The organism is Sphingomonas abaci (genome assembly GCF_014199625.1).
GTDB classification, from domain to species: Bacteria; Pseudomonadota; Alphaproteobacteria; order Sphingomonadales; family Sphingomonadaceae; genus Sphingomonas; species Sphingomonas abaci.
In genome coordinates this window covers 1-56646 of sequence record NZ_JACHNY010000012.1, presented here as the reverse complement: position 1 = coordinate 56646, position 56646 = coordinate 1, and the positions used below count along the sequence as shown (strand labels likewise).

The 56646-nt window shown below is 64.1% G+C and carries 52 protein-coding genes and 4 pseudogenes (1 of these 56 only partly in view); 29 read left to right on the top strand and 27 right to left on the bottom strand.

Annotation, left to right across the window (positions count from 1 at the left end):
- From GGQ96_RS18675 to GGQ96_RS18660, 4 genes and pseudogenes are all read right to left on the bottom strand, one after another.
- On the bottom strand, window positions 1–126 hold the 5' portion of the coding sequence (locus GGQ96_RS18675) for a hypothetical protein (protein WP_184116891.1). 60 nt of this gene lie to the left of the window's left edge; 126 of the gene's 186 nt are visible here — the first part of the coding sequence; the start codon lies at window positions 124–126; its stop codon lies off the left edge, out of view.
- Between the two features lie 411 nt (window positions 127–537).
- Complete coding sequence (locus GGQ96_RS18670; protein ID WP_184116890.1) at window positions 538–1518, bottom strand: ExeA family protein; 981 nt, start codon at window positions 1516–1518, stop codon at window positions 538–540.
- Window positions 1518–3168, bottom strand: a pseudogene (locus GGQ96_RS18665) (transposase family protein). Before GGQ96_RS18665 ends, GGQ96_RS18670 begins: the two are co-directional and overlap by 1 nt.
- On the bottom strand, window positions 3161–3757 hold the full coding sequence (locus GGQ96_RS18660; RefSeq protein ID WP_184116889.1) for a recombinase family protein: 597 nt from the start codon (window positions 3755–3757) through the stop codon (window positions 3161–3163). The pseudogene GGQ96_RS18665 and the gene GGQ96_RS18660 overlap by 8 nt, the downstream one beginning before the upstream one ends.
- Window positions 3758–4071: 314 nt before the next feature.
- On the opposite strand from GGQ96_RS18660, the gene GGQ96_RS18655 reads away from it, so the two are divergent.
- Entirely contained in the window at window positions 4072–4869 is a 798-nt protein-coding gene (locus GGQ96_RS18655) for a hypothetical protein (protein ID WP_184116888.1), read from the top strand.
- Between the two features lie 12 nt (window positions 4870–4881).
- Window positions 4882–5517 carry a zinc metalloprotease gene (locus GGQ96_RS18650; protein WP_184116887.1) on the top strand — a complete coding sequence of 212 codons (636 nt, stop codon included), beginning with the start codon at window positions 4882–4884 and terminating at the stop codon, window positions 5515–5517.
- Window positions 5518–6203: 686 nt separating this feature from the next.
- Here the strand turns inward: GGQ96_RS18650 and GGQ96_RS18645 are convergent.
- From GGQ96_RS18645 to cyoA, 7 genes are all read right to left on the bottom strand, one after another.
- The gene (locus GGQ96_RS18645; protein ID WP_221240057.1) at window positions 6204–6839 is read right to left on the bottom strand and encodes an inorganic diphosphatase; all 636 of its coding nucleotides are present in this window, start codon (window positions 6837–6839) and stop codon (window positions 6204–6206) included.
- A gap of 213 nt (window positions 6840–7052) precedes the next feature.
- The gene (locus GGQ96_RS18640) at window positions 7053–7463 is read right to left on the bottom strand and encodes a low affinity iron permease family protein (protein ID WP_184116886.1); all 411 of its coding nucleotides are present in this window, start codon (window positions 7461–7463) and stop codon (window positions 7053–7055) included.
- Window positions 7464–7548: 85 nt separating this feature from the next.
- A complete protein-coding gene (locus GGQ96_RS18635) occupies window positions 7549–8244 on the bottom strand; it encodes an SURF1 family protein (RefSeq protein WP_184116885.1) in 696 nt (231 codons plus the stop codon).
- 36 nt (window positions 8245–8280) lie between these two features.
- A complete protein-coding gene (gene cyoD / locus GGQ96_RS18630; protein ID WP_184116884.1) occupies window positions 8281–8661 on the bottom strand; it encodes a cytochrome o ubiquinol oxidase subunit IV in 381 nt (126 codons plus the stop codon).
- Window positions 8658–9293 carry a cytochrome o ubiquinol oxidase subunit III gene (cyoC, locus tag GGQ96_RS18625; protein WP_184116883.1) on the bottom strand — a complete coding sequence of 212 codons (636 nt, stop codon included), beginning with the start codon at window positions 9291–9293 and terminating at the stop codon, window positions 8658–8660. Before cyoC ends, cyoD begins: the two co-directional genes overlap by 4 nt.
- Window position 9294: 1 nt before the next feature.
- A complete protein-coding gene (cyoB, locus tag GGQ96_RS18620) occupies window positions 9295–11292 on the bottom strand; it encodes a cytochrome o ubiquinol oxidase subunit I (RefSeq protein ID WP_184116882.1) in 1998 nt (665 codons plus the stop codon).
- Window positions 11293–11313: 21 nt separating this feature from the next.
- Window positions 11314–12444 carry a ubiquinol oxidase subunit II gene (gene cyoA, locus GGQ96_RS18615; protein WP_246360721.1) on the bottom strand — a complete coding sequence of 377 codons (1131 nt, stop codon included), beginning with the start codon at window positions 12442–12444 and terminating at the stop codon, window positions 11314–11316.
- A 199-nt stretch (window positions 12445–12643) separates the two neighbouring features.
- On the opposite strand from cyoA, the gene GGQ96_RS18610 reads away from it, so the two are divergent.
- The 3 genes from GGQ96_RS18610 (at window position 12644) to GGQ96_RS18600 (ending at window position 15195) form a co-directional block, all read left to right on the top strand.
- The gene (locus GGQ96_RS18610; protein ID WP_184116880.1) at window positions 12644–13978 is read left to right on the top strand and encodes an MFS transporter; all 1335 of its coding nucleotides are present in this window, start codon (window positions 12644–12646) and stop codon (window positions 13976–13978) included.
- Window positions 13979–13991: 13 nt separating this feature from the next.
- Window positions 13992–14693 carry an NAD(P)H-dependent oxidoreductase gene (locus GGQ96_RS18605; RefSeq protein ID WP_184116879.1) on the top strand — a complete coding sequence of 234 codons (702 nt, stop codon included), beginning with the start codon at window positions 13992–13994 and terminating at the stop codon, window positions 14691–14693.
- A 313-nt stretch (window positions 14694–15006) separates the two neighbouring features.
- Window positions 15007–15195 (top strand): hypothetical protein, encoded by a 189-nt coding sequence (locus tag GGQ96_RS18600; RefSeq protein ID WP_184116878.1) that lies wholly within the window; start codon window positions 15007–15009, stop codon window positions 15193–15195.
- 5 nt (window positions 15196–15200) lie between these two features.
- Here the strand turns inward: GGQ96_RS18600 and GGQ96_RS18595 are convergent, their stop codons facing one another.
- Complete coding sequence (locus tag GGQ96_RS18595) at window positions 15201–16196, bottom strand: HWE histidine kinase domain-containing protein (protein ID WP_184116877.1); 996 nt, start codon at window positions 16194–16196, stop codon at window positions 15201–15203.
- A 162-nt stretch (window positions 16197–16358) separates the two neighbouring features.
- On the opposite strand from GGQ96_RS18595, the gene GGQ96_RS18590 reads away from it, so the two are divergent.
- Window positions 16359–16904 (top strand): hypothetical protein, encoded by a 546-nt coding sequence (locus GGQ96_RS18590; protein ID WP_184116876.1) that lies wholly within the window; start codon window positions 16359–16361, stop codon window positions 16902–16904.
- On the opposite strand, the gene GGQ96_RS18585 is transcribed toward GGQ96_RS18590, so the two are convergent.
- Window positions 16901–17611, bottom strand: coding sequence for a Crp/Fnr family transcriptional regulator (locus tag GGQ96_RS18585; protein ID WP_184116875.1), 711 nt, complete (start codon window positions 17609–17611; stop codon window positions 16901–16903). The genes GGQ96_RS18590 and GGQ96_RS18585 overlap by 4 nt on opposite strands.
- A gap of 131 nt (window positions 17612–17742) precedes the next feature.
- Window positions 17743–18441, bottom strand: coding sequence for an OmpW/AlkL family protein (locus GGQ96_RS18580; RefSeq protein WP_184116874.1), 699 nt, complete (start codon window positions 18439–18441; stop codon window positions 17743–17745).
- A gap of 101 nt (window positions 18442–18542) precedes the next feature.
- Between GGQ96_RS18580 and hemN the strand changes: the two genes are divergently transcribed.
- The 3 genes from hemN to GGQ96_RS18565 are packed head-to-tail and all read left to right on the top strand — an operon-like array spanning window position 18543 to window position 21119.
- Window positions 18543–19865 carry an oxygen-independent coproporphyrinogen III oxidase gene (gene hemN / locus GGQ96_RS18575; RefSeq protein ID WP_184116873.1) on the top strand — a complete coding sequence of 441 codons (1323 nt, stop codon included), beginning with the start codon at window positions 18543–18545 and terminating at the stop codon, window positions 19863–19865.
- On the top strand, window positions 19855–20613 hold the full coding sequence (locus GGQ96_RS18570) for a Crp/Fnr family transcriptional regulator (RefSeq protein WP_184116872.1): 759 nt from the start codon (window positions 19855–19857) through the stop codon (window positions 20611–20613). Before hemN ends, GGQ96_RS18570 begins: the two co-directional genes overlap by 11 nt.
- The gene (locus tag GGQ96_RS18565; protein ID WP_184116871.1) at window positions 20610–21119 is read left to right on the top strand and encodes a GNAT family N-acetyltransferase; all 510 of its coding nucleotides are present in this window, start codon (window positions 20610–20612) and stop codon (window positions 21117–21119) included. Before GGQ96_RS18570 ends, GGQ96_RS18565 begins: the two co-directional genes overlap by 4 nt.
- On the opposite strand, the gene GGQ96_RS18560 is transcribed toward GGQ96_RS18565, so the two are convergent.
- Window positions 21116–22060: a L,D-transpeptidase gene (locus GGQ96_RS18560; RefSeq protein WP_174525845.1), complete on the bottom strand. Its 945-nt coding sequence runs from the start codon at window positions 22058–22060 to the stop codon at window positions 21116–21118. The genes GGQ96_RS18565 and GGQ96_RS18560 overlap by 4 nt on opposite strands.
- A gap of 136 nt (window positions 22061–22196) precedes the next feature.
- Window positions 22197–24023 (bottom strand): sensor domain-containing diguanylate cyclase, encoded by a 1827-nt coding sequence (locus tag GGQ96_RS18555; protein ID WP_184116870.1) that lies wholly within the window; start codon window positions 24021–24023, stop codon window positions 22197–22199.
- A 539-nt stretch (window positions 24024–24562) separates the two neighbouring features.
- Here GGQ96_RS18555 and ubiM point away from each other — a divergent pair.
- From ubiM to adhP, 6 genes are all read left to right on the top strand, one after another.
- Window positions 24563–25765, top strand: a complete 1203-nt coding sequence (ubiM, locus tag GGQ96_RS18550) for a 5-demethoxyubiquinol-8 5-hydroxylase UbiM (RefSeq protein WP_343059125.1) — start codon at window positions 24563–24565, stop codon at window positions 25763–25765.
- Between the two features lie 19 nt (window positions 25766–25784).
- Window positions 25785–27299 (top strand): succinyl-CoA:acetate CoA-transferase ScpC, encoded by a 1515-nt coding sequence (gene scpC, locus GGQ96_RS18545; RefSeq protein ID WP_184116868.1) that lies wholly within the window; start codon window positions 25785–25787, stop codon window positions 27297–27299.
- On the top strand, window positions 27296–27700 hold the full coding sequence (locus GGQ96_RS18540) for a group II truncated hemoglobin (RefSeq protein WP_184116867.1): 405 nt from the start codon (window positions 27296–27298) through the stop codon (window positions 27698–27700). Before scpC ends, GGQ96_RS18540 begins: the two co-directional genes overlap by 4 nt.
- Window positions 27701–27792: 92 nt before the next feature.
- Entirely contained in the window at window positions 27793–28554 is a 762-nt protein-coding gene (locus GGQ96_RS18535) for a sterol desaturase family protein (protein WP_184116866.1), read from the top strand.
- 41 nt (window positions 28555–28595) lie between these two features.
- Window positions 28596–29411: a universal stress protein gene (locus GGQ96_RS18530; protein WP_184116865.1), complete on the top strand. Its 816-nt coding sequence runs from the start codon at window positions 28596–28598 to the stop codon at window positions 29409–29411.
- Window positions 29412–29464: 53 nt separating this feature from the next.
- Window positions 29465–30487 carry an alcohol dehydrogenase AdhP gene (adhP, locus tag GGQ96_RS18525; protein WP_184116864.1) on the top strand — a complete coding sequence of 341 codons (1023 nt, stop codon included), beginning with the start codon at window positions 29465–29467 and terminating at the stop codon, window positions 30485–30487.
- Between the two features lie 372 nt (window positions 30488–30859).
- Here adhP and GGQ96_RS18520 read toward each other — a convergent pair.
- From GGQ96_RS18520 to poxB, 5 genes are all read right to left on the bottom strand, one after another.
- A protein-coding gene (locus GGQ96_RS18520) for an IS5 family transposase (protein WP_184116863.1) occupies window positions 30860–31617 on the bottom strand; the annotation gives its coding sequence in 2 pieces (ribosomal slippage) (window positions 30860–31284 and window positions 31284–31617; 759 coding nt in all).
- A gap of 361 nt (window positions 31618–31978) precedes the next feature.
- Window positions 31979–32572: a LutC/YkgG family protein gene (locus tag GGQ96_RS18515; RefSeq protein ID WP_184116862.1), complete on the bottom strand. Its 594-nt coding sequence runs from the start codon at window positions 32570–32572 to the stop codon at window positions 31979–31981.
- A complete protein-coding gene (locus GGQ96_RS18510) occupies window positions 32569–34152 on the bottom strand; it encodes a lactate utilization protein B (RefSeq protein WP_184116861.1) in 1584 nt (527 codons plus the stop codon). The genes GGQ96_RS18515 and GGQ96_RS18510 overlap by 4 nt, the downstream gene beginning before the upstream one ends.
- The gene (locus tag GGQ96_RS18505; RefSeq protein ID WP_184116860.1) at window positions 34149–34892 is read right to left on the bottom strand and encodes a (Fe-S)-binding protein; all 744 of its coding nucleotides are present in this window, start codon (window positions 34890–34892) and stop codon (window positions 34149–34151) included. Before GGQ96_RS18505 ends, GGQ96_RS18510 begins: the two co-directional genes overlap by 4 nt.
- 11 nt (window positions 34893–34903) lie before the next feature.
- Complete coding sequence (poxB, locus tag GGQ96_RS18500) at window positions 34904–36628, bottom strand: ubiquinone-dependent pyruvate dehydrogenase (protein ID WP_184116859.1); 1725 nt, start codon at window positions 36626–36628, stop codon at window positions 34904–34906.
- A 96-nt stretch (window positions 36629–36724) separates the two neighbouring features.
- Between poxB and GGQ96_RS18495 the strand changes: the two are divergent.
- Together GGQ96_RS18495 and GGQ96_RS18490 are read left to right on the top strand one after the other, a co-directional pair.
- A pseudogene (locus GGQ96_RS18495) lies at window positions 36725–37474 on the top strand (Tn3 family transposase); the annotation flags it as partial.
- Between the two features lie 125 nt (window positions 37475–37599).
- Window positions 37600–37845 carry a hypothetical protein gene (locus tag GGQ96_RS18490; RefSeq protein WP_184116858.1) on the top strand — a complete coding sequence of 82 codons (246 nt, stop codon included), beginning with the start codon at window positions 37600–37602 and terminating at the stop codon, window positions 37843–37845.
- A gap of 264 nt (window positions 37846–38109) precedes the next feature.
- Here GGQ96_RS18490 and GGQ96_RS18485 read toward each other — a convergent pair whose 3' ends face one another.
- Window positions 38110–38736, bottom strand: coding sequence for a TetR family transcriptional regulator (locus GGQ96_RS18485; RefSeq protein WP_184116857.1), 627 nt, complete (start codon window positions 38734–38736; stop codon window positions 38110–38112).
- A 67-nt stretch (window positions 38737–38803) separates the two neighbouring features.
- On the opposite strand from GGQ96_RS18485, the gene GGQ96_RS18480 reads away from it, so the two are divergent.
- The 6 genes from GGQ96_RS18480 (at window position 38804) to GGQ96_RS18455 (ending at window position 46142) form a co-directional block, all read left to right on the top strand.
- Window positions 38804–39217: an acyl-CoA thioesterase gene (locus GGQ96_RS18480; RefSeq protein WP_184116856.1), complete on the top strand. Its 414-nt coding sequence runs from the start codon at window positions 38804–38806 to the stop codon at window positions 39215–39217.
- Window positions 39214–40710: a TolC family protein gene (locus GGQ96_RS18475; protein ID WP_246360720.1), complete on the top strand. Its 1497-nt coding sequence runs from the start codon at window positions 39214–39216 to the stop codon at window positions 40708–40710. Before GGQ96_RS18480 ends, GGQ96_RS18475 begins: the two co-directional genes overlap by 4 nt.
- A gap of 59 nt (window positions 40711–40769) precedes the next feature.
- Window positions 40770–41711 (top strand): HlyD family secretion protein, encoded by a 942-nt coding sequence (locus GGQ96_RS18470; protein ID WP_184116855.1) that lies wholly within the window; start codon window positions 40770–40772, stop codon window positions 41709–41711.
- Window positions 41708–42841, top strand: coding sequence for an ABC transporter permease (locus GGQ96_RS18465; RefSeq protein WP_184116854.1), 1134 nt, complete (start codon window positions 41708–41710; stop codon window positions 42839–42841). Before GGQ96_RS18470 ends, GGQ96_RS18465 begins: the two co-directional genes overlap by 4 nt.
- A complete protein-coding gene (locus tag GGQ96_RS18460) occupies window positions 42838–43962 on the top strand; it encodes an ABC transporter permease (RefSeq protein ID WP_184116853.1) in 1125 nt (374 codons plus the stop codon). Before GGQ96_RS18465 ends, GGQ96_RS18460 begins: the two co-directional genes overlap by 4 nt.
- A gap of 416 nt (window positions 43963–44378) precedes the next feature.
- The gene (locus tag GGQ96_RS18455) at window positions 44379–46142 is read left to right on the top strand and encodes an HWE histidine kinase domain-containing protein (RefSeq protein WP_246360719.1); all 1764 of its coding nucleotides are present in this window, start codon (window positions 44379–44381) and stop codon (window positions 46140–46142) included.
- 566 nt (window positions 46143–46708) lie between these two features.
- Here the strand turns inward: GGQ96_RS18455 and GGQ96_RS18450 are convergent.
- The gene (locus tag GGQ96_RS18450; RefSeq protein WP_132884460.1) at window positions 46709–48475 is read right to left on the bottom strand and encodes an oleate hydratase; all 1767 of its coding nucleotides are present in this window, start codon (window positions 48473–48475) and stop codon (window positions 46709–46711) included.
- A 184-nt stretch (window positions 48476–48659) separates the two neighbouring features.
- Here GGQ96_RS18450 and GGQ96_RS18445 point away from each other — a divergent pair, with 184 nt between their 5' ends.
- The 4 genes from GGQ96_RS18445 to GGQ96_RS18430 are packed head-to-tail and all read left to right on the top strand — an operon-like array spanning window position 48660 to window position 52299.
- Window positions 48660–49793: a catalase family protein gene (locus GGQ96_RS18445; RefSeq protein WP_246360718.1), complete on the top strand. Its 1134-nt coding sequence runs from the start codon at window positions 48660–48662 to the stop codon at window positions 49791–49793.
- Between the two features lie 17 nt (window positions 49794–49810).
- Window positions 49811–50509 carry a hypothetical protein gene (locus GGQ96_RS18440; RefSeq protein WP_184116852.1) on the top strand — a complete coding sequence of 233 codons (699 nt, stop codon included), beginning with the start codon at window positions 49811–49813 and terminating at the stop codon, window positions 50507–50509.
- 1 nt (window position 50510) lies between these two features.
- Window positions 50511–51881 carry a Dyp-type peroxidase gene (locus GGQ96_RS18435; protein ID WP_184116851.1) on the top strand — a complete coding sequence of 457 codons (1371 nt, stop codon included), beginning with the start codon at window positions 50511–50513 and terminating at the stop codon, window positions 51879–51881.
- A complete protein-coding gene (locus GGQ96_RS18430; RefSeq protein WP_184116850.1) occupies window positions 51862–52299 on the top strand; it encodes a thioesterase family protein in 438 nt (145 codons plus the stop codon). Before GGQ96_RS18435 ends, GGQ96_RS18430 begins: the two co-directional genes overlap by 20 nt.
- A gap of 192 nt (window positions 52300–52491) precedes the next feature.
- On the opposite strand, the gene GGQ96_RS18425 is transcribed toward GGQ96_RS18430, so the two are convergent.
- From GGQ96_RS18425 to GGQ96_RS18415, 3 genes are all read right to left on the bottom strand, one after another.
- Complete coding sequence (locus tag GGQ96_RS18425; RefSeq protein ID WP_184116849.1) at window positions 52492–53361, bottom strand: alpha/beta fold hydrolase; 870 nt, start codon at window positions 53359–53361, stop codon at window positions 52492–52494.
- An 85-nt stretch (window positions 53362–53446) separates the two neighbouring features.
- Window positions 53447–54097, bottom strand: coding sequence for an aspartyl/asparaginyl beta-hydroxylase domain-containing protein (locus GGQ96_RS18420; protein ID WP_246360717.1), 651 nt, complete (start codon window positions 54095–54097; stop codon window positions 53447–53449).
- A gap of 52 nt (window positions 54098–54149) precedes the next feature.
- Window positions 54150–54683 (bottom strand): DUF4142 domain-containing protein, encoded by a 534-nt coding sequence (locus GGQ96_RS18415; protein ID WP_184116848.1) that lies wholly within the window; start codon window positions 54681–54683, stop codon window positions 54150–54152.
- A gap of 119 nt (window positions 54684–54802) precedes the next feature.
- Between GGQ96_RS18415 and GGQ96_RS18410 the strand changes: the two genes are divergently transcribed.
- Both GGQ96_RS18410 and GGQ96_RS18405 read left to right on the top strand, forming a co-directional pair.
- Entirely contained in the window at window positions 54803–55495 is a 693-nt protein-coding gene (locus tag GGQ96_RS18410; protein WP_184116847.1) for a TetR family transcriptional regulator, read from the top strand.
- A gap of 131 nt (window positions 55496–55626) precedes the next feature.
- Window positions 55627–56202: pseudogene (locus tag GGQ96_RS18405) on the top strand (transposase family protein); the annotation flags it as partial.
- A gap of 14 nt (window positions 56203–56216) precedes the next feature.
- On the opposite strand, the pseudogene GGQ96_RS18400 reads toward GGQ96_RS18405, so the two are convergent.
- Window positions 56217–56555: pseudogene (locus tag GGQ96_RS18400) on the bottom strand (integrase core domain-containing protein); the annotation flags it as partial.
- Window positions 56556–56646 lie beyond the last annotated feature (91 nt).

The following is a 56646-nucleotide window of genomic DNA, read 5'->3' as shown; positions in this document are numbered from 1 at the left end:
GGTCGCGTAGCGGGCTGCAAGGTTTAGATGAATCGCCTTGATGGCCGGGTCGTTAGTCGCCGCAGCCAAGTCGACTTCCTGCTGCGCTCGCCGCGCAAAAAAGTCTTCGTCGCTTTCATCCGTCAATGCTTCGCCTTTCTGACGACTCGGCTAATACTGTATTATGTGCTTTAGACGTTTGAGCTAGGTCAACAGCGCCTCGGTCGGGATCGCTACCTGCTCGATTTGTCGGGCCGTCTCGTCCCATCGCGACCGGCTCCGGCGGCCGGTTGGTCTGCGCCAATCACCGCACGACCAGGCCGTGCAGCGCGGTCTTCTTCCCGGTAGGGAAGATCTCGCGCAGCACCGGGTAGTTGTAGCCGCTTGCACTCCTAGCTTGTCCTGCTCGAAATCAGCGCCGGTTCCTGCTCACGCTTGGTGAGAACGACCGCGTGGGCCCGCTCGCGCTAACTGACACCAGGCTCGCACTCATTGTGGCCTGCTCGCAATCGGTCTTGCCGTGCTCACATTGCCCGATCCCGATCGGCACGGGGTATCTCACACCGGCACGCCCGCTTGCCGGAGCTGCTCGGTCAGTTCGCGGCCGCGGTCCGGGTCGAGCGAGCCCGCCAGGAACGCGCGCACCTCGGACGGCTTGGCGTTGAACTGCTGCGCGATCGCGGTGGCGTCGTAGCCGTTGCGGGTCAGCGTGGGCTCGAGGTCGTCGATCGCCCGGCTGAGCACCTGCTCGACGACGTCGGCGGTGACCGGCTTGGCGTCTAGCCGGAATCCTTGCTCGAACGCGAGCGTGAGATGCATCTCGATCTGGAGCGGCGTGCGGAGGCGCTCGGCGAGCAGCTCGATCGCATCCTCGTCCATGAGGTCGGCGACCTTGACCCCCTCGGCCGCGCAGGCGCCGAGCAGCCAGGCCACATAGTCGCGGCGCTGGTCGGTCCCGATCCCTTCATAGTCGAAGATGGTAGTGCGGTAGCCGATCTCCTCCATCTGCGGACGGCGAAGATCGTTGCGGAGCCGGGGATGGCCGACCAGCAGCACGGACAGGAGCACGCCGGCGTCGGCCACCACCTCCATGAGCCGCTTCAGGCCGGTCAGCGTCTTGTGGTGAAGATCGTGCGCCTCGTCGACCACGAGCACGACGGGGCGCCTGCCTTTCTTCATCAGGTCGCGAAGGTCGCGCTCGCGGCGCTCGGCCTGCTTGGGGATCTTCACCTGGGTGCGGTCGCCGGGTGAGAGGTCGTAGAACATCGCCTCGATCAGTGAGGTGAGCGAGGTGCGCCGCTTGTCGACCGCGAGCGACTTCGCGACCGTCACCTTGCCCGCACGCGTAAGCTCGTTTTCGATGCGTCGGAGGAGATGCGTCTTACCCGAGCCGACCAGCCCGGAGACGACCACCAGTCGCCCGGTCTGGACGGCTGCGCACACCTCGCGCACAAGCATGGACTGGTGCTCGGTCTCGAAGTTGCCGGCACCCTGGAACGGCCTGGCGAGCCCGTAAGCCTGTTGCACGTCGGCGAGCATCAACCTTCCTTCCGTCGGGTCTGAAGCCGCTCGCGAATGCGGTCGGCGACCGTTATCTTGTCGAGCGTTTCGGAAAGCAACTCCGCGATGAACCGCCGGTCCTCCTCGGGCAGCGAGCCGAGCGGCCGGCATAGCTGAGCCGCGATGGCCTGACGGGCCGCCAGCGGCGTCGCGTAGGCCTGCTCCACGACCGGCTCCGGGAACGGCGTGGTCCTGACCGCCAGATCGCGGGCGGAGAGCGGCAATGACGGGAGCGGACGATCGCCGCCCGTGACCGCGGCGCGGGGCAGGCCGAGCTGGTCGGCCAGGCGCACCACCTTGTCGAGCCGCTCCTCCGCCTTGCTCTTCTGGTGCTTGCGATAGCGGTAGAGCGGGACCGCGCCGCGCGACGGCTGGAACGGCCCGAACCGCTTGCCGTCATGTTCGACGAACAGCTCCTGGTCGAACAATCCCCAGAGCAGCGTCACCGTCTCGCCGGCGAGTTCGGGCTCGACCTCGTAGGAGGCACCCTCGACCGACACGGTCGTCGCCCGCGACGGTGCGCCGCTCGGGCTCGCGCGCGAACGCGCAGAAGCGCTCCCAGGAGCACATAGCGCGCACGCCGTCGGGGGGCAGGTGCCTCAGCCAGTCCTCGATGCGGGGATGCGGCTCGGAGCGGTGGTCGCCATTGTTGTAAGTGACGAGCGCGCGCCTGAGCCACAGGTTCGCCTCCTCCTCGTCCTTCGGCTTGTGGAAGTGGTAGAGCGTCTCGTGCACCTCCTTGATGGTGCGGAACGGGCGCTCGACCTTGCCCTTGGCGCGAGCGGCCGTGCGGCGCTCCTGCGGGTCGGGCGGACTATGCGTGAGTACGCGCACGCCCAGGCTGCCCATCACCGATTGGAACACGGCCGAGCGGCTGACGGGACCGTTGTCCATGTGAATGGTCGTAGGAATGCCCTGGAGCGGCAGCTCGGGTTCGGGTTTCGCCGACATGGCGTTGAACAGGAAGCGGAGCGCCGCTTCGGCGTTCTCGCCATAGACGCAGCGATACTCCTGGTAGGTCGCGCCCGAACGGTCGTCGACGACCGAGAACAGCATCAAGGTCGGCTTGCCGCGACCCTCCTCCACCCAGAGCGGGGCTGCTACCTGCTTCAGGTCGGACGGGCTCATATCGAAGTGCCACAGCTCGTTCGAGCGGCGCGCCTGGAACCGCACGGCCGCAGTCGGGCGCGTGGCGCGTGCGAGGTCGAGCCCGGTCGCGCGCAGGAGCCGGTCGATCGTCGCCCGCCTGAGCAGCCCGGGCGGCGCCCTGACCAGCCCGTCGGGCGTCTCGACGCCGGTCTCCTCCAGGTGGCGAATTATCTCGGCAGTCGAGAGGTGTCGGCCCTTACCGTTCAAGGTCCGGAGCTTCATGGCCGCAACGATCTCGGCGTAGCGCTCCATCTCCGCTTGCGGAGCGACGCGGGTCCGGCCGTGGTCAGCGCGTCGGATCGACTTCGGCCGGGAGAGCTCACGCAGCGCGCGGTACATGGTCGGAACCGAGATGCCGTAGGCGTGGGCGGCGCGGCCGATGATCTCGGTGCGTTCTGCGTCGCGCGGAGGTAAAAGCGATAGCCTTCGACGCAAGTCGACCAGCGCCTCGCCGGGCGGCCGCTTCTTGCCGTCAGGCACGCAGCCGTTCGGGCTCCACACCGTCCGCGGGTCGCCCCCGTTTGCCGACATAACGGTAGAGGGTCGCGACGGAGACGTTGAGACGGCGCGCAATGTCGCGCACCGGCAGGCTGCCTTCCCTCATCAGCGCCTTCGCCGCGGCGATGTCGGCCGGGCGCATCGCGGGCGGGCGACCGCCTTTACGGCCGCGCAGCCGAGCCTCGGCCAGCCCCGCGGTCGTGCGCTCCCGGATCAGCGCGCGTTCGAACTGGGCGATGGCGCCGAACACGTGAAAGGTGAGCATCCCGCCCGGCGTGGTCGTGTCGATGCTCTCGGTCAGCGACACCAGCCCGATCTTCTCGCGCTCCAGCTCCTCCGCGGTGGCGATCAGCTTCTTCAGCGACCGGGCGAGCCGGTCGAGCTTCCAGACCACCAGCGTGTCGCCCGCGCGCAGTACGTCGGCGAGGATGCGCGCCAGTTCGGGCCGGTCGTCCTTGGCCCCGGACGCCTTTTCGGTGAACACCTTCTCGCAACCCGCGCGGCGCAGCGCGTCGAGCTGGAGCTCGGGCGACTGGTCGACGGTGCTCACCCTGGCGTACCCGACCCGCATTGGCTCTCGATTGTTCTACAAACCCGTCATCGGCGTAGCATTCTGCAAAGCCGGATTCCAGAACAGTTTTGAGAAGATTCGACCTGCGAAAACCCGTTCCGACCTGATCGGCTACGAGCGCTCGTCAGAAACCCTCGTTTCAGAGAAGCCTAGCCCTGACCCTGAAAAAAGGCTTGCAATGTAGGATTCTAAGTCGTTCGCCCTTTGTTCCGTACTCGCTGTGAGTCGGGCTGGTTCGCGTCAGGTGAAAGGCCGGACCAGGTTGAAGCTGATGCAAGAAGGAGTGAGTGAGGCGTACTCGGTTGTATCAAACAATGCTCGGCTCCGCGCTGTTGCTCTGCACAGTGGCGGCGAGCGCCCAAGATCAGGGCGGCCGCTCCCAAGAGGAAAGCACGAAGGCCTTCCTTGCCCACAAGCGCGACGCCCAGCAGCGTCGGTCGGGCAAGCTGGGCGATCTGGCCGACTTCGGACAGGTGAACGCGATCGTGAAAGCGGCCCGGCTCACGCCACCCTCGCCGCGGTTCGTCACCGACGACGCCACCCGTTCGGCCTTGAACGACGCGTTCCTCGTCGACGTGGCGCAGACGCTTTCGATTTATGGGCTCCAGGCGGGCGATCTGCGGCGATCGGCGGAAGCGTCCACCGCACTCGTTCAGGCCGCGGCGGCGCATATCAGGGGTGGCGCTACGGTCGGGCAGGAAGCGCTGCTCGCCGACACCGTGGTGATCGGTCATGTCTCGGGAACCGACGAAGCCGAGCAGCTCGACGATGGTGCATCGTCCTCTGTTTCGGTGGTGGTCGATCAGGTGCTCAAGGGCAAGGTCAAGGTCGGCGACACGCTCAAGCTTCGGCGGACGAGCGGCAAACTGCCCGATGGGCGGCGGCTCTCGGCGAGCGACGAGGATCCGTTGGCGAACGGTGCGTCGGTAGCCCTGCTCGCGTCGCGCTCGCGCTACGAGAAGGAGTTGGCTCCTCAGGGTGGAAGCGCGCGGTGCCCCGGCTGTGTCGTCGAGGTCGTGCCCGTGTTTCTGGTGAACGGACAGTCGCTGGTTCCAACCGGCGGATATCCGACCGCCACCACCCTCGACGCCCTCACAGCTGCCACGAAGTAAGGAGTAGGAAAAATGACCAAGAAATCTGCGCTGCTCGCCTGCGTGCTCGCCCTCGCCAACGCCGCACCGGCGTTCGCCGGGCCGATCCCGCAGCCCTATTACTTCCCGAACGGGTCGCGGGGTGTGAAGATCAATTATGCGCTTCCGGCCGCCTGCGACGCCAACACCAAGGCCGCGGTCGACACGATCAACGCCGCAGGGCGCTCGTTCCAGCTCACCGGAACGACGCAGAACTATACCTCGACTTACTACTCGGCGACCGAGGACCCGGATTTCATCAACATCCAGGACGGCTCCAGCATGTCGGCCATCATGCGGACCATCATTTACGGTTATTCCGGTCCAGCGCCCGCGCAGGCGATCGACGCAACCGTGTATGTGAACACCGACCGCATCTACTACGATACGGGCGACACGGCGCAATCGACCGATCTGATCTGCGGTTCGTCGATCACGTCGAGCAACATCGGCCAGCATATCGACTGGCAGTCCGCTATGACGCATGAGATGGGTCACGTGAAGGGAATGGACCACCGTACCGATGGTTCGACAGGGCCTTGCTTGATGACAACCTATCTCAATCCTGGGCAGATCAAGCGAAGCCTATGCTCTGACGAGCGGGCGCTGCTGGTCGGCTTCTATGGTTGATCGAGGCAAAGCCTCGGTCAGGGCAGGATGGCTTTTGGCCTGCATAGCCCTGGCAGGATGCGACCGCGGCTCCGATAAGGAGCCGCGGCCCACCGAGCTCTCCGGCCCGGTCGGAACCGAGTATTCGATTCACCCCCGCAATGTAACCGGCGACCGCCTGCTGATCGCCGGCTGCTGCACGTTCGACGTAGGACGAGCGCGAACCACTAAGCTGGAGGGCGACGTTGACGGCCGCATGGTCGAGGGGGACGGTTATCGGGTGGAGATTTCATTCGGGAACGGCCTGGCTCGCCGGCCTCTCTCCACGGCCGCGCCCTCGACGCTCAACATCGATGGGGTCACTCTCCGAAAATTCAGGCCAGCAAGCCCCGGACAGAATGAGCCCGAACTCCTCTACGCCGCTATCATCCCTCTCGATGCCGACGCGCAACGTCGTCGCGTTCGGAGCCCGGGCCTTGAAATCAGGGCCTGGTGCGCCACCGCCGCGAGCTGCGAAGCCGCAACTCGGATGGTGGAGGGGATCAGATTTTAACCACTCCCGTCAGTGGCGCCAAGCGTGAGCGCGGCGCGCTGGATTGCGAGCAGCCGCGCAAGATTGCGAGCACATTATCGGAAAGGGTGAGCAAGCACGCGCGCTCGTTGTCAGCTATTCCGAGCAGAAAAGGGATTTGTTTGCGAGCAGGAGCCTATTCGATTGCGAGCGGGTACAGGTAGGTCTCGAAGAAGAGGGCGAGGTCGTCGGTGAAGGCTGTCCCCAAAGCGGTGAGGCTCTCGACGTCGCGATAGGAGTGTGATTTGGCGACTTTGCCGATCAGCCGGTCGTTGCGGCACGTCGCGCCTCCCTCGGTCTGTTCGGCCTCGATCACACCCAGGAGGCGTACCGTCACCAGGCAGCCGACCGGGAGGTCTTCATCTGATAGCACGAGGATGTCGATGGGATCGCCATCTTCGGCCTTGGTCCCGGGAATAAACCCGAAGGACAGCGGAAAGGCCATCCCGGCGGGCAACACCCCGGCGAGCTCAAAGAGGCCGCTCTCGGGATCATAGTCGAACTTGGAGCGGTGTCCGCGCGGCGTTTCGATGATGGCGCGGCAGGTATGCCCATCGTCAAGGCGGTGCGGCAGCTTGATAAGGTCGGTCATGCAGGAGAATTGGTCCGGATAAACGCGCCGGTCGACGGGGTGCCGATCGCCGCGCGGGGAGAGTGATGGAACGATGACGCGAACGCACTGTTCCAGCGCGACTGAGGCGCGATCGAGAGATCCGTGTTGATCCTCCATCTGCGCGGCGGCTCTGGATCGCAGGGCGGCGATCGCCCGCACGAGACCTTGGATCGGGCATTCCGCTCCGGTCCGCTAACCCCGGCCCCAAAGCGGGCCAGGGGGCAGGGCGTTTCGGCCGCTACTGTCGGCTCGAGCGGCCGGCGCGAGAGCCTCGAAAGATGATCCGGTCGAGCAACCAATTGCCCGCCCTCTGCCGCTTGCCGTCTTGCCGCCCGATTAACTCCCCCGGCGTCGGGCGAGGGTCGCGGTCGATCAGTAACGATCCCGCAAGCGACTGACGGTCGTTGCCGGCGAATGATCTGGATCGGCGACGGCGCACTCGCGCTCGAGGCGGGATCGAATTCCCTCGATCTCTCGGTCGGTACGATGCTCGATGCCGATGAAGTCGTTCCGGGCATCAACGAGCGCTCGGATCACTTCATCGAGCTTCGCCTGCATGGCCGCGGCATCTCTATTCTGTGAATTTTGGATCAAGAACACCATGATGAACGTGACGATCGTTGTCGCCGTGTTGACCACCAGCTGCCACGTGTCAGAGAAGTGAAACACAGGGCCGCTGAGAAGCCACACGACGATGAGCCCGGCCGCGACGACGAAAGCAATCGGCTGACCTGCGACCTGTGCGGTGCGACCGGCGAGCTTGGTGAACACTTTATCGAGCATGAGATGCGCCTCAGGTGGAAGGTGTCTGCCGGTCTCGGGTTCGAACCGAGCGCACTTCGCCCGGTCCATGGAGGCCGGCGAAAAACTAGGTTCGGCGACGAAGGACCAGGAGGAACCCGTAGGCGCACAGCAGCGCTAGGCTGAACCAGGTCAGAGCGTAGACCAGGTGGTTGTTTGGAAAGGTGATGACGGTGAGGCCCCCTACCGGCCAGCCACCTCCGTTCGGGCTCGCGTCAGCGTCGATGAAGTAGGGAGCAACGCCTGACAGATTCTGCCTGCCGGCAATCGCCTCGACATCCCGCGAGTACCAGCGGTCCTGCTGCGGCTGATTCGCCCGAAGAATGCGTCCGCCCGGCTCGCTGAGTCGCAGGAGGCCGGTCACTCGCACGGGCGCGGTAGGCAGCGCCCGCGATCTACTCCGTCGATCGGCGCGCTCGGGCGTCACAAAGCCGCGGTTGATGAGAACACAAGCGCCCTTCGTTGTCACCAGGGGTGACAGCACCCAGTAGCCGTTCCCTTGTTCCGTGACCGCCTGAACCAGAGTTTCACGGTCGTGCAGGAAGCGACCGATCACGGTGACATGGCGATACTGCCATTCCGATGGCGGCCGCCGTCGCCACTCCGTCAACGATGGAGCGGCGATCGGTGAAGCGTGAACCCTCTCCTCGACGGCCTCGATCAGCGCCAGCTTCCACGAACGCCGCTCTACCTGCCAGACGCCAAGCGCGATGAACAGCAAGGTGCCGCCGAGCGTCAGCGCGAGGAGAAGCACGCGCTTCATCGTGGACCTACGCCCGCCAGGCACCGCATGCCGTTATTAGCGAACCGGCCCCATGTGCCCGCCAGGCATGGGCATCATATTCGTGTTGAGGTGGAACATCACCCAGACCGAGCCGCCGATCGTAATGATGACGATCACGGCCGTGAACAGGAAAGCCAGAAGGGTCCAGCCGCCTTCGGAGCGCGTGTCGAGATGCAGGAAACAGACCACGTGGACGACGATCTGGATGAGCGCGAGAGCGAAGATAGCCGCTGCTGTCCAACCTGGCGCCGGTCCCGGCTGTGACATCACCAGCCAGAACGGCACCACCGTCAGCACGATCGCGAGAAGCGATCCGATGCGGTAGCCGAGCCGGCTCCCATGCCCGTGCGTATCGCCGTACGCATGGAGCGCAGCGTCGTAGGGTTCGGTGCTCAACGGATCACTCCATACAAGTAGACGAAGGTGAAGACCCCGATCCAGATGATGTCGAGGAAGTGCCAGAACATCGACAAGCAGATCAGCCGACGCTTCATGGGCTGGATCAAACCGTGTTGGCCGATCTGAACGAGCGAGGCGGCGATCCAGATCAGGCCGACCGTCACGTGTGCGCCGTGCGTGCCGACCAGCGTGAAGAAGGCAGACAGGAAGGCGCTGCGCTGCGGGCCTGCACCTTCGGCAATAAGGTGCGAGAACTCGTAGAGTTCCACGCCCACGAACGCGAGGCCGAGCAATCCGGTGATTGCGAGCCAGAAGCGCGTCGGCCCCACCCTCCCGGCTTCCAGGTGCGGCATGGCCTCGCCGAAGGTGATGGAGGAAGCGAGCAGGAAGGCGGTGTTCAGCGCGACGAGTTTCAGGTCGAAGATCTCGCGCGGAACGGGCCCGCCGGCATAGCTGGTGCTCACCACGCCGAACATCGCGAACAGCGAGGCGAAGATGAGCGCGTCGCTCATCAGGTAGATCCAGAAGCCCAGCACGGTGGCGCCATTGCCGCCGTGGTCATGGTCCTCCTGTTCGGCGAGATGCCAGGTCGTGCCCGTGTCCCGGGCGTTCAAGGCATGGTCGGTCATGTCAGGCTCCCGCCTGCAGCAGATGCTGCCGCTTGCTCTCTGTGCGGGTCACTTCGTCCGCGGGGATGAAGTAGTCGCGATTGAAGTTGAAGGTGTGGCCGACGGCCACAACGAGCAGCCCCGCAAAGCTTAGCGCTGCCAGCCACCACATGTACCAGACCATGCCGAAGCCGAGCGCGAGAGCGAGGCCCGCGAGGATCACGCCGGTGCCGGTGTTGCGCGGCATGTGGATCGGGCGGAAGCCACTGGCCGGCCGCTCATAGCCCCGTACCTTCATGTCGTACCAGGCATCGAGGTCGTGCACGACGGGCGTGATCGCGAAATTGTAGGCCGGGGGCGGCGAACTGGTCGACCATTCCAGGGTCCGGCCGTCCCACGGGTCGCCCGTCACGTCCGCGAGCTGTTTGCGCTTCACGAAGCCCATCACAATGCTCATCACGAAGCCGAGGATCCCGACCAGGATGATGACCGCGCCGATCGCGGCGATGACGAAATAGGGCTGGATGCTGGTGTCGTCGAAGTGGTGGACGCGCCGCGGCTCGCCCATCAGGCCGACGACGTAGATCGGCGTCCAGGCGACCCAATAGCCGATCACCCAGCCCCAGAAGGCGACCTTGCCCCAGAACTCGTCGAGCTTGAAGCCAAACGCCTTGGGGAACCAGTAGGTCATGCCGGCGAACAGCGCGAACACGACGCCGCCGATGATGACGTTGTGGAAATGGGCGACGAGGAACAACGAGTTGTGGAAGACGAAGTCGGCCGGCGGAATCGCGAGCAGCACGCCGGTCATGCCCCCCACGACGAAGGTCAGCATGAACGCAACAACCCACTGCATCGGCAGTTCGAAGCGGATATCACCCTTGTACATGGTGAACAGCCAATTGAAGATCTTCGCGCCCGTCGGGATCGAGATTACCATCGTGGCGATGCCGAAGAAGCTGTTCACGGTCGGCCCTGCACCCATCGTGAAGAAGTGGTGCAGCCAGACGAGGTAGGAGAGGATGGTGATGACCACCGTCGCATAGACCATCGACGAGTAACCGAAGAGCGGCTTGCCCGAGAAGGTGGCGGTGATCTCCGAGTAGATGCCAAAGGCCGGCAGGACCAGGACGTAGACCTCCGGATGCCCCCAGATCCACACCATGTTCCAGTACATCATCGGCGCGCCGCCGAGCTCGTTGGTGAAGAAGTTGGTGCCGACATACCGGTCGAGCATCAGCAGGAAGAAGGCGGCGGTGAGCGCCGGGAAGATCGCGATCGCGAGCACGTTGGAGCAGAGCGCGGTCCAGCAGAAGACCGGCATCTTCATCATGGTCATGCCGGGCGCGCGCATTTTGATGATCGTGGCCACCATGTTGATCGCCGACAGGGTCGTGCCCACGCCCGCTATCTGCAGCGACCACAGATAGTAGTCGACGCCGGTATCGGGGCTGTAGGCGAGCTCGGCAAGCGGCGCATAGGAGAGCCAGCCGGTGCGCGCGAACTCGCCGACGAACAGCGAGATCATCACCAGCATCGCGCCTGCAACCGTCAGCCAGAAGCTCAGATTATTGAGGAATGGGAAGGCGACGTCACGCGCGCCGATCTGGAGCGGCATCACGAAGTTGACGATGCCGACCACCAGCGGGATCGCGACGAAGAAAATCATGATCGTCCCGTGGGCGGTGAAGATCTGATCATAATGGTGCGCGGGCAGGTATCCCTCGTTGGCGCCGAAGGCGACCGCCTGCTGCGCGCGCATCATCAGCGCGTCGGAGAAACCCCGCAGCAGCATGATCACGCCCAGGATGACGTACATGATGCCGATCTTTTTGTGATCGACGCTCGTGAACCACTCGTTCCAGAGATAGCCCCAAAGGCGGAACTTCGTGACGGCGCCCACGATGCCGAGCCCCAGCAGGGACACGACGATAAAGGTGGTGAGCAGGATCGGCTCATGGATCGGGAAGGATTCCCAGGTCAGCCGACCGAAGACGGTTTTGAGCAATGTGTCTGACATCGTGCTTCCGTTCGCGGGAGGTCAGGCCCGCACGGCGCGGGTGGCGCCGGGGACAGGGAGGGGGGAGACCGCTGTCATGTCGCGGTTGCGCTGGTCGCCTGGTTTGGTCTGACCTGGCGCGCCGGGCTTTTCGGGCCTGGTCACGTTCGGACCGGACCCCTTCTCCTCGGGCGCCTTCTGAAGCGCAGGAGTCGGCTTTTCGCTCATGATCGGCGCCGCGCTGCGACCCGGCGCCATGCCCGCGCCCATGCGGTGATCGCCGGGATTGCCGCCGCCCCGCGCCATGTCACGCGCCATCACGTCGACCATGCACGGCTTGCCCGGCTCGACGCAGCGGTTGACGATGCGGTCGAACAGGCCGGACTGCACGGAGGCGAAGCGCATCACCGGCACCTTCTCGCTGGGCTTGGCGAGATCGAGGTAGTTGGCGGTCTGAAGGGCGCCGCCCCCTGCCTTGATGCGCGAAACCCAGCGGTCGAAGTCGGCCGGGGTCTGGCCGTAGAATTTGAACCGCATGTCCGAATAGCCGCGGCCGGTATAGTTGCCCGAATATCCCTCGCTGGTCACCGGCCGGTTGATCACGGCGTTCAGCTCGGACTTCATGGTCGGCATGGCGTAGATCATGCCCGCGAGCGTCGGCACGTAGAGCGTGTTGAACTGATCGGTCGAGGTGATCGAGAAGTGCACGGGCACGTCAACGGGAAGCGCGAGCTCGTTGACCGTGGCGATGCCGAGGTCCGGGTAGACGAACAGCCATTTCCAGTCGAGCGCGATCGCCTGGACCTCCAGCGGCCTGGTGCCGGCGGGAACCGGCCTGCCCGGGCCCAGGCGCTCTAGCGGGCGGAACGGATCGAGCAGGTGCGTGCTCGTCCAGGTCACGGCGCTGAGCGCAATGATGATCAGGAGCGGGCACGCCCAGATCACCAGCTCAAGCGTCGTGGAATGGTCGAACTTGGGATCATAGGTCTTGTTTGCGTTGCCGCGTCGGTATTTTCGGGCGAACACCACGGTCAGCACCATTACCGGCACGATGATCAGCAGCATCACACCTGTCGAGAACAGGATGAGATCGCGCTGCTGGACGGCGATGTCGCCCGCCGGGTTCATGACGACCATGTCGCAGCCGCCGAGCAGCGCGGGCAGCGCGACCATTGGCAGGCGCAAGGCCCAACGGATAAGGTTCGATCCTGTTCTCAGCATGCGTCCCCGCTAACCCTCCCTTGTTCGACCGACTTTGACCGGGATCAAAGGTTTGCCGATTGCTCTTGGGTAGGGTGAAACCATCATCAGGCCGGATCGTTGCGAGCGTGAGGCGCAACCCGTGGTGGCGAATGACGGAGGACGTAAAGGGATGGTAGCCAGCACCCTCGGTACGGCGAATTCGACGCCGTTGGAGCGAGATGCGCGCCTGATCAATGCCCGTGAGCATCAGGTTCGTCCAGGGGATATCGCGGTCGGGGTTATCATCGGCCGATCCACGGAATTTTTCGACTTTTTCGTCTATGCGATTGCGTCGGTTCTGGTCTTCCCGAGCCTGATTTTTCCGAACGTCAATCCATTGACCGGGACCCTTTATTCGTTCGCTATCTTCGCGCTCGCCTTTGTGGCCCGCCCCTTCGGCGCGCTCGCCTTCCTATGGCTCGACCGCCACCACGGACGCGGCGTGAAGCTGACGGTGGCGATGTTCCTGCTCGGGGGCTCGACGGCGGCCATGGCGTTCCTGCCGAGCTATGGCCAGGTGGGCGGCGTCGCAGCGGTTCTTCTGGCGTTGTTCCGCATCGGTCAGGGCGTCGCTCAAGGCGGCACCTGGGACGGCTTACCGGCGCTTCTGTCCTTGAACGCACCAGCCAACCGCCGCGGCTGGTTCGCCATGATTCCGCAGCTTGGCGCGCCGATCGGCCTGTTCGTAGCGGCGGCGGTGTTCGCCTTTCTGCTGACGACGCTCAAGCCGGCTGACTTCCTCGACTGGGGGTGGCGCTATCCATTCTTCGTTGCCTTCGTCATCAACGTTGTCGCCCTGTTCGCCCGGCTACGCCTGATCTCGACGCCCGAGTTCGAGGAGCTGTTCGAAAGCCGCGAGCTGCAGCCTTCGCCCGTCACCCAGATGGTCCGCGAGGAGGGGCGTACCGTCGTCCTGGGCGCCTTCGCGCCGCTCGCGAGTTTCGCGCTGTTTCATCTGGTCACCGTCTTCCCGCTCTCCTGGGTCGTACTTACCTCCGGCGAAAGCGCAGTCCATTTCCTCGTCATCGAAATGGTCGGTGCAGCAGTGGGTCTCATGGCGGTCGCGGCATCCGGGGCCGTCGCCGACCGGATCGGCCGGCGCACGCTGCTCGGCGTGTCCGCCGCCGCGATCGGCGCCTATAGCGGGTTCGCGCCGCAGCTTCTGGGCCGCGGGCCAACCGGCGAATGGATCTATATGATCCTCGGCTTCATCCTGCTCGGGCTCTCGTTCGGCCAGTCCTCTGGCGCGACCAACAGCAGCTTTTCGGCGCGCCACCGGTATACGGGGGCTGGAACCACCGCCACGGCGGCCTGGTTCATCGGCGCGGCCTTTGCCCCGCTGGCGGCGCTCCTTCTCGCCAGCAAGTTCGGTCTAATCTCGGTCGGCGCGTACCTCCTGTCCGGCGCCGCCTGCACGCTGGCCGCGCTCGCTCTGAACCGCGAATGGGGTCGCAGAAGCGCCTAACAGGGATCTGGACATGAACGATACAGCAACACCCGCGGCTCCCGCGACGTTCAATCATCTGGTCGTGCTCGCCAACCCTGCGCCCGACGGCTTCGATCACTCGATTGTCGCGGCCTATGCGCAAGAGGTCGAGCGGCACCATCAGGCCGTGCAGGTTCGGGACCTGTATGCGCTTGGCTTCGATCCAGTGCTTCGTGCCAGTGAACGGCCAACCGTCCCCGACTGGTCGCCGGCTCCAGACATTACCGCTGAGCTCGACTACCTTCGACACTGCGACATTCTCGTTTTCGTTTACCCGATCTGGTTTGGTCTGCCGCCGGCCATGCTGAAGGGCTATGTCGAGCGGGTGCTCGGTGCTGGCTACAGCTTCCGGGACCTGCAGGCGTCGGTTGGGCAGCCCTCGGTCGCGGGCAAGCCGCTCCTGTCGTTCAGCACGTCGGGAACATCCTTGCCGTGGCTCGACGAGCAGGGGCAGGTCCTCTCGTTGAAGGACATCTTCGACGTCTATCTCTGGCGAGGACTGGGGATGAGTCAGGCGGATCATGTCCGGATCGACTGCGTCGTGCCGGACATGAGTTCCGCTTATGCTGGAGAGCAGCTCGAGCGTGTGCGTCAGGCCGCCGAGAAGGCGTGCGCACAGCTCGCTTCGGGCCGCTACCATGAGCGGGCGGAGGCTGCGCTTCAACGACGCCGGACCAGCCTCGGGCATGACTGACCATAAGTGATGTGAACTGGTAGTCTGCTGCGCTGAAAGCGCGCTATATCAACCTGCGGCGCCAAGGCGAAAGGGGTCGGTCTGATCGCGCTTGGCGCACTCCGGACTTTTGTGGAAGCTTTCCATACTGAACGAGAATTGCCCCGATCCCCGCGCTCGCTGCGCTTCCGTTCGCAAGGCGGCGCCCTGACGAAAAGCTAAGATCCTCTTCGTGTCCATCGCACGAGATGTTGGCCCCTCGGAGCCGTCCTGGCGCGCGGCGCCGCTGAACAACGATCCGACCTAGACGTTTGGGCTTAGCAGGAGAGAGGCAATGAAAGAAGTGTTCGACGAGCCTTCCAAAGCGGAAGTCGCGCAAGGTGTTGTGATCGTGACGGGGCCCGACTCAGTCGATGTCGCGATGACCCCCGCGGCAGCGCTTCGCTCAGCAGAACGGATCAGTTCTGCCGCAGTTGAAGCTCTGATCGAGGCCAACGGTCCCAATGCCAAGGACATGCACTGAGGGCGTCACGCGCAGAGAGACGCGACGGGCGCATGAAGTGACCAGACCAGACCCGATGGTAGCTCCTGAAGAGCGGCTTCGCCACGAAGCCGCCGCGGAGTCGCCTGGAGCAGCATCCGCTTGCCAATACCGTCTGCAAGGGGCACCTGCCGTACGGGGCCGTGGCGCTCGGCCCATTGCAACCAGAGATAGGGCTTGTCGAGGGCACTGATTTCCCAACACAGCTCGATATAACCGTCTCTCGTGCTGAGGGCACCAGAGCGGAGTGCGTGAACTTCGAGCTCATGCAGGGCGAGCGCAAGCGCCGCACCGTTCGCGGACCCGATCGGTAGAGCGGGTCCCTTGAGCCGCACACGGCCCGTGCCGCCCTCAGCTAACGAGGCCCGAGCCAATGTTTCGAGGTCGTTGAAGCGAGCGCGCGGCTGCAGCATCAAATCGCTGATCCGCGTCAGCATAGCGATGCGTGCCGCCACCTCACGGCCGGTCTCGATAGTCGGGCCGCCAGTGTCGAGCGATTGGTTGACCAACGCCGATACAATAGCGAGCAGGTTGCGCAGTTGGTGCCGCGCTGCGCCGACCGCGATCAGGCCGTCCGCCGACGCCGGAAGTGCAACACTCCGCGGAAGCCCGAGGCGTTCGACGACAAGCTCGAAGGGCTCGCTAACCCGTTCCTCTGTCCCGTCGACAAGTAGCAGAACCGTTTGATGCTCGTTGGTGGTGACGTGCAACACCGACCCGGTGTTCACGCTCAACGGGCGCCCATCGATTGTCGTAAAACACGGAAAGGCGGGGTCGCTCGGCACACCGTTGTGGTGCGTCGCTTGCCCGTCACCCTGCAAGGTAGCCAGCGTGGCAGCGCGCTGCCGGCGATCGATCACTGCGTCCAAGGCATGCGAGAGATGTGCCGCGAAGATCGTGTCTCCGACATTTGCACCGTCGAGTATCGCGAGCGCCTTCCGTGCAAGCTCGATCGCCTCAACCTCAGCACCTTCGTCAAACATCTGCTCTTCCTGTTGGCCCCGAACTCTACCATCATCCTCAAGGCTAAGCGAACCCGATGCAGAGCCTGTCGAACCGTTAGTCGGAAGCGCGATGCAGAGTTTGATCCCGGTCAAACCCTGCGGGGGGCCACGGTGGCAGGATGGCAGGCTGGAGGCTATGCCGTGGAACAGCCACTCATCATTCCGAAGGTGCTCCCGTTCCGCCGACGGTGGCACGTCATCAGCGAAGTCGACCTTGGGCCACTTTTGGCCGATCATGCTGCGGTCAGGCGCATGTGTCGGGACGTAGAGGCACTCGCGGACCGTCTGGGGAGCTACCCCAGCATTGAGGAGCGTTCCGCGATCGCGGACATGATGCACGGCTGCATTCGGGAGCATGTCGCTGTCACCAGCGAATTGCTCGAGCGACTATTCGCGGGTGAGCATCTGACCTTCGGCGGAGGCATCCTCACGCGGATTTTGCTCGACCAGATCGCGGACGGCGTTCACGCCGAAGACGTTGCCGAAGCTTTGCGAGCGGAGGTTCTGGAGCCGGAGCAGCTCGACATGCTTGGCTATATGTTGCGCTGCTTGTTCGATAGTTGCCGACGCGCGCTCGACTTCGAGGAGCTTGCACTGCTCGCGCTCGGCGGCAAACGTTTGTCGACGGAGGCGCGTATGGCCCTCGAGCATATATTGGAGGAGCGCCCCGAAGGCGCGGCGGCCTAGGCTGCCGCCGCGATCGCCTGGAGCGCGGCGCGATCCGAGATCGTAACGGCGCGCATCCCGGGCAAGGTGATGATTCCGGCACCTTTGAGTCGCGTCAGCTGGCGGCTTACCGTCTCGATCGTGAGCCCGAGCACGTCAGCCATCTGGCCGCGAGTGAGCGGAAGATCGAAGGTGAGGGGCCCACCTGGCGTCGGGCGGCACCCGCTCGCACCCACCTTTGCGGCCATCTCGAGCAAAAAGTCCGCAACCTTCTCGCTTGCTGACTTGCGCGCCAGCATCAGCATGCGTGCTCGCGCTTCCTGAAGCGCGGTCAGGGTCCTCTGGAGCAACAGTCGCTCCATGCGAATATGATCGTCGAGCACACGTTCAAACTGCCGACGGGGGAAGATGCAGAGTTCAACGTCTGTAAGGGCCTCGACCGTATGGTCCGCCTCCTCAGCATAAGGGCGGCCGACAAAGTCCGCGGGGTAGAGCAATCCCACGATCTGCTCGCGCCCGTCTGGGGTGGAGGTAGCGAGCTTCAGCATGCCGCTCAGGAGATTGGCGCAGATCACGCTCTCGTCGCCAGCCCAGATGATCGTGGACCCGCGCGGGTAGATGCGCCTCTCCCCAATTGAGTTGAGCGCGCGCAGCTCGACATCGTCGAGGCTGCCGCACAGGGCAGCGTCGCGAACGGCGCAATCCGAGCAGATGTTGGAGCTTGCCATCTCCCCGCTATAGCAAGAGCTTCTCCGCATGTCCTCCCAGGAAGCACGAGCCTGCCCTTGTGAGTCGAAATCGTGCTCCCCGTGCCGCGACGGCCCGAACGGCGGAGCGCCGCGAGCCGTGTTGGAGCGGGTCAGAGCTTGAAGCCGAGACCCACGCCGACCACGAGCGGGTCGAGGCTCAGGCGGACCCGCTGTGTTCCCGCGGCTGTGGTTTGCAACCGAGCCGTCGTGTCGATGTCGATGTATTTGACATCCAGGTTGAGGAAGACCCGGCGGGTGAGGTCGACGTCGATACCCGCCTGCGCCGCCCAACCAACGCTGTCCTTCATGTGGACGCGAGTCGCCCCGACCGCCTTCTCGAGCCCCGACGAAGCCTTCTCGTTCCAGAAGATTGTATAGTTCAGCCCGGCACCGACATACGGTCTGACATGGCTTGTCGGCGCGAAATGATATTGTGCCGTGAGCGTCGGGGGGAGAACCCACGTCGAGGCGAGCCGGCCGATCGAGCCTGTGGTGCCGGTCCGCCCATCGGCATGGTGCTTCGTGGTCGAGGCGATCAGCTCCACCCCGATATGGTCGCTGGCCATGTAAGTCGCGTCGATCTCGGGCATGAAGCTGTTGTCCACGCGGGCCTCCTCGCCGGGAAAGGCCGGCAGAATGCTCCCGGAGCGCTCATTCGGTGCGACCATGATCGCGCGCAGCCGAAGAAGGACGTCCCCTGCCTTGATGCCGGGCTGACCGTCGCGAGCACTCTGCGCCGCGGCCGGGCCTGTCGCTACCGCCAGCGAGAGCGCGCCCGCAGCTACGCTGAGGAACAATTTCGGCTTCATACCAGTCTCCATAGGTGATGGACCGGGGCTAGAAAGGATCAAGCGGGCGGGCTTTGACCGCCGTCAAAGACGTTCTAACCGCCGCTCGCCACGCAGACTGCATGTGGACCTATCATCCCGACCTGCTGGCGCGCCCAGTGCCCCGATATACCAGCTATCCGACGGCCGCCGAGTTCACCGGTGCGGTTTGTAGCTCGGATATGGCGGGCGGCCTCGCGAACCTTGACGTCAACGAGAACGTCTCCCTTTACCTCCACATCCCGTTCTGCCGCGAGATCTGCTGGTACTGCGGGTGCAACACCGGAGCGGCCACAAGGCAAGCCCGGCTGGATGCCTATGTCGGCCGTCTTCACGAAGAGATCGACTTGGTTGCTGCTCAGCTCGGAGGTCGCGGACGGGTGCGCCGCATTGCCTTAGGTGGCGGCAGTCCCAACGCGATCGCTCCGACCGCCTTCTCAGCTCTACTAGAGCATGTCGAACGCGCGTTCCGGACCAACCGCCCCATCGTCTCGGTTGAGCTCGACCCGCGCGGCTTCGATAGGAATTGGGCGGCCGCGCTCGCCGACGCCAAGATCCAGCGTGCAAGCCTCGGCGTCCAGAGCTTCGACACCACGGTTCAGAAGCTGATCGGCCGCGTCCAGCCGCACGCCCATATCGCGCGTACCGTGGAGTTGCTGCGGCAGGCCGGGATCGAGAGCCTCAACTTCGACCTGATGTATGGTTTGCCCTCGCAGGACAGCGCCGTGCTGCTCGAAACTTTGGAAGCGGCTGTATCGCTCGCTCCCGATCGGCTGGCGGTGTTCGGCTACGCCCATGTGCCACAACTCATTCCACGGCAGCGTCGCATCGACCAAACGCGGCTTCCGGGTTCAGCTGAACGCTTTCACCAAGCGGCTGATGCTCACGCCTTCCTCGTCGCCAAGGGCTTCCAGCCGGTCGGATTCGATCATTTCGCGCGACCCGACGATCCGCTCGCCGTTGCGGCCCGCCGAGGCCAGTTGCGCCGAAACTTCCAAGGGTTCACAGACGACACCGCCTCATGTCTGCTCGGCGTTGGCGCTAGCGCCATCAGCGGGTTTCCGGACCGGCTCGTGCAGAACGAGAAGAACACGGGCAAATGGCATCTGGCGATCAGTGCGGGCCGATTTCCTGTGGAGCGCGGCATATACCGGAGCCCGGGGGACCGAGTTCGCGGCCGGGCCATTGAGCAGTTGCTATGCGAAGGAGAGGTGGATCTCGCTTCGGTGCTTGACCAGACCTGCCTACGGGCGCCGCTGCTCGATTTCGAGCAGCGCGGCCTTCTGGCCTGGCATGGATCCACAATCGTGCTCGCCGATGATGCGCTTCCCTATGCGCGCGCCATCGCGGCACGGATCGACGCCTACCGCGATCAGAGCGCTGGGCGGTTCAGCAATGCTGTCTGACGAATGTGGCGAACAGCGCGCTGTCCTGGCCATTGACCGTGGCTGCTGTGACCTGCAGTCCATGCGATGCGGTCTGTGTGCGGGGCTAGCGGGCGAAGACCTCCATGCCGTCCGGGCTGTGGGCCGGCGCTACGCGCTGCGACGCGGGCAAGCGGTCGCCGAGGTGACGGGCGCCGGCACTTATTGCGCCAACCTCACGACCGGCATCCTCCAAGTTCTGCGGCCGGAAGTCGACGGTTCTCGCACGATCGGGCTCGTCTTCCCCGGCGAAATCATAGGCGATCTCAATGGTGGGCGGCCGAGTGATGATGCGATCGTCGCGATCACCGACGCGGAAATCTGCATTTATCAGAGCGTCGACCTGGAGCGCGTCGCCGACCGCCATCCGAGCGTCAGGCGGGCGCTCCTCGGAAGCGCCTTCGAGGCGCTCAGCCAGGCGCGACGATGGATGTTGGTGCTCAGCCGCCCAAGTGCCCGCGAGCGCGTGGCCGCCTTTCTGGTTGAGATGGCGGGCCGGTTGCGGGGCGTGAACGCTGACCAGAATACGCTCGAATTGGGACTGAGCCGTGGCCGGATCGGCGACCTTCTGGGTCTCTCGCTGGAAACGACCAGCCGCCAGATGCAGGCGTTGGCGCGGGCGGGCTTGATCGCTTTCCCTCAGCGGCGCCAGGTTCGGTTTGTGAACCGGGGCGGCCTTGAAAAGGTTGCAGGACTGGCATTTCGCCCGCCCACAGGAGCAGCAGTATGACCCAGCATACCACGAAGCAGCTTGAGACGCGGACTGGATACAGGTTTGTCGTGCGGCCAGCATCGGACGAGGACGAGCCGAAGCTCGCAGACTTCTTCCACCACGTCGGTCCCGAGGACCTCCGCTTTCGTTTTCTCAGCACCGTGCGGGCGGTCAGTTACGATCGGCTTGTTGCCATGATGCACCCCGACGAACGCACCGACAGCATCATCGCCGAGAACGATCGAGGTGAGATCATCGCGGCTGCGATGCTCGCCGGCGATGCTGCCGGGGAACGGGGAGAGGTCGCGGTCAGCATCCGCGACGACCACAAGGGGCGCGGCATCGGCTGGACGCTGCTCGATCATCTCGTCGAAATCGCCCGGTTGCGCGGGTATGCGAGCATCGAGTCGATCGAAGACCGCCAAAATCGCGCCGCGATCTCGCTTGAACAGGAGATGGGGTTCGTCAGCGAGCCCATCGAAGGGGAGCCGACCCTCATCCTCGTACGAAAGCCACTGTGCTAGGGGTCGGCGCGTAGAACCGAAAGCTTTGTTCCGGTTCCGCTGCTTGCCAGCGATTCACGCGTCACCAACAACGTCGCGCCGGGCTTAAGCAAGCCTTCGAGCTTCGCCCGAAACGCGTCGGGCAGATGACCTCGGCTCCGTTCCGCGTCGGTCAGCTCGCCCGCCTGACTGAGTGATTGCCCAGGCAGGGGCAGGCGGAGCCAATGCGGACCGGTCTGGTCGACCGACTGGAGGGTGAACGCCTCCGTTCGGGTCACAGCCGCATCGAGGCGGATCGCCGCCGAGCCGATTTCCACCCCGTTACGCAACACGACGAGGCGGCGATCGCGGCCGCTGACGACAATGGAAACCGGTCCGGTCAATGCTCGATCGGGTCTCCACCGATAGCTCGTCGGCGCGGCGTGGTTGTCCTCCGGCACGTCAGCGAGCATGTCCGCGGGCGCCACCTCCGGAACCAGAGCGTCATCGGTGATGACCACGGTCAGGCCGAGTTTGGTTACCCCGTAAAGAAGCTTGGCGAAAGCCAGCGGCAAACGGACGCAGCCGTGGCTTGCCGGATAGCCGGGAAGGGCGCCCGCATGCAGCGCGACACCGTCCCAGGTCAGGCGCTGCATGAACGGCATCGCGGCGTCGTTGTAAAGGTTCGACTTATGATCGACCTCCTTCTGGAGGATCGTGAAGATGCCCGTCGGCGTTTCGTGGCCGGCCTTACCCGATGAGATCGTGGACACACCGATCGGGACGCCGTTACGGTAGACGAAGGCTCGCTGGACCTTGAGGCTCACGATCATTGTGACTGGACCGGCAGGGGCGATCTGCGGCGCCCAGAAGAACTCCCCGGGTTTGAGGTTCTCGATCGGCCCGGGAACGACGGGGGGCGCAGCCGTCACTTGCGCGGTCGGCGCGGATGCAAGCAGGAGGACAGAGATCAGGAACAACATTGCGGCGCTTCCGGGAGCATGGACGACTGGCGGTTGGCGAGGCCGACGCTTTATCGCCGAGGGCTGAGCCGGGAAAGGCTCGAGCCGTCGTGGCCCGACGCAGCACAAGCATCAGCGCGGGGCGATGGGGGCAGCGCTAACCGCACTCGCGGGCGCGAGCCGCCGTGCGCTCAAGCCGCGATTGCGAGCCGGTTTCTGCCCCGGTCCTTGGCTCGATAAAGCGCGGCATCGCTGCTTGCAACGCGTTCTCGAGGGTGGTGGTCGCGCCAGCCGCCGCAAGACCGACGCTCACCGTGGTTCTGACCTCCTCGCCGCTCGGCGCCTCTACGATGGCCGCTGCGAGTTGCGCTCGCACGCGCTCACAAGCCTCTTGCGCCTTCTCAAGGTTCACCCCGCAGAACAGCACGCCGAACTCCTCGCCCCCGAGACGAGCAACAGTATCGTTCGACCGGACATTCGCGCGGAGAATGTCGGCAAAGGCCTGGAGGATTTCATCCCCGGCCAGGTGACCAAAACGGTCATTGATTTGCTTGAAGTGATCAAGGTCGAACAGGGCAACATAGCTTTGCGAGCCCGCGTCTTTCAGATCCGTGGTGACCTCGTCATAGGCCGCGGCGAAGACACGCCGATTGGGCAGACCGGTGAGCGGATCGGTCGATGCAGCTCGCGCCAGGGTTAGCTCGCGGGCCTTGCGGCGTGACACTTCGCGGACGACGTTGACGGTTCCGGTTGCCGCTCCGCTCTCGTTGCAGATCGCGCGGGCGTGGCTTTCGAACCAGGCCAACGCACCGGATGCCTTCCGCGCACGAAACTCGAACATCACCGTAGCGTCGGGGTCGGCCATCGCGTTTTTATGAGCGTAGGTGATGCTGTCGACGTCCTCCTTCGCGACAATGTCGCGGGCGAAGCGGCCGGTCACGCTTGCAGGGGTATACCCGGCGATCTCGGCTAGTGACGGAGAGGCGAAACGAATAGTGCCATCCGCATCAACAGCCATAATGATCTCGCCACTGCGGTCGGCGATGATTTTGTGGAGCGCGGCACCTTCCTGAACATCTGAAAATAGCAACTTACGCCGCTTCAACTCGGTCGCGGCCGGCAAGGCGATGAGGGTCGCGACCACCAGGTACAATTGGAACAGCTGCAGCTTGGTGCCAATCTCAGTACCCGGAGGCGTGATGGGTCCAAGCCCTTCGGCCGTGCACACGGTCCCCACGGCCGTCAAAACGAGGAGCGAGATCGCAGCGCCAAGCCGGCCAAGCCGGAACACCAGAAGCATAAGCGGAACGAACGGCACATAGAGCAGAGGAAAGCGGGTGGCGAACGCGAGCCCCGTCACGGCCACCATCAGAGCCGTTAGCGCCGCCGCCTCCAGCGCCTCCCGGCGATCGACCTTGCGCGCCCACCCCAAAATGTCGCCACCGATAGCGAGCTTCACGATTGGCATGACCGTTAGAGTCCCGAGCGCATGGGCGCAGAACCAGCTGAAGATATTGGGCCTGATTGGGACGCCCGCCGCAAAATGCGCGAGTACGCCCGCCGGGGCGGCGGTCAGCGCGGGAACGACCAAGCCAGCGACGATGACGAGAATGCAGAGCTCGCGCACGGAAGTCAGGTGCGTCGGCACCGGTTCGAAGCGCCGCATCAGCCAGGCGATCGCCGTGCCTTCGAAGATGTTGGTTATAGCGAGCGGCACTGCGACGCTCGCCCCCAATCCCTGCAGCGACGTCGCCGCTGCACTCGCAATGGCACATGCCGCCATGCGCAAGACCCATGATCGCTTTGGCCGGTACCGCAAGTCCACCGCGAGGAGCGGGGTGGCGATCCACAGCAGGGCGACTCCGCCGTTTAAGCGCGTATAGCGGACCGCGAGAAGGGCTGCGACGAAGTAGCCGAACCCGAGGAGCAATGCTTGCGGCGCCTCGGACCGCCACCGTTGAACCATATCCTTGTTGAGCGACATGGCGGGAGGCTAGGCCGTAATAGTTAACGACAGTTTAGGCGTTCGGGACTGACGGGGTGCTCACCAGACGCCGGCGGTTTCCGGATCAGGTGCCTGTAGACTCTTGGTAAGCAGACCAAGGAGTCCAGCAGAACCCGAAGCGGCTCGACCTGGACGTCAACCAGCGGCGCCCCGTTGGGGGGCAGCCGAAACGAAAGTTCGCGGATCAAGGTTAATCATCGATAGTCCATTCTCACCAGACCATGAGTTTAAGGCAGGTAAGATGGCGATCGCGGCGGCTCCTATGAGCGACCGGCCCCAGCCTTCGTCTCGGCCACATACGATCGGCGCCCCGGAAGATGTGGCCGTCGCAGACGAGCCCCTTGGCCAACCGGGCGCGATGCGCCTCGATGTCCAACGAAGTTAGATATTCGACGGCGGGCTGCGGCAGCAACGTACGTTTCGCGCCCCACTCCCGTCAGTGTCTCGGTTGCGAATGGAAGCCGCTTGCGCCGATCGCGGCCAAGCTTGATCCCCGTCAAACCCATTGCTGAGCGCTCGTGCCACGCTGGTCGGATGGAGGATTCCAGTGCGTGAATTATGATGTCCTGATTGTTGGCGGCGGCCCCGCCGGATTGTCCTTCGCGAGATCCTTGGCGGACCAAGGCATACGTCTTGCGCTCATCGAGCGTCAGGGTCTCGAGAAGCTGGCGGTGCCTGCCGTTGACGGGCGTGAAATAGCCCTGACGCATCGGTCGGTGGCGACCCTGACCCGGCTCGGCGCCTGGGCGCATCTCGGACCCGAGGATATCTCCCCCTTGCGCGAAGCGGAGGTGCTGAACGGCGCGTCGCGCTTTACACTCGCCTTCAACACAGCGGGGACAGGAGAAGACCGGCTCGGGCTACTGGTTCCGAACCGCCGCATCCGTCAGGCGCTGTTTCGCGCGATTGACGGCCAGCCGAGGCTGGACCTGATTACCGGAACGGGCGTGGCATCGGTCGGCACGGATCGGGCCGGCGCACGCGTGACGCTGGCTGACGGGCGCGTGCTCGACGGGCGCTTGCTGGTGGCGGCGGATTCGCGCTTCTCGGCGGTTCGCGAGCAGCTCGGCATCGCGGCGAAGGTTAATCGGCTCGGGCGGTCGATGATGGTGTGCCGCGTCGCACATGAGGGCGATCACCGGGGCATTGCGACCGAGTGGTTCGACCATGGCCAGACGATCGCCATGCTGCCGCTCAATGGCCGGCACTCCTCGGCCGTGCTGACCCTGAGTTCAGGCCAGATCGAGCGGCTGGCGGCGCTGAGCCCCGGAGCGCTCGGGGCCGAGATTACGCGCCGCTACGATGCGCGCCTTGGAGAGATGCAGGTGGTGGAGGGGCCGCATGTCTATCCGCTCGCGACCACCTATGCCCGGCACTTCGCCGCGACCCGCGCCGCGCTGATCGGTGACGCGGCGGTCGGCATGCACCCGGTCACCGCGCACGGTTTCAACCTGGGGCTGCAAGGCGCGACGACGTTGGCGGGATTGGTAGCCGACGCGGCGGCCAGGGGCGGCGACATTGCCTCCTCGCTGCTGCTGCGGCGGTTCGAAGCGACGCACCGGCTCGCGAGCCGGCCCATCTACGCTGCGACCAATCTGCTCGTCGGCCTCTACACTGATGAACGCCCCGCCGCGCGGATCGCACGCCGCGCCACGCTGAGGGCGGGTGCCCGCTTGCCGATGGTCCGCCAGACCATCAGCCGCTTCCTGATGCAGCACTGACCGCGAAACGAGACATTTCATGACGACCAGCCGTATCGCCGCCCCTAACCTTCGCTCTCGGATCATGAGCGCCGAGGACGCCGCGGCGCTCATCACGTCGGGCAGCACGGTGGGGATGAGCGGCTTCACCGGCTCCGGCTATCCCAAGGCGGTACCGCTCGCGCTCGCTGCTCGGATCGAGACGGAGCATGCCGCGGGACGCGCCTTCCGCGTCCGCGTCTGGACCGGTGCCTCCACCGGGCCCGAGCTGGACGGGGCGCTTGCCAAGGCGGACGGGATCGAGTTCCGACTGCCCTACAACTCCGATCCGGTCGCCCGCGAGAAGATCAATCGCGGCGAGATGGAATATTTCGACATGCACCTGAGCCAGGTCGCGCCCATGGCGTGGCAGGGCTTTCTCGGGCCGCTCGATACGGCGGTGATCGAGGTGACCGGCATCCGTGAGGACGGATCGTTGATCCCGTCTTCCTCGGTCGGCAACAACAAGACCTGGCTCGACCGGGCGAGCAAGGTCATCCTGGAGGTGAACCGCTGGCAGAATGCGGCGCTGGAGGGGATGCACGACATCTATTACGGCACCCGCCTGCCGCCAAACCGCGTGCCAATCCCGCTGATCCGGCCGGATGACCGGATCGGCCAGCCCTACCTCGCCTGCGACCCAGACAAGATCGTCGCGATCATCGAAACGGACGCGCCCGACCGCAACCTGCCCTTTGCGGCGCCCGATGAGTCCGCGCAGGCGATCGCGGGGCACCTGATGGAATTCTTCCGCCATGAGGTGGCGATCGGACGGCTGCCCGCCTCCCTGCTGCCGATCCAGTCGGGGGTGGGCAACATCGCCAATGCGGTGCTGACCGGGCTGGTCGACAGCCCGTTCGAGGACCTGGCCGCTTATACGGAGGTGATCCAGGACGGGATGCTTGACCTGCTCGACGCGGGCAAGCTGCGCATGGCCTCGGCCACGGCCTTCTCCCTGTCGCCCGAGGCGGCAGCGCGGATCAACGCGAACATGGGCGCCTATCGCAGCCGCATGATCCTGCGCCCGCAGGAGATCAGCAACCATCCCGAGCTGATCCGGCGGCTGGGCTGCATCGCCATGAACGGGCTGATCGAGGCGGATATCTACGGCAACGTGAACTCGACCCATGTCATGGGTTCGCGAATCCAAAACGGGATCGGCGGATCGGGCGATTTCGCGCGCAACGCCTTTGTGTCGATCTTCATGACTCCCTCGACAGCAAAGGGGGGCAAGATCTCCGCCATCGTGCCCCAGGCGGCGCATGTCGATCATATCGCGCAGGACGTGCAGGTGATCGTGACGGAGCAGGGCCTGGCCGACCTGCGCGGGCTCAGCCCCAAGCAGCGGGCGAAGCTGATCATCGAGCGCTGCGCCCACCCGACCTACCGGCCGATGCTGGAGGAGTATTACGCGCGGGCGCGGGCCGGCTCCTATGGCCAGCAATCGCCCTCGCTGCCGGGCGAGGCGCTGAGCTGGCACCAGCGCTTCATCGAAACGGGATCGATGCTGGCATGACGGACGAGGAAACGGGCGCAGCGAGGGAGCCCTCGCTTTACGACCGCATCGGCGGCGAGCGCGGCGTGCGCGCGATCGTGGAGCGCTTCTACGACCTGATGGAGCATGAGCCGTTATATGCGGACCTCCGCGCCATGCACGATGCGGACCTGCTGCCGATGCGCGTGTCGCTGACCGAGTTCCTCTCGGCCTGGCTCGGTGGTCCGCGCACTTGGTTCGAGGCGCGGCCGGGCACCTGCATCATGTCCATGCACCGCAGCATGACCATCTCGCGCGAGACGGCGGCGCAATGGGTTCACGCAATGAGCCGAGCGATGGTTGAGTGCCAGGTCCAGCCGGCGCTCGGCAGCCATGTACAGCAGGCCTTTCTCCGCATGGCGGGCGTTATGATCCAGCGCTGATGCCTTCTTGCGAAAGCTCGATTGACGCCGGTCAAACTGCTCGAGCGCGAGCAATGGTATCGCGGTCGAAAGACCAGAGCGGACCATGACTGATGAGCAAAGCGAGGACAGCGAGCGGCTCCTTTTGGACGCGTTCGCATCATCTTGACCGGATGACCTTACGAGACTTGGTGGTCGCCTACTTTCAGCATTATACGATCGCCAGCTATCTGGCGCTGACGGGTGGTTCGATCGCCCTGTTTGTGCTCCATCCGGCCGCGTTAGGCCAGACACTCACCACGGTCGCGCTCATTTTGGTCGCCTATCCGCTCGTCTGGTACATCCTCCACCGTTGGGTGCTGCACTGCCACTGGATGTTCAAGGTCCCCGCGCTCGCCGCCGTGTGGAAGCGGATCCACTATGATCACCATCAGGATCCCAACCATCTCGAAGTTTTGTTCGGTGCGCTATACACGACTCTGCCCACGCTGCTGCTCGTGTCAGCGCTTCCGGGCTGGCTGATCGGCGGCACAGGCGGTGCGGCCGCAGGTTTCGCGACGGGGCTTCTCTGCACCTGCTTCTACGAGTTCTTTCACTGCATCCAGCACCTCGCATACAAACCACGCCACAGGTGGCTTGCGACCATGAAGGTCCGGCACATGGAGCATCATTTTCACGACGAGAACGGCAACTACGGCATCACGAACTTCGCCTGGGACCGACTCTTCGGCACACTTTACACGCGTGCTGATCGTCCGGTGAAGAGCGGAACTGTTTTCAACCTGGGATATACGGCGGAGGTTGCAGCGGTTTATCCGAAGGTCGCCGAGCTGTCAGGCGGGGTCGCTATCGGCCATCCGCGGCGGCGACGCTGAGCGTAGACAGGTTCCACTGTGGGTACTCGAAGGAGGGTGCAATGAGCTATAAGTCCATTCTGGTTCATGTCGGTCCTGGCCCTTCGAGCGGTCCATGTCTGGCGACGGCGGAGCAACTCGCCCGGAGGTTCGAGGCGACCCTGATCGGCGTCGCCGCCGAGGCATTCGATCCGCCAGCTACCGGCTTTGAAGATGGTTTGTTGTACCAAACTCTGCGCGAACAGGTTGAGGCCGATCTTGAGACTGCGGGAAAGCGCTTCCGTGACGCGGTTGATGAAACCGGTCTGAAAACCAAGTGGATTGCAATTCCCGGCACGCCCGATCGGGTAATCGCGCTTCATGCGCGCGGGGCCGATCTCATCGTGGCGAGCCGGCCAAAGGATGGCTTCGCCGCTTCGCTGTCGCCGCGGGTCGCCTCGCTGGTGCTCGATACCGCAACCCCGGTGCTCGTGACGCCCAGTCACATCCATCATGAACTGAAGGCGGAGCGCATCGTCATCGGCTGGAAGGACACACGCGAGTCCCGGCGGGCGGTCAGCGACGCGCTGCCGTTTTTGCGCAAGGCGGATCAGGTCACGGTGGCGGCCGTCTGCAAGGAAGGGCGGCCCGACGAAGCGACAGGTCTTGATGAGATTGTCGGGCGGCTCTCGCGTCACGGTGTTGCGGTCGAGGGCAGGCTCGTCCCGCGCAAAGCAATGTGCGTTGCTGACGATCTCGAGGAGGTCGCGCATGAGCATGCGGCCGATCTCCTCGTGCTCGGAGCCTACGGTCACAGCCGCCTGCGCGAATGGGCATTGGGCGGCGTCACCGAAGACCTGATCGATCGCTCGTCCCGCTACATCCTGTTCAGCCATTAACCGCTGGCCGCGGCGGGCAGTCTACCGACCATCATGCGTGGAGGGCACTTAGGATGACCAAGATGAAAGCCGCAGTAGCGCACGTCTTCCGCGCACCTTTGGTGATCGAGGACGTCGACGTCCCGGTCCCGGGCCCCGGTGAGCTACTGGTCAAGATCGAGGCCACGGGCGTGTGTCACACCGATCTTCATGCTGTCGACGGCGATTGGCCGGTCAAGCCCGTTCTGCCGCTGATCCCTGGCCATGAGGGCGTCGGCTATGTGGCCGCGGTCGGCCCCGGTGTTTTCGGCATCAGGGAGGGAGACGCGGTCGGTATCCCGTGGCTCCACGACGCCTGTGGCGTCTGCGAATACTGCCAGACCGGGTGGGAAACGCTGTGTGAGCGGCAGCATAACAGCGGGTACAGCGTCAACGGCACCTATGCTGAATATGCGATCGCGAGTGCGCCCTTTGTCGGTCATCTCCCGCCTAACCCGGACTTCGCGGCTCTTGCGCCTATCCTCTGTGCGGGCGTGACGACGTACAAGGGGCTGAAGGAAACCGAGGCAAGGCCTGGCGAGTGGGTGGCGATCTCGGGCATTGGCGGGCTTGGCCACGTCGCCGTGCAATATGCCAAAGCGATGGGCCTTCATGTCGCGGCGCTCGACGTCTCGTCGGAAAAGCTCGATCTTGCCGGCGAACTGGGGGCGGATCTCGTCGTGAACTGTGCCGAGGAGGGTGCCGCAGAAGCTGTAATCCGGGCGACGGGGGGCGGGGCGCATGGCGTGCTCGTAACCGCCGTTTCACCCGCAGCCTTCAGCCAGGCGATCGCCTGCGCCCGCCGTCGCGGCACGATCGCTCTGGTCGGGCTGCCGCCCGGCGACTTTCCGACACCCATCTTCGACGTCGTGCTGAAGCGCATCACCGTTCGCGGATCGATCGTGGGTACGCGCCGCGATCTGGCCGAAGCTCTCGCCTTCGCCGCCGAAGGCAAGGTGCGCACAACCGTGTTCGAGGAGCCGCTTGAAGCTGTAAACGATGTTTTCGACCGGCTACGGCAAGGGCGGGTTGAGGGGAGAGTGGTTCTACGCCCCTGACCGGCGAGAGGGCGCAGCGCGCGAACAGGGGAAGCCGGCTCCATTGAGGCGTCGCCCATCGGTGGCAGGCCGACGATCTGAAATCACAATCTGGCAGGGGCAACCATGCCGCACCTTATCGATCACCCAGAGATGGATCGCTCCAAGTGAGGCGCCGCTTCCGCTGACGGTGGCCCCGCTTCGGCGTGGGGCCAGACCAAGGCTGCGACCGCGACCGGGGCGTCCGCCGCTGGAGTGCTGACGAGATCGGCCAGCGAATAGCCGCCGAGGACTTGCCAGAACGCGGCACTTGCCTCGCCAAGGATCGGCTCCAATCGACAGCGGCGCACCAGCTTGCACCCTGCACAATCGACTAGGGTCAGGACTCGTTGATCACAGCCAGAAGATGACGGTTGCAGCGAGGGCGACGGCAGCGAAGAAGGCCGTGGGGCAGCGATCGTAGCGAGTGGCAACGCGCCGCCAATCTTTGAGACGGCCGAACATGATCTCGATGCGGCTGCGGCGCCGGTAGCGACGCTTGTCATATCTGACCGGCTCGTTGCGCGATCGCCGGCCTGGGATGCAGGGCTGGATGCCCTTGGCCTGGAGAGCGTCTCTAAACCAATCGGCGTCGTAGCCCCGGTCGCCGAGCAGCCACTGCGCTTTCGGCAGGTCGTCCAGCAGCGCTGCCGCGCCGGTGTAGTCGCTGACTTGGCCCGCGGTCATGAAGAAGCTCAAAGGGCGTCCGTTCGCATCGGCCAAGGCGTGGAGTTTGGTGTTCATGCCACCTTTGGTGCGCCCGATCAGGCGGCCGAGATCCCCTTTTTTACCCGCAGGCTCGATGCCGTGCGGTGCGCCTTGAGGTAGGTCGCATCGATCATGACCGTCCTCGGCTCGCCACCGACCGCAGCCAGACCCTCCATCATGCGCGTGAACACGCCCGCCTCGCCCCAACGCTTCCAGCGGTTGTAGAGCGTCTTGTAGGGCCCGTAGGCGCTCGGTGCATCGCGCCAGCGCAGGCCGTTGCGGTTAACGAACACGATGCCGCTCAGCACCCGCCGGTCATCGACCCGCGGCTTGCCGTGGCTCTTGGGAAAGAACGGCCGCAGCCGCTCGATCTGCTCGTCCGTCAGCCAAAACAGGTCGCTCATCCCCGGTCTCCTCGCGGAGCCTGAATCAGATCGCGACGCTCACATCAATGGGTCCTGACCCTAGACGGTGGACAGGCCCAGCGACGGATACGGGTAGTGCGGTAATCAACCCGCGGATGAGAGCGTGATCAATCGTCGTCGATCAGGCGCCCGCGGCACACCCGCCAAGGTCAATGCGACGCTGGCTTCCTGGCCAGCGAAGGAGTAAACTCGGCCAGCGTCTCGGATGGCAGTCATGAGAGCGTACGCTCGTGAAGACATTCTGCGATGACCCCGCTACGGCGATGTTGCCCGCCAGGGCGGCATAGACGGTAAATCGCGAGGCACGCGCATTATGGCCCAAGTCCGTTTCCACTGTCATTCAACTGCCGGTTTTCAGGGGACACATCACGACCGATAGCGAACGCACACCCTGCGCGCCATGGATAAGCACGCCCTCGATATCGGCCGTCGCGGACGGACCGGTGTGGAAGCTCGCATAGCGATGTCGATGGAATTCCGGGCGGCGATAGGCCTCCTGAAGCGTCGGCACGATGGCGTCCGGCGCGAGCAGCACGACGAGATGCTGCGCCAGATAGGCCACCGCGTTCACGGTCAACGCCGTGTCCGGCAACAGCACGGAGCCCGTCTCGGCCACCCCGAATTCAGCGCGCACGATCGCCACATCCACATCGGCGAGATCATTGGGGGCACTGACCTGGGCGAGATCGCGATTGCCGCGATATTCCGGGACGGCGGAGGCGATCACGTTCGCCTGCGGGAACTGCGCGCGCAATATTCCCTCAATATCGCCCCCCTCGACGCCATGCCCCCCCATCGCTTCCAGATTGCGCAGGAACGGCTCGACCAATCCCCCTTCCGCGGCGAACGGGAAGATCGGCAACTCGGGCAGCGGATGGTCCCCTTGCGGCCGGTTCGCCCGCACCGCGGCAAGTATCGCGTCGCGCGCGCTCACGACGGCTCCTCCTTTCCGCCATTAGTTCGCTCATACCATTGGTGGAAAGTCTCCTTGGGCGCATCCGGCATGGCGCGTCCGCGTGCGGTCCAACTGTTGAGCGGATTGGCGACCATGAAGTCCGGGAGCAGCTTGAGCGCGCCTTCCGCCGTTGCGATGGAAGCGCGGTAAAGTGTCGGATGGGACAAGACCGTCCCGGCCGCTTTCATCATCGCCTGTTTGCTCCAACCGATGTCGTGACTTTCCGCCAGCACCTTGCGCCAGGCGAAGATCTGCTCGTGGATGTTGATCTTCACCGGGCAGACATTGGTGCAGGAGCCGTTGAGCGTGGAGGCAAAGGGCAGGCTCGAATAGCGCCGGCGGTCGAAGGAGGGGTCGAGGATCAGGCCGATCGGCCCGGAATAGGTCGCGCCGTAGGAGAGCCCGCCCGAGCGGCGATAGACGGGACAGGTGTTCATGCAGGCGCCGCAGCGTATGCATTTGAGGCTCTGCCAGAATTCGGGCTCGCCCAGACGCGCCGAGCGACCATTGTCGACCAGCACGATGTGCATCTCCCCGCCGTCACGCGGCCCCCGGAAATGCGAGGTATATTGGGTGATCGGCGAGCCCAGCGCCGAGCGCGACAGCAGCCGGATGAACACGCCCAGATCGGTGATGCGCGGGATCAGCTTCTCGATCCCGATCGAGGCGATGTGGAGCGGCGGCACATTGGCCGAAAGATCTGCATTGCCCTCGTTGGTGCAGACGACGAAGGTCCCGGTCTCGGCCACCGCGAAATTGGCGCCGGTCATGCCGGCGTCCGCCTCGAGGATCAGCGGCCGCGTCTTCTCGCGCTGCTGCTCGGCAAGATAATGGACGTCGTCGTTGGCGGGGTCGGTCCCGAGCTCCCTGGCGAACACGTCCGCGACATCGGACCGCAGCTTGTGGACCGCGGGCACGACGATATGGCTCGGCGCCTCCTCGTCGAGCTGCTGGATGCGCTCGCCAAGATCCGTTTCCACCACCTCGATGCCGACGCTCGCCATGTAATCGCGAAAACCGACCTCCTCGGTCAGCATCGACTTCGACTTGATCAGTCGCCGCGCGCCATGATCGGCGAGGATGCCGTGAACGATGCGGTTATGTTCCGCCCCGTCCCGCGCCCAGTGGACATGGATGCCGTTGGCCTTCGCCTGCGACTCGAACTGTTCCAGATAGTCGCCGAGGTTGGAGAGCGTGTGCTGCTTGATGGTGGAGGCGAGCTCGCGCAGGTCCTCCCATTCGGGCAGGCCATGCATCTGCCCGTCGCGCTTCTGGCGCAGGTCCCAGAGTCGTTCGTCGTGCATTTTCGCGTGACGGGGCGCATCGATGAAGCGCTGCGCAGCCTCATTGTGGTCGACGGGTTTGCGATGATAGAGCTTCGCGCCGCGGGGCTGCGGCTCCGGCGCGGGCGGCTGAAGCGGCCGGGATGTTGCTTCGCCATGGCTCAGACGCTCGCCGCCGCTACCGCGCGCGCCGCCATCGTCGGCCGTGTGCAGATCTTCGTGAAGCAGGGCCGGCAGGCCATCCTCTGCGCGGCGTGGTTCCTCCGATCCGCTCATGCCGCGTCTCCGTTCAGGATCTGGGCGATGTGGCGGAACTGGAGCGGGAGCCCGAGCCGCTCGGCGCACCCCTGCTGGTGCAGCATGCAGCTGCTGTCCGCCGAGACGACATAGTCCGCGCCCGCCATCGCATGGTCGCGCACCTTGTCCTGGCCCATCTTCACCGAGACGGCCGGCTCGAACACGCTGAACGTGCCGCCGAAACCGCAGCATTCATCCGGCCGCGCCTTCTCGACCAGTTCCAGCCCCTTCACCATGCGCAGCAGGTCGAGCGGTTTGGAGGTAGCTGGCTCGCGCCGCTCGGACATGCTGCCGTGGAAGAGGCCGCGCAGCGCATTGCAATTATTGTGGTAGCTCACCTTGTGCGGGAACTCGGCCCAGGGGAAGCCGTCCACCTTGAGCACGTCATGCAGGAACTCGACCAGCTCATAGGTGCGCTCGCGAACATGGCGCACCTCGTCGGTCTGCTCGATCGCGGTCATGTGACAGCGGACCTGATGCGCGCAGCTTCCCGAAGGCACCACGATGTAATCGAAGCCCGCAAAATTGCGGACGAATAGCGCCTCTGTCGCCTTGGCTTCGGCGTGGCAGCCCGAGTTGACCATGGGCTGGCCGCAGCAGGTCTGATCGAAGGGATATTCGGGATCGATGCCGAACCGGCGCAGCAGGTTCAGCGTCGCAATCCCGACCTCGGGTTCGAAGGCGTCGACATAACAGGGCACAAACAATGCGACACGCATAGGGTTGCCTCTCAATGCAGGAGATTGGTGCGGGCGAGATCGACGACCTCGTCGCCGCGACCGCTCATGATGGCCTTGAGCATATAGAGGCTGAAGCCCTTGGCCTGCTCCGCCTGTATCTTTGGCGGCATGACGAGTTCCTGCTTTGCCGTCACCACGTCGACCAGCGCCGGCCCGGGATGCGAGAAAGCAGCCTTCAGCGCGCCCGGCAGATCGTCGGACTCTTCCACGCGGAACGCCTTGATGCCGATCGCTTCCGCCATCGCGGCAAAGCTCGGGTTCTGGAGATCGGTGCCGGTATCGAGATAGCCGCCGGCCTTCATCTCCATGGCGACGAAACCGAGCGAGCCGTTGTTGACCACCACCACCTTCACCGGCAGCTTGAGCTGGGTGAGCGAGAGGAAGTCGCCCATCATCATCGCGAAGCCGCCGTCACCCGACAGCGAGATGACCTGGCGGCCTGGCTCTGCCGCCTGTGCGCCCATCGCCTGCACCATCGCATTGGCCATGGAGCCGTGATTGAACGAACCGATCAGCTGGCGCTTGCCGTTCATCGTGAGATAGCGCGCTGCCCAGACCGTGGGCGTCCCGACATCGGCGGTGAAGATCGCGTCATCGCTCGCGGTCTCGCTCACGAGGCGGGCCAGATATTGCGGATGGATGGGCCGGCCGCGTGACGAGGGACGCGCCAGATCGTCCAGCCCCTCCCGCGCCCTGGCATAATGGGCTTTCGCCGCGTCCAGAAAGGCACGGTCGCGATCCGGTCTGAGCTTGGGCAGCAGCGCGGAGATGGTCTCCCCGACATCGCCGATCAGCCCGAGCGAAAGCTGCGCGCGGCGGCCGAGCGCGGCGGGATCGCGGTCGATCTGCACGATCCGGGCCTTGTCCGGATAGAAATGGCGGTACGGGAAGTCGGTACCCAGCATGACCAGCGTGTCGCATTCGAGCATCGCCTGATAGCCCGAGGAGAAGCCGATCAGGCCCGTCATGCCGACGTCGAGCGGATTGTCCCATTCGACATGCTCCTTGCCGCGCAGCGCATGGACCACAGGGGCGGCCAACCGGTCGGCGAGCGCCACCACGGCATCATGCGCGCCTTCGCAACCGCTGCCGGCGAGGATGGTCACGCGAGCAGAGGCGTCCAGCAATTCGGCCAGCTTCTCCAGTTCGGGCTGTGCCGGCAGCAGGCGCGGCTGGGCGAGCGGGGGGAAATCCGTTCGCGCGCCGGCGGGGGCGGGCTGCAGGGCGATGTCGCCGGGAATGACGATAACCGCCACGCCCTTGCGGCCGATCGCGGTGCGCATGGCGCGGTGCAGCACTTCGGGCATCTGGGCGGGATTGGAAACCAGCTCGACGAAATGGCTGCATTCACGAAACAGTTCCTGCGGATGCGTCTCCTGGAAATAGCCCAGGCCGATCTCCGATGATGGGATCTGCGCCGCGATCGCCAGCACCGGAACATGGTTGCGCTGGCAGTCGAACAGGCCGTTGATGAGATGGAGATTGCCCGGGCCGCAGCTTCCGGCGCACACCGCCAACTCCCCCGTAACCGCCGCCTCTGCGCCGGCGGCAAACGCGGCGGCTTCCTCATGCCGCACATGCATCCAGTCGATCCGGCCGATCCGCCGCAGGCTGTCGTTCAACCCGTTCAGGCTGTCGCCCGTCACGCCCCAGATGCGCTTTACACCAGCGTTGGCCAGCGTCTCCGCCATCAGATCGGCAATGGTCATGCTCATGCTTTACGTCTCCATGATATCGTGCCGATCACAGGCCCGGTCAGCGGTATGAAACACAATTCGTCGTCAATCGAGTGAATTGAATCCTTCTTATGCGGGACCAATGGCGGATTCAGCACGAGAGACGTGCCTTGGGGGATGGGGTCGCCCAATCATACAAGCTGCAAGTGCGCGATGCTGGGATTTCGTTTCTGCCCGCGCCTGCGCGATTTTCCGGACCGGCGTCTCGCGCCGATCGCGCCGGTCACGACCTATCCGTCCATCGCCCCGTTGTTGGGCAAGCGTATCCGCACCGACATCATCGTTGAACAATGGGACGACGTGCTGCGCCTCGTAGGGTCGATCAAGGCCTGTCATGTCGCGCCATCGGTCATGCTGCGAAAGCTCGCCGCCTACGAACGGCAGAACCAGCTCGACGTCGCACTACAGGAAATCGGCAAGATCGAACGGACCCTGTTCATGCTGGACTGGCTCGAAAATCCCGATCTGCGCCGGCGATGCCATGCCGGCCTCAACAACAGCGAGCAGCGCCATGCCCTGACGCAGGCGATCTACACCTTCCGCCAGGGCCGCATCATCGACCGCAGCCACGAGGCACAGCAATATCGTGCATCCGGCCTTAATCTGGTCATCGCCGCGATCGTCTATTGGAACACGATCTACATGGACGCTGCCGCCCAGCATCTCCGTTCAACGTCGGTCGCGGTACCTGATGACCTCCTCGCCCATACCTCCTCGGTAGGTTGGGAGCACATTGCTTTTTCCGGCGATTTCCTTTGGGATCGTGCAGCCGCTTCCGCTGGCCGCAAGACCCTCAATCTCCCGCCGGAGAGCCGCGTAGCCTAAACGTTCGCTGATTGTTCGTCGTTAGCGTTGTTTAGCGTACCATCCACGCTACGCCCTCAACTTGATCCGCTCGGGCTTGCAATCTCCACGTCCTCAATGCCGGGCGCGATGACATACTGGCGGACGTGCGGGTCCTGTATCGCGGGCCGATCATCCTCAATCGCCCAGGCCGCCCGCGCGAGCAGGTCGGCGCGGATGTGGCGGCAGGGCGCGCCGACATGGAAGCGCTAAGCGTCATGGCGCTGGCCAACCCAGATCTGATTGAGCGTCTGCGCACGGGCGCGCCGCTCAACGCGGCGCGGCCCGCCCTGTTCTATGCGAGAGGCGGCGCAGAAGTATACACGGATTATCTTGCGCTAGCCGTCGCGTGAGAATGGGGGAGGGGGGCGCCGACTTTCCTACGTTCGCCCAGCCTGAACTCCGTTTCCCCATCCGCAGCCTGGCTCGGTAGTGGCGAGATGGTGGATGGGTCTGGGCGCTGGATTAGGTAGCGACACCGCTGGATCCACTCGACGGCTGGCTGCGGGTCCGACACCTAGGGCATCGTAGGACGGCAGCTCAAGCAGGCTCGCAGTAAGAGGTTCCGATTAATCTGCACAGGCGCCCAGTTCAGTCCTACTGACAGAGAAGTTGGGCTAGCCGCCGACCGAGCCTTTAGACTCGACAACTCGCATATTGCGGTGAACCGCGAGATTACGGGCAACACGTTGGCGGATCGTGAATGGCTCGAGATTAAGCGCTTGCAGAAGCTCCGCGCCGATCAGGGAGGCGCTCAGCGCCGGCGTAACAACGCTCTCGATGATGGCGAGCAACTCCGGCTCGGTGAACGCCGAGCCTTGCTGCTCGTCGGTTGAGATGTCGCGGGGGAGACGCGCTAACTTCTCGAACAGCGGCCGCAGGAGCGGGCTGCCGAAGGCGGCGAGGAAGCCGATCAGTCGGCCGACGCCGGTTTCCTCGAACACATCGAACACCAGATCGACCAGGGCCGCCTCATCGATCGTCCCGGCCTTCAGCGCACCTGCACCGCTTCGAACGCCCGCCAGCAGCTGCTCGATCAGCACGTCCGCCACGGCCGCCTGAAGGTTGGCGGCGGTGCCGAAGTGATGGGTGATGCTTCCGTGCGTCATGCCAAGCGCTGTGGCTACAGCCTGGAGCGTGATGGCGGCGGGTCCATCCTCGACGAGGATCTTCCGGGCTGCGGCGATTGCCTCGGCGCGAAGCTCGTCCGGATGTCGCCGACGACGTCGCGGGGAGGCCGTCACTATTGTCATTAATGACAATATGTGCAAGGGTTTGATCGTTGTCAACGATGCCCTGGACACGGATCAGATGCCCGACGGCGGCAAAGGCCATATCTGCACGTTTGAGGTGGACGCCTCGGACATCGACCACATGGGGCACGTGAACAACACGGTCTATCTGCGGTGGATCCAGGACGCGGTGACGTCCTTCTGGAGGCAGAACGCTCCTGGCGACGTGGTGCGCTCGGTCGCATGGATCGCCCTGAAGCACGAGATCAGCTATAGTTGCCCTGCTTTTCTCGAGGAGCGTTTCGACGTTCAGATGCTCCTGGAACGCGTCGTCGGCGCAAAGTTCTTCGATGCGACGATACGACGTGGCGAGACCGTGCTGGCCGAGGTCAGGAGCGTGTGGTGCAGCGTCGATGTCACCTCGCTTCGGCCGGTTCGGCTCGCTCGGAGCGTGCGCAATCTGTTCTTGAGCGGATCGGAGGCGACCGTATGATGCGTCGCCCTGCATGGCAAACTGCCCCAATCGCCGCTCTGCTTTGCGCCACGACGGCGCATGCCCAGAACCAAAGCGAGCAGACCCCGCAGGCCCTGAGCTTCGATGCGGCCCTGGCACGGATCGATGACGCCTCGCCTGGGCTTTCGGGTGAGGACCACGCCGTCCGGGCAAGCGAGTTGATTGCCGGCGCCACCCGCAGCTTGAACCGTCCGGTGATCACCACGTCGGCAAGCGTCATCGAGTACCAGAAGACTTTGTCGCTCGACCTGACCGGGCCGAAGGACAATGCCGCAGCCGCCGCGACGGACTTCCTGTCGCAATTGCCCGGCCAGTTCCCCGCGGGCTTGCAGCAAGTGGTCGGAGAGGTAAGCCAGCGCGTCAGTGCCGCCCTGCCGACGATCTTCGGCGCGATCCCGGACACGCTCCAGTATCAGACACGCGACACCGTCTTCCGGCCGGCGATCACCGCTGCCATGCCGCTCTACACGGGCGGTGCCATCCCGGCGATCCAGGCGGGTGCCGATGGCATGGTCGAGGTGGCCCGCGCCAGGCAGGCGGGTGGTCGCGACCTGTCTCGCGTCGGGTTGGTCCGTACCTATTTTGGTCAGCAGGTGGCCGCCCAGCTAACCCGGTCGACGCGCGAGACGCTCGCAGGGTTCGATCGGCATCTGTCGGATGCCGTGAAGCTCGAGCAGAACGGGGTCATTCCCCATGCGCGCGTCCTTCAGGTCCAGGTGGCGCGCGATGCCGCCGAACGCGCCTTCATCCGCGCGCAACTCGAGGAAGCGACGGCTGCCGACGCACTGTCGCGGTTGCTGGACCGCCCCGCCGGCGTCGGCGCCTCGACGCCGCTGTTCGTCAATTCGCAGCCGCTGCCTCCTGTCGGCACGTTTCTGGAGGGCATAAGCGCGACGCCCCGTGCACGCGGCGCCGAAGCAGCGCGTGACATCGCCAGGGCGGGCGTCGGCTTGGCGAAATCGCGCTACCGCCCGCAAGCCTTCGCGTTCGGCAGCTACAACGCCAATCGCGACAATGCGCTGCCCACGGAACCGGACTGGGTCGCAGGGGTCACCCTGCGCTACACCCTGCTGTCCAACTTTGACCGCAGGAAGTCGCTCGACGCGGCGCGTGAACGGGAGCGAGCGGCGGCAGATGCGGCAGCCCAGGCGCGCAAGGATGTCGCAGGCGAGATCGTCCGGGCCTGGAACCTGGTCGAGACGGCTCGCCGATCCTTTCTGCTGCTCGACAGCAATCTGGCGGCAGCGCGGGAGAACCTCAGGGTTCAGCGCATCTCCTTCAGAGAGGGCGAGACGCCATCCTCCTCGCTGGTCGATGCCGAGGCCACGCTTGCGACCACGCAGACCCAGCGGATCGCGGCAGCCTATGAATATGATCTGGCCCTCGCCGGGTTGCTCGCGGCCAGTCACCGCGTTGACGACTTCACCACCTATCTGGCCCGCGCCGATAGACGTCTGGGGGATGATAAGTGAGCGAGGGATCAGCCACCCGGACGAAGCGACGCGCGCGGCCGATCGCGATCCTCGTCGCTATGGTCGTCGTCGCCGTCGTCGCGGCGGGCCTCTGGCTGGCGAGCCGTCCGGCACCTGAGCAGCTGCAGGGCATGGTCGATGCGGACGAGGTCAATGTCGGCACCAAGGCGCTGGCACGCGTCGAGCGTCTGATTGCGGAGGAAGGCCAGCGCGTGCAAGCGGGCACGCTGCTTGCCACCCTGTCCAGCCCGGAGATCGCCGGCAGCCAGGCGCAGGCGCAGGGCGCTCTCGACGCCGCGCGCGCGGTCGCGTCTGCAACCAATGAGGGCGCGCGGACCGAGGATGTCGCGACGCTGCGTTCGACATGGCAGGCCGCTCAGGCGGCAGCGGATCTTGCTGCCGTCACGAGCCGTCGCACCGCCAACCTTTACGCCGAAGGCGTGGTCGCTGCCCAACGCCGGGACGAGGCGGCTGCGGCGCGAGACAGCAGCGCGCGCAATGCCGAAGCGGCTCGCCAACAGTACCTTAAGGCGTTGGCAGGCGCGCGTCCGCAGAACAAGCAGGCCGTCAACGCCCAGGTCCGGATCGCCGAGGCCGGGCTGCGAACCGCCACGGCACTCGGGCAGGAAACGCGGCTGGTCTCACCGATCGCCGGCGAGGTGGCGCGCAAGCTCGTCCAGCCCGGCGAGGTCGTCAGTCCTGTAATCCCGGCCTATCAGGTCATCGACATCGATCACCCGTGGGTCGCGCTGAACCTGCGGGAGGATCACTATCGCGGCCTCAGTGTCGGCACGATGCTGCACGGCCATATTCCAGCGCTGGCGCGCGATGCCGACTTCAAGGTCTACCTCATCGCACCAAGGGGGGATTTTGCGACCTGGCGCGCGACGCGCGAGGCGTCAGGCTATGACGTGCGCACCTTCGAGGTCCGGCTGCATCCGGTCGCGCCGATCGCAAAGTTGCGCCCGGGAATGAGCGTCCTGTTCGACTGGCCGCAATGAGCGCGTTCCGGCAGGCCCTCACGCTTGAGCTGCGTCATCTACGTCACGACCACTGGGACTTGGCGGGGCTGACGCTGGTGCCCGGCATCCTGATTTTCATCGTCGCCGCCATCTTTTGGCAGGGGCCGATGCGTCAGCTGCCGCTGGCCATTGTGGATAGTGACGGCAGCACCGCCAGCCGGGCCGTCATTCGCGCGCTCGACGCATCACCGCTCGTTCATCTCACGGGGCTCTATTCAAGTGAGGTCGACGCCGTTCGTGCGGTCCGCGCGGGCAACGTCATGGGTTTCGTGCATATTCCCGCTGGCCTTGGCGAGAGCGTCGCGCGTCATCGCGAACCGGTCGTCCGCATCCTCTATAACGGCAGCTTCCTGAGCGCCGGTGGGCAGGTGTCCCGTGCAGCCGCCGAAGCAATCCGCGAAGCCATCCCTGAGATTGCCGCGAACCAGCTCATGAACCATGCCGTGCCGGCCAGCCGTGTCCGTCGGCTCGCCGTTGAGGCGACGCCGCTCGGCAACGCGCCGTCCAGCTTCGAATGGTTCTTGGGCCTGCTGATCTTTCCGGCGGTTCTTCACCTCGTGGCCGCCTGCGTCTGTGCGATGGCAATCGGCCGCGAGTTGCGGGAAGGGTCACTGTCCGACTGGGCATCAGCCAGCGGCAGGGTTGCGCCGGCGCTCGTGGGCAAGATGCTGCCCTATGTCGCTGCCATCAGCCTGTGGGGCATCGTCTGGCTTCTTTATCTCACTCTGGCGCGCGGATGGCGCATCGAGGGGAGCCTGCCGCTGATCGCATTAGGGCAGACGCTATTCTACGCGGCGACCGCAGCAATTGCGGCCCTGCTCGTCGCGGTGACACGCGAAACCGCGACCGCTCTGTCGGCGAGCGCCGTCTATGCCGGTTCGGCGCTTGCCTATTCGGGCGCGACGTTACCGCTGAACGGCGCCAACGCCTTTGCCCACATCTGGAGCAACGTGCTGCCGCTGACCCACTACATCGCTCTCCAGATGGGTGAGGTCAGTGGCCAGTCAGTTGCGGCAATGGTCGCTCCGGCCATGACGTTGGCAGCCTATGTCGTCATCGCCTGGGGCGGATCGGTCGCTCTGATCATGGCGAGGATTCGCCGAGCATGAGCTTCGATCTCGCCTTCCTCGCAACGTGGCACACCATTCTGACGTCGCGCACGCTGCTCAGCACGACGCTGCTCGCCGTCGTCCTCTACGCATTCTACTATCCTGCGCCCTACGCGCACGAGGCTGCCCAGAAGCTGCCCGTCGTCGTGGTTGACCAGGATGACAGCGCCCTCAGTCGAGCAATGATCGTCGACTTGGACGCCACGCGCGCCATCCGCGTTGCCGAGGTCGTCCCGAACGAGACCACGGCCAAGCAGATCATGCGAACCGGCAAGGCTGACGGGATCATTCTAATTTCCGATAATCTGGAGCGTCAGCTTCGCACCGGAACGCCCGGCGCCGGCGTCGCCGTGTGGGTCAATGCAACCTACCTCCTGCGCGCCAGCACCATCGGCGAGGCAGTAACGGCTGTCATCCAGAACATCGCCACTTCACGGCTGATCCCCGGGACCCAACTCAGTCGCGGCGGGCTGCCCGTCGCGGTCACCACCGAACCGCTGTTCAACAGGACAGGTGGTTACAAGGGCTATGTCTTTCCGGCCGTAGCGGTGATCATCGTGCAACAGACGCTGCTCTTCGGCGCCGCTACCTTCATGGGCGGACGACGCCGCTCCGGCGCATGGCGGATGGGTGTCGCGGAGTTCTGGGGAACGCTGGCGGCGTTCACGTCGGTAGGCATCCTGGGATGCTATTTCCTGTTCGGGTTAATCTTCTGGCTCCAGGCCGTTCCCGTCGATGGCAACATCGCCGGCATGATGGTGATGGTCCCTGTCTTCGCCACGGCGGTTGCTGCCCTTGGGCTGCTCGTCGGCAGCGTGTTCGATTGCGCCGAACGAGCGACCTACATCCTGGCACCGACCTCGGTGCCGTTCTTCTTCCTTACCGGGACCGCCTATCCGCTCGATCAGATGCCGCGCTTCATCGCCGCTCTCTCTCACTTGATCCCGTCCACCGCCGGCGTCCACACGTTCGTCCCGTTGAACCAGATGCATGCGAGCCTGGGCGAGGTCACGATCCCGGCCCTGACCCTTGCAAGCCTCGCCATTGGCTATGCCATGCTAGCGTATTCACGCCTCGTCGGCTTCGGCGCGAGGGTCGGGACGTCTGGGGCCAATGCTTGACGGGAGGACATGATGGCCGATCGACCGCTGCGGCCAGCGTCTCCACAGTTCTTCCCGACTACGGCGGCGCGCGACTACTATATCCGGGCAGCCACTGCTCGTGTCGAGAGCACTGGAAAGCCAAGGGCCGCCTCTCGGCCTGGGGAACCTCAGATAGAGGACGCTGACGGCCTACCTGTCGGCTCTCAGCTACAAAACGATAGATGTGATGCAGCGGCCAGCACGATGTTGGTTTGTTGGAACCGCTCTCCCGTTCCACACCCCCAAACGGTACAGTCGGCGCGAGAGAGGTCTTTCAACAGGTTCCGAGCGGTTATGACACCAATGTGGTCGGTCCCGACAGCAAACTGTCAGTATTATGAAGCTTGAAGGATCGGCGCGGGGCCTTGTCCAGGCTTTGGAGGCAGATGATACGGATGCACCCTGGCAGCTTCTTCGACCGGATCGTTGTCTGGTCATTCAATCGCCCGCTTCGGGCCCCGGCTCAATACCTGCTCGCCGCTGTGGCGATCATCGGTGTTGGCGTGGCACGCATCCTGTTCGTACCCGACACGCTGCCGTGGCTCCCATTTATTCCGGCGACGATTGCTACTGCCCTGATCCTCGGCAAGTGTCCGGGATTGTTCGCGGCTATTCTGTCGGCGACTACCGGCATCGTCTCACTAGGATCCGTAACGGACTCGACCTGGGTGCCTCGCCAGCAGTGGGTTGCCGCCTCATTATTCCTGGTCGTTATGATCGGGCTCGTCATGCTGACGGCCGAGTTGCGCGACTCCCTGCGCCGGGGACATCGACTTAACGAGGAGTTGGTCGAGCGCGAGCGGCAAACTGTGGAGCGGGAAAGCTTCCTGTCGGGCGTGCTGGCCAGTTCTACCGATTGCATCACGGTGCTTGACCCTGACGGGTGCTTGACCTTCATGAGCCAAGGCGGCCAGCGCGTTATGGAGGTGAGCGACTTCAACGCCATCGCCGGCTGTCGCTGGACGGATTTCTGGCACGATGCCGACAACGCGGACGCGGTCGCCGCGATCGAGGCAGCGCGCCGCGGCGAGACACGCAGCTTCATCGGCCGGTCCGGCACCCGGAAGGGCACGATGAGGTGGTGGCACGTCGCGGTTAGCCCAATCCCCGGCCCCAACGGACTTCCAGACCGCATCCTCGCAGTCTCGCGCGATATTACCGACGCGCGAGAAAGCGAGGAGGAGCGTGACCGCTTCGTGCGGCTAGCCGAGAACAGTCCTGATTTCGTCGGTATGGCGCACCTGGACGGAAGCGTGTTTTACATTAACGACGCAGGACGTCGGCTTGTCGGATTGGAAGATGCCGACATTACCCGGCTCGCCATTTCCGACCTCGTTCCACCCGACCAGGTTGAGACTGTCACGAGCGAAGCGCTGCCGGCGGTCGCCTGCGACGGCCATTGGGCGGGAGAACTGTGCTTCCGTCATTTCGAGACGGGCGAACTGATTCCGGTCCTCTACTCGGTTTTCCCGCTCCTTGGCGCGAAAGGTGAGCTGAGCGGCTACGGCACTGTAACGCACGACTATCGCCAAATGAAGCGGAACGAGAATGACCTTCGCTTCCTGAACGGCGAACTGGCACACCGCCTCAAGAACGTGCTGGCCGTTGTTCAATCGATCGCTCAGCAAACGCTCCGCAACTCACCCGATACTGCAGTCGCTTCGGCTAGGCTCGGGGCGCGGCTGGTAGCGCTCGGCTCTGCCACGGACGTGCTCACCAGCGCCTCGTGGCGATCGGCCGACCTGCGCGAGCTGGCGACGCGCGCACTCGCACCCCACGGCGCGATTGGCGAGCGCATCCTGATCGATGGCCCGCCCGTCATGCTCAAGCCGGAGGTCACGGTGGCGTTCGCACTGGCGCTGCACGAATTGGCGACGAACGCCGTCAAATACGGTGCACTTTCCAACGGTGAGGGCACCGTGACGCTCTCCTGGAAGGTCGATGGCGCTGGCAGCGATGCCGGCTTTGATCTTGTCTGGCGGGAGCAGGGCGGTCCGCCCGTATCGCTACCTGAGCGGAAGGGCTTTGGCTCGGTGCTGATCGAACGCTCACTTCGCTCATATTTCCGCGGCAAGGCCGCGACCGACTTCCGTCCGGACGGTTTGGTGTTCGAGCTTCAAGCGCGGCTCGGAGATGCCGCTATCGTGACCGGAGATTGAATGGGCCAAGGCACATTGGTCCGCAGCAAGATAATCCTGATCGTAGGACGAGGCGCGGGTCTGCTTTGGTCTTGTGAATCCTTCGGGAGACCGGCTGGCGCGTGTTCGACGCCGACGATGGCGAAATGGCTCTCGCCGTTCTGCCAAAATCGATGGATGGCCGGTTCACTATGCGCGCGGCCATTTCTCTCCGACCGTCTTGTTCGAGTGTCGAGCAATATGGCTATGCGCCGCAAAGAAATGCCGAAAGCATGCCATTTTCCTACCGAAGCCACTCGACCAACACCGGTTTACTGCACCAGCTAGTAAGACCGACGTCTCGACCATGTAGTGCCCTGATCCGCTGTATCGTTCATGAACAAAGAGGCGTGTAATCGCTACTGCGGACTCATGAGGCCTCTGGTGACAACGCTCTGGTCCTCAAGAACACTTGCGGCATTCTTCAGAATGCCGGATTTCAACGCTGAACCCAGTCGCCGACGCGGAGGCATGTCAATCCTGAAAAGACAATGCGACCGCCGGACTCTCAGAATGGCGTAGCTCGATAGCGCGTAAGCAGCGCACCGTCATCCCGAGGACAGGTTGAATTCCCTAAGGAGCTTCTCGACTTCTGTGCCCTCCAGCTTGCTCATCGCTAGCTTGCGCAGGAAAGCCGGACCCGGTAACTCGATGTGCTTCCCATCGCGCAGAGGGGTAATGGCGCCAAGCAGCGTGCGAATGTCATAGGTCGAGTTGAATACCTCGGGCACGCCGCGCTCGACGTTCATGAGCGTGTAGACGGCCTCCATCGGCGTTCTCACCGAATATTCGGTCGTAAAGATGCAATCGCGTTGCTTGGACTCGGCGAATTGGCCGATGAAGGCGAAATTCACTGCCCCTTCCGGAACCACGTCCGGGCGGTCGCCGGCCTGACGTGGCATAAAAAATGCGGTGATATAGGGCATCATCGTCGGAACCGTATTGGCGCCAATTGCGGCGAGCTCCGGGATTTCCTCGACCGGCACGCCAAGGTGATAGAGCCACTCTTGGGTGATTTCCTCGCCGGTGCACTCCTGCATCGGCTTCTTCACATAGTCGCCGGGGCAATCCACGAAGAGCGCATAGAACCAAGCGATCATCTGGTCCTTGGGCTGCTTTTTAAAATGCGGCTGCCGGTGGACCGTCCAGCTCAGCAGCCATGCAGAATCCTTCGCCGTGACGATGCCGGCCGAGACGATCTTGCCGGTGAAGGGGTTACGCTTGGTGATCTTCTCGACGTACCGCGCGATCCGGGGATCGCGCGCGGTTATCGATGCCGATGCCCATTTCGTCTCAGGAATATGGGCACCGAACACATCCGGGCGTCCGAAGGCCGGGTCCTTCGCCGCGATGCGCCGCCACAGATCCCAAGCCGGCGCCGGTCCCTCGTTTAGTTCCGCCGGGGTGTGGTGATCGCCATTGTTCGAGTTTTCGGTCAGCGAGCCGATGGTGATGAAGACGAGATCGTCGGGGCCAAGATCGACGCCGCCTTCCTCGCCCTTCTCCCTCCAGTGAATTCGGGTCGCTTCCTTGTGGCCTTCCCGGATGTCGAAATCCACATCCGTCACCTCAACGCCGTAGCGGAACTGAACGCCGTGATCGGTCAGCCATTTAACCAGCGGCAGCACCATGGACTCGTACTGGTTGTAGCGATTGAACTTCAACGAAGAGAAGTCCGCGAGATGAGCGATATGGTGGATAAAACGGTGAATGTAGAGCTTCATCTCGAGGGCGGAGTGCCACTCTTCGAAGGCGAACATGGTGCGCCAATAGAGCCAGAAGTTGCTTTCGAAAAAGTCCTTGCTGAAGACCTCGTTGATCCGCTTGTTCTCCATCTCTTCGCGCGATGCCAGGAAGACCGAGATCAGGTCCTTTTGCGCCCGGGCGCTCAGCGTCAGCAGATGCTTGTCCGGCACGTCCTGGCCCTGGTTCTGGGTCACACGCTGCAAGGAGATGTTCGGATCATCCTTGTTGAGCCGGTAGAATTCGTCGAGGACGCTGGCATCCTCGATCTCCAACGACGGGATCGAACGGTAGAGATCCCACAGGCATTCAAAATGCTCCTCCATCTCGCGGCCGCCGCGGATGACGAAGCCCTTCTCCGGCACGTCGAGACCATCGAGTGCGCCACCGGGAAGATCCAGCTCTTCAAGAATGGTGATGCGCTCGCCAGCAACACCGCCGTCGCGGATCAGGAAGGCCGCGCCCGCCAGTCCGGCCAGCCCGGAGCCGACGAACCATGCCGTCTTCCTGTCAGCGCCATCCGGCTTGCGGGGGCGGACGAAAGCTTCATAGTTTCCGCTGCTGTAATGCATGGCAAGCTCCTTCTAACGCCCCCGACGGCGGGGATCTGACTTCGCCTGGCTACGAAGCACCGTCGCGCTGAGCCTTTCCGTTTCGATCAATCGTTTCCCTGCGGACGCGCATAGCAGAGGTTGCAAAGAAAGGGAACCACACGGTTCCCTTGTGTGTTGTTAGTTGCTAACCTCTTCGAGCACGTTGGGTCGAAGCGCACTTGAACAAGGTCAGCAAGCGAGGTCAGGGTTGAAAGCACCGCTTCTCTATTCGTCCGACATCGAGACGATCGCCGAGGATGAAGAGCGCCTGACGGCCGAGATCGTCGAGCAGATGGCGGCCGGGAACCGCTGCGCTTTCGAGCATCACCGTCACGCGATCCGCGACGCGCATGCCAAGTCACATGCCGTCCTGAAGGGCACATTGACGGTTCACGACGATTTGGCGCCGGAACTGCGGCAGGGTATCTTCGTGCGCCCAGCCACGTATGGTGTGGTCGCACGGCTGTCCTCGGCACCCAGCGACATTCATTCGGACGCGATCCCTGCGCCGCGAGGCTTCGCGATCAAGGTGATCGGCGTCGAAGGAGAGCGGTTGTCGCCCGATATCGGGGGCGCCAACCAGGATTTCCTGATGGTGAACTTTCCCGTCCTCGCCTTTGGCACCATCGCCAAATACAAGCTGATGCTGAGCCTTCTCGAGGCGAATGCGCATGCGCCCGACACCTTTCAGCGGCTGATCGCGGGCACTGCGCGGGGTGCCAAGAAGACAGTGGAGGCGTTGGGGATGACGCCCGGGGCGACACTCGAAGGTTTGGCGCGCGACAACCATCATCCGCTCGGCGAGAGCTACCATACGCAAGGTGCTATCCGCTTCGGTGACCATGTCGCCAAGCTGGCTCTGTCCCCAGCTTCCGATAACGTCCGGGCCTTGACGGGACAGCCGGTGGGCAAGACGGATTTCTCCACGATGCGGGATGTTATGGTGGAGCATTTCGCCGGCCAGGGCGCGGAATATGCCCTGTCGGCGCAGCTCTGCACCGATCTGGCGGAGATGCCGGTCGAGGATGCGGCGGTACGCTGGGACGAGAAGGTGTCGCCGCATCGCCCGATCGCGACGCTGCGGTTCGCAGCGCAGGACGCCTACGCCCCGGCACGCCAGGTGTATGGCGACGACGTCCTGTCTTTCAATCCATGGAACGGCGTAGAGGCGCACCGCCCACTCGGCCAGATCATGCGCATCCGCCGGGCGGCTTACGAACGCTCCACCAGCTACCGCCATCGGATGAACGCGCGCCCCCGGATCGAGCCTGACCGGCTCGATGACATTCCCGATTGAACGAGCAGGAGGTCGTGATGACCACAGACAACAAGGACCCGCGCCTCGCGGATGAGAGCAAGCTTCAGGAAATCTGGCGCCGGGTGGAGGAAGTCGCCGCTGATGCACCCCACCTCGCCAAGATCGCGCTTGAGGCGATGATCCGCAAACATAATCCGGACCTGAAGGGCAGCGCCCGGTCGGCGGGCCGCGCCGGCAAGCAATCCGGCAACGTGTCCGAACTCACCGCCATCGCGACGCTCAAGCCGGGCGGCGCAGAGCGCCTGCGGCGGATCTTCGATCTCACCGCCGGCAACATGGACGGGGCCCAGCGCGTCTCCACCCTGCACGACATGCGCTTCGTCTTTTTCGACGATGATACGCGCATTCTGTTCGCGACCGCTTACGACGGCGACTGGGATGCCTACATCAATGACTTTGCGACCAAGATCCCGGAGCTCATGGACCTTCTGTTCGCCAACGTCGAAGGCTGGCCGGGGATCGACAGCCCCAAGGTGAAGGATTTCATCGCCGACCACCAGATCGACGCTGCCGGCTGGTTCGTTGCCAATCCGCAGGTGACGGTGGTCGACGTACGCCGTTTCCAGCGAATGGAGAAGGCGCTCAACGCGTTCCTCGATGCAGAGGCCGCCAACATGGGCATCGACCCGACGACCAAGGCGGCGCTCGGCCAACTTACCGACGCCATCTCCAAGCCGGAAGGGGTGGATTACTGACATGAGCGTTCTGGCGAACCTGAAGGCGCGCTTCAGCCGGGAGCGGGTCAAGCTGCAGCTCGACGACATCCAGGCTCTGATCCTGCGATCGCGGCCCGAGCCTTATGTCGGCTTGCACGCGATGCTGCACGTCGATGAGGCGGAAGGCGGTCGCGACCTCGTCCGCCGACTCGCGCCGCATATCCCCGCGGCCGACGATTGGACGGACGACATGGACGCTTGGACCGGCGTCGCGATCAGCCATGCCGGCCTGAAGGCGCTGGGCGTGCCAGAGGCATCGCTGAAGAGCTTTCCCCTCCCGTTTCAACAGGGCATGGCCGCCCGAGCCGAGCAACTGCGCGACTTCGGCGAAAACGCACCCGACCGGTGGGAAGATGCCTTTCGGCCCGGCACCTGCCATATCGCGGTAACGATTTATGCCCGCGACGAAGCCGCGCTGGAAAAGGCGATCGAAGTCGCCATGACCGAGTTGGAAGCCTCGCATGGTGTCACGCTCGTCGGCACGCACAGCTTCGGGGCGGATGCCGATGCCAAGAACCCTTTCGGATTTCGCGACTCCATCTCGCAGCCGACAGTGGCGGGCGGCGGGGTGGACCCGCGGGGCGACGAGCGCGCGATCGCGGCGGGCGAGTTCATCCTGGGCGAAAACAGCGAGACCGGCGCGCCAGTCGCAATGCCCGAACCGGCCCCGCTCGGTCGCAACGGATCGTTCGTGGTCCTGCGCAAATATCAGAGCGCGGTCGGCGCCTTCAACGATTTCATCCGCGCAAACGCCGACAGCGAAGCCGACCAGGAAAAGCTGGCGGCCAAGATGTTCGGCCGCTGGCGCAGCGGCGCGCCGCTGATCCTGGCACCGGATCGTGACGACGAGGCGCTGGGGGCGGATCGATCACGCAACAACGATTTCAATTTCGCGGAAGATCCCAAGGGACTGGTCTGTCCGCATTCAGCGCACATGCGCCGTCTGAACCCGCGCGACAGCCAGTTGACGATCCTGACCGACGTCAACATCCACCGCATTATCCGGCGCTCTTCCACCTTCGGCCCCAAGTGGACTCCGGACGTGACGGCGGCCGACGATGCGAAAGACGATCGCGGCATCTTCTTCATCTTCATCAGCGCGCGGGCGTACGATACGATCGAGTTCCTCCAGCAGGAATGGATCAACCGGGGTAACTTCATCGATCTTGGCACCGAGAGGGACCCGATCGTCGCGCTGCACGAGGAGCCCGGGACCTTCACCATTCCGCAGGAGCAGGCGCGAAGACGCGTCAACGGCGTGACCACCTTCAACCGTCTGATGGGCGGCGAATATCTCTTCATGCCGTCGCTGACGGCGCTCCGGTGGATCGGTGAAGCAGGCTGGCGCTGAACCGTCCGGCGGGCCCGGGGGGCGCTCGCAATACCGTTCGCATCGGCATGCCATCACCGTTTCGGCGGACGCGATCGACGAACTGGGCCACGTCAACAATGCTGTGTACCTGCAGTGGGTGCAGCAGGCGATAACCGCGTACTGGCGCGCGGTGGCGAGGAAGGAAGATGTCGACCGGCTTCGCTGGATTGTTGCTAGTCACGAGATCTTCTATCGAAAACCGGCCTACCACCGCGATAGTCTCATCGCGACGGTTCAGGTTATGAAGCACACAGCGTCGCGAGCATGGTTCTCGACGCATATCGGCAGGGACGGCGAGACGGTCGCCGAGGTGCACTCGACGCTATGCTGTCTCGACGCGAGCTCGGGTCAACTCGTCCGCATCACTCCGGATCTGGCGCAGCCGTTCTGCCTGTAACAGGTCCGAACCTTTAAGGGGGCGGTTATCCCTCGCGTGCGGTTTTAATTGGATGTTGCGTGGCAGCCCACGAGCAGACGGCGCTCATGCTCAGCCTCTCGGCGGCGTCGGAACGGCTCGAGCGGTCGTCGCCGACGCCGACCAGGGGGTGGATGATTGGGTCTGCTGAAGGCCGAGGAAACGTCGCGAAGATCAGGGCGACCCGCAGCGCCAACGGCGGAGATGGGGAACGAGTGCTTCGCTGACCCGGTCCGCCGCTTCCTCCAGGAGCCAGTGCGACGCGCCCTGGAGCGGCAGGAAGCGGTAATCCGATAGGACGAAGTCCTTGGTCGCCTCGGCGGCGCGGCGGCCGAGCGCCTGATCCTCGGAGCCCCATATGAACAGGGTCGGGACCTGGACTGGGCCGGTGATCGCGTGCAAATCGAGCGCACGATACCAGTTCAGGCCGGCGGTGAGCGCACCGGGCACTTCCAAGCGCCGCACGTAGGTCTCGAGCCTCTCGGACGGCAGCTTGCCCCGGTAGGCGCGGCGCAGGGCGGCCGCGTTCTTCCGGAGCAGCAGTCGTTCGGCGATGTGGAACGGCATGCGGAAAAGGGATATGTAGCGCGACTTCCGCCGCTGATCGGGATCGGTACGCCTGGCGTCGAGCAGGGCATCGACGTGAGGGGTGGACAACACCGTGAGCGACAGGAGGCGCTCACGATGCGCGGCGGCGAGCTTCCAGGCGACAATGCCACCCCAATCGTGGCTCACCAGATGGAATCGCTGCGCGCCGAGGGCATCGGCTACCGCCAGTGCGTCGTCGATCAGCTCGGATGTGCGGTAGCTATCGACGCCCAGGGGGCGTGCGCCGGGCGAGTAGCCCCGCTGATCGAAGGCGACGGCTCTGAAGCCGGCCCGGCTGACAGCGGCGATGATGTCTACCCACGCGTCCGCAAATTCGGGAAAGCCGTGGAGGAACAGCACCAGTTCGCCGTCTTCCGGGCCGCAAGTGATCGCATCGAAACGCATTCCGCGGACAGAAAACGGAAGGGGCGCGGTCTGTAGGTCGTGGATCAGCATGCGTTGTTGTCCTCGGCCGCGCGGAAGAGTTCTTGCCACCGCGCAAGATCGCGTCGCGCATCTCGGACGAAGGCCGAACGGCGGATCAGGCTAAGGAACAGATCGGCGATCCAGCCTGCCACGCGCGCCATCGGCCGGCGGAATTGCAGCAGCAGGACGATGCGCACCTCGTCGTGTCGTTCCAGATCTCGTGCGGGTAGGTGTCGTCGAATACCAGTGCCTGGCCGTCCGCCCAGTGCACCGTCTCGCTTGCCACCAACATTCGACATCCGTCCTGCCGACCGGGCACGGCGAGTCCGATATGGCAGGTCAGCAGCCCCTTGGTGACACCCTTGTGGCGGGGAATGTGAGCGCCCGGCGCAAGGATTGAGAAGAAGGCACTGTTGAGGCCGGGTACGGCGCCGATCAGCCGGCTGGTCGCAGGGCAGCGCCGACGATTTTCCTCGATCGACTGTCCATAGCCGACAAGGAAGAACGATCGCCAGAGACCATCGGCCGCGATGCGGGCATGCTCGGGCGAGATGGCGTTTAACGGCGGCACCGCCTCGCGATGGGCGCATACGATGGTCGCCTCATGCGCAATGTTGCGCCACTCGCTCCGCAACAGGTGCACCCAGGGGAAATCGGCCGGATCATGCACCGGCGCGTTGCCGACCAGCGATCCACGCGTGACGATCGCATTGACTATCGGGCGCAGTTTCTTGCCCAGGCGCAGCGTAATCGGCCGCTTGGGCATGCTCGCCGCGCCAACGGAGGACCGCGCCCGGCCTAGACCGGGCGCGAGCGCGTTACTGATCACCGGCCAGCGCCGCGGGAAGGAGTGCCTTTCCGGCGGTCAGTTCCTGCTCTTCCTGCTGCACCGCGCCGATGGCGATCTGCTTCAGCGCGGGATCGGTGCCATCCTCGGCATAGCCCTTGTACACCGACCAGGCACGGTCCTGCACCTGGGTAGCCTGGGTAAGGAACAGGTTGTCGAAGCTGCCGCGCGGCGCCTTCTGCAACAGGCTGAGCAGCGAGGCTCGATCGGACGACAGCGCACTCGACGGCGTCCTGATCGTGCGCTGGTTGTCGCGAAGCGACGCAAGGAGCGACTTCTGGAGAGTGCGGTTCTCGTCCAGCACGCGCTTAGCATACGCCTTCACATCGTCGCGCTGCGCCTTGGAAAGAGCCATTTCGGACGCCTTGATCGCATAGGTATTGGCATCGGACGCTGCTGCAACGAAGGAGGGGGCACTCTGGCCCGCAATCGGGGGGGTGGTCTGCGCCGACACCGCTGTGACGGAAACGGCAAGGGCACTGGTCGCCAGGATCAACTTCAACATCGATCTTCCTCAAGCTAAAAGAACGGGGGTCAATCATTGCGCAACTGACCGCCCCAGAATGCGCAAGGGAACCGGACGGTTCCGTTAATCTCTTGCCTCCCCGCAAAGATTTAGCGTAGGTGTGGATTGTGAAGTCGGGTGAGCGGCTGAAACTTGAGGTGACGGAAGGAATGGCCGCGAGGGCCGGTGAGAAGGCGATACTGAAACGCCAACGCGGCCGGATAGGCAGGCCGAGTGCAGAAGAGGCGGCCAGTCTGGAAGAAAGGATCCTCTCCGCCACCTGGGACTTGCTGCTCGCAAAGGGCGCCGGCGAACTCTCGGTCGAACGGATAGCGCGTGCGGCAGCTGTTAGCAAAAAGACGATCTACACGCGATTCCATGGCCGCAGTGATCTTTTGATGCGCCTTCTGCAGCGCAAGCTGGAACTGGAAGAAGACGGACTTCATGAGGACGTGCATGTGGACGACTTTCGCGCCGCGTTCTGCAGCGTTGGGAGGCGTATCCTAACCTTCTTGATCAGTTCGGAGCGTCAGGCGATTGCTGCGGTGCTGACGGAACTACCGGACGCGCGTCATGACGCCTGGACCTCTACCTATGCTGTCGGTCTGCGCGCGATTGACGCCTTACTAGCACATCCGGGTGCCGCGATCGCGCTAGCGCATACCGATTTGACGACCTTTCGTCACGCATTCTTGCACTGTTTGATCGGCCGGGCGGAGAACGTGCTGCGCGCTCCTGAAACAGATCAGTCTACGAGCGAGGATTGGATGAAGGCATTGGCAGAGCTATTCTTACGGTATGGTCCAGTATAGTAGTCGTTCGTGCATTATGACTGCTAAGCGGTGCCTCTTCGAGTCTCTCCTCGGAATGGAACTGACCTGACTAGGTGTTTGATCCCACGGTTTGATGGTGCGATCCTTTCGTTGGAATGGAAGGAAGCCGTATGGGACAGGTACGTCACGGGAGCGCCACGACCACGCACGCTGTCCGAGCAGCAATACAGCGATCGCAAGCTTCGCTCGCGACGCTGAGCCGTGAGCTGGGGATCAACCCCAAGACGGTGGCGAAGTGGCGTAAGAGGGCGACGGTCGAGGATCTGAAGACCGGGCCGAAGGCCCCTCATTCAACGACCCTGACCGAGGCGGAGGAGGCAATGGTGGTGGCGTTCCGTCGCCACACGCTGCTGCCGCTCGACGACTGCCTCTACGCATTGCAGCCGTCGCTACCGCACCTGACCCGCTCAGCGCTGCACCGTTGCCTTCAGCGGCACGGCATCTCACGGCTACCGGATGTCGAGGGCGACAAGCCCAAGCGTCAGCGCTTCAAGCGTTATCCGATTGGTTTCTTCCACATCGATATCGCCGAGGTGCAAACTGCCGAAGGAAAGCTCTATCTGTTCGTCGGCATAGACCGCACCAGCAAGTTCGCAGTCACCCAGCTGGTCGACAAGGCCGATAGGCGCACAGCATGGGAGTTCCTCGAACACCTGCTGAAGGCCGTGAGCAGCCCCCACCGGGTGGTCCGGGTAGATAGTTAGTGCATTGTCGTCTCCGCCGCCATTGCCGGTCGGAGGTGGAGCGAAGCGGAACCGGAGGCCGGCAATGGCGGCGTCGCCGCTTCTGGTGCGGGTGGGCGATAGCCCAGGCTGCTATGTGGCCGGATGGTGTTGTAGTGGCGCCGCCACGCCTCGATCAGCACTCTGGCCTCGGCGAGGCTGTAGAAGATCTCTCCGTTAAGCAGCTCGTCACGCAGCGAGCCATTGAAGCTCTCGTTGTAGCCGTTCTCCCATGGCGAGCCTGGCGTGATGTAGAGCGTGTTCACGCCGATCTGCCCAAGCCATTTCTGGACTGCGGTGGCGATGAACTCGCTGCCGTAGCACATTGGGAAGCGCTGGAACGGGAGCCGCTATGGCCCTGATGAAGACAAGGCCGCGAAGCGGCCGCAGGCTTCATCAGGGCAAGCC

Excerpts from the sequence above, each read along its gene's own strand:
- GGQ96_RS18670 (WP_184116890.1), bottom strand. The coding sequence starts at position 1,518 with ATGCTCGCCGACGTGCAACAGGCTTACGGGCTCGCCAGGCCGTTCCAG.
- GGQ96_RS18660 (WP_184116889.1), bottom strand. The coding sequence starts at position 3,757 with ATGCGGGTCGGGTACGCCAGGGTGAGCACCGTCGACCAGTCGCCCGAG.
- GGQ96_RS18655 (WP_184116888.1), top strand. The coding sequence starts at position 4,072 with ATGCTCGGCTCCGCGCTGTTGCTCTGCACAGTGGCGGCGAGCGCCCAA.
- GGQ96_RS18650 (WP_184116887.1), top strand. The coding sequence starts at position 4,882 with ATGACCAAGAAATCTGCGCTGCTCGCCTGCGTGCTCGCCCTCGCCAAC.
- GGQ96_RS18640 (WP_184116886.1), bottom strand. The coding sequence starts at position 7,463 with ATGCTCGATAAAGTGTTCACCAAGCTCGCCGGTCGCACCGCACAGGTC.
- GGQ96_RS18635 (WP_184116885.1), bottom strand. The coding sequence starts at position 8,244 with ATGAAGCGCGTGCTTCTCCTCGCGCTGACGCTCGGCGGCACCTTGCTG.
- cyoC (WP_184116883.1), bottom strand. The coding sequence starts at position 9,293 with ATGACCGACCATGCCTTGAACGCCCGGGACACGGGCACGACCTGGCAT.
- cyoB (WP_184116882.1), bottom strand. The coding sequence starts at position 11,292 with ATGTCAGACACATTGCTCAAAACCGTCTTCGGTCGGCTGACCTGGGAA.
- cyoA (WP_246360721.1), bottom strand. The coding sequence starts at position 12,444 with ATGGTCGCGCTGCCCGCGCTGCTCGGCGGCTGCGACATGGTCGTCATG.
- GGQ96_RS18610 (WP_184116880.1), top strand. The coding sequence starts at position 12,644 with ATGGTAGCCAGCACCCTCGGTACGGCGAATTCGACGCCGTTGGAGCGA.
- GGQ96_RS18605 (WP_184116879.1), top strand. The coding sequence starts at position 13,992 with ATGAACGATACAGCAACACCCGCGGCTCCCGCGACGTTCAATCATCTG.
- GGQ96_RS18600 (WP_184116878.1), top strand. The coding sequence starts at position 15,007 with ATGAAAGAAGTGTTCGACGAGCCTTCCAAAGCGGAAGTCGCGCAAGGT.
- GGQ96_RS18595 (WP_184116877.1), bottom strand. The coding sequence starts at position 16,196 with ATGTTTGACGAAGGTGCTGAGGTTGAGGCGATCGAGCTTGCACGGAAG.
- GGQ96_RS18585 (WP_184116875.1), bottom strand. The coding sequence starts at position 17,611 with ATGGCAAGCTCCAACATCTGCTCGGATTGCGCCGTTCGCGACGCTGCC.
- GGQ96_RS18580 (WP_184116874.1), bottom strand. The coding sequence starts at position 18,441 with ATGAAGCCGAAATTGTTCCTCAGCGTAGCTGCGGGCGCGCTCTCGCTG.
- hemN (WP_184116873.1), top strand. The coding sequence starts at position 18,543 with ATGTGGACCTATCATCCCGACCTGCTGGCGCGCCCAGTGCCCCGATAT.
- GGQ96_RS18570 (WP_184116872.1), top strand. The coding sequence starts at position 19,855 with ATGCTGTCTGACGAATGTGGCGAACAGCGCGCTGTCCTGGCCATTGAC.
- GGQ96_RS18565 (WP_184116871.1), top strand. The coding sequence starts at position 20,610 with ATGACCCAGCATACCACGAAGCAGCTTGAGACGCGGACTGGATACAGG.
- GGQ96_RS18560 (WP_174525845.1), bottom strand. The coding sequence starts at position 22,060 with ATGTTGTTCCTGATCTCTGTCCTCCTGCTTGCATCCGCGCCGACCGCG.
- GGQ96_RS18555 (WP_184116870.1), bottom strand. The coding sequence starts at position 24,023 with ATGTCGCTCAACAAGGATATGGTTCAACGGTGGCGGTCCGAGGCGCCG.
- scpC (WP_184116868.1), top strand. The coding sequence starts at position 25,785 with ATGACGACCAGCCGTATCGCCGCCCCTAACCTTCGCTCTCGGATCATG.
- GGQ96_RS18540 (WP_184116867.1), top strand. The coding sequence starts at position 27,296 with ATGACGGACGAGGAAACGGGCGCAGCGAGGGAGCCCTCGCTTTACGAC.
- GGQ96_RS18535 (WP_184116866.1), top strand. The coding sequence starts at position 27,793 with ATGAGCAAAGCGAGGACAGCGAGCGGCTCCTTTTGGACGCGTTCGCAT.
- GGQ96_RS18530 (WP_184116865.1), top strand. The coding sequence starts at position 28,596 with ATGAGCTATAAGTCCATTCTGGTTCATGTCGGTCCTGGCCCTTCGAGC.
- adhP (WP_184116864.1), top strand. The coding sequence starts at position 29,465 with ATGACCAAGATGAAAGCCGCAGTAGCGCACGTCTTCCGCGCACCTTTG.
- GGQ96_RS18510 (WP_184116861.1), bottom strand. The coding sequence starts at position 34,152 with ATGAGCGGATCGGAGGAACCACGCCGCGCAGAGGATGGCCTGCCGGCC.
- GGQ96_RS18505 (WP_184116860.1), bottom strand. The coding sequence starts at position 34,892 with ATGCGTGTCGCATTGTTTGTGCCCTGTTATGTCGACGCCTTCGAACCC.
- poxB (WP_184116859.1), bottom strand. The coding sequence starts at position 36,628 with ATGAGCATGACCATTGCCGATCTGATGGCGGAGACGCTGGCCAACGCT.
- GGQ96_RS18480 (WP_184116856.1), top strand. The coding sequence starts at position 38,804 with ATGCCCGACGGCGGCAAAGGCCATATCTGCACGTTTGAGGTGGACGCC.
- GGQ96_RS18475 (WP_246360720.1), top strand. The coding sequence starts at position 39,214 with ATGATGCGTCGCCCTGCATGGCAAACTGCCCCAATCGCCGCTCTGCTT.
- GGQ96_RS18470 (WP_184116855.1), top strand. The coding sequence starts at position 40,770 with ATGGTCGTCGTCGCCGTCGTCGCGGCGGGCCTCTGGCTGGCGAGCCGT.
- GGQ96_RS18465 (WP_184116854.1), top strand. The coding sequence starts at position 41,708 with ATGAGCGCGTTCCGGCAGGCCCTCACGCTTGAGCTGCGTCATCTACGT.
- GGQ96_RS18460 (WP_184116853.1), top strand. The coding sequence starts at position 42,838 with ATGAGCTTCGATCTCGCCTTCCTCGCAACGTGGCACACCATTCTGACG.
- GGQ96_RS18455 (WP_246360719.1), top strand. The coding sequence starts at position 44,379 with ATGCACCCTGGCAGCTTCTTCGACCGGATCGTTGTCTGGTCATTCAAT.
- GGQ96_RS18450 (WP_132884460.1), bottom strand. The coding sequence starts at position 48,475 with ATGCATTACAGCAGCGGAAACTATGAAGCTTTCGTCCGCCCCCGCAAG.
- GGQ96_RS18440 (WP_184116852.1), top strand. The coding sequence starts at position 49,811 with ATGACCACAGACAACAAGGACCCGCGCCTCGCGGATGAGAGCAAGCTT.
- GGQ96_RS18435 (WP_184116851.1), top strand. The coding sequence starts at position 50,511 with ATGAGCGTTCTGGCGAACCTGAAGGCGCGCTTCAGCCGGGAGCGGGTC.
- GGQ96_RS18425 (WP_184116849.1), bottom strand. The coding sequence starts at position 53,361 with ATGCTGATCCACGACCTACAGACCGCGCCCCTTCCGTTTTCTGTCCGC.
- GGQ96_RS18420 (WP_246360717.1), bottom strand. The coding sequence starts at position 54,097 with ATGCCCAAGCGGCCGATTACGCTGCGCCTGGGCAAGAAACTGCGCCCG.
- GGQ96_RS18415 (WP_184116848.1), bottom strand. The coding sequence starts at position 54,683 with ATGTTGAAGTTGATCCTGGCGACCAGTGCCCTTGCCGTTTCCGTCACA.